Genomic DNA, 53,890 nt, shown 5'->3' with positions numbered 1-53,890 from the left:
CGTTCGCCACCAAAACGATCACCGCCCCGATCTGAGCCGTTGGGCGGCCCCCCGGGGGGGGGGGGGGGTGGGGGGGGGCCCCCCCCCCCGCCCCGACGGTGAGCAGGCGCCGGACGACGGCGCGCTGCCGGCCTCCGCCCTCGACGGTCTCGGCAGCCGACCCTTCGGCCTCTACGTGCACGTGCCGTTCTGCACGGTGCGCTGCGGCTACTGCGACTTCAACACCTACACCTCCGCCGAGCTGGGCGTCGGCCCCGACGGCCGCGGCACCCCCGGTGCCTCCCGCGACACCTACGCCCAGGCCGCGGTGGCCGAGGTGCGCCGGGCGCGGCAGGTGCTCGGCGACGTCGACCTCCCCGTCGACACGATCTTCTTCGGCGGCGGCACGCCCACGCTGCTCAGCCCCGACGACCTCGGCTCGGTCATCGACGCGGCCCGCCAGGAGTTCGGGCTCGCGCCCGACGTGGAGGTCACCACCGAGTCCAACCCCGACTCCGTCGACGCGGCCGCGCTGGCCCGCCTGGCCGAGGTCGGGGTGAACCGGGTCAGCTTCGGCATGCAGAGCCAGGTCTCCCACGTCCTGACGGTGCTCGACCGCACCCACGACCCCCGCCGCGTCCCCGACGTCGTCCGCTGGGCCCGGGAGGGTGGCATCGAGCAGGTCAGCCTCGACCTCATCTACGGCACTCCCGGTGAGTCGCTGGCCGACTGGGAGACCTCGGTGGAGGCCGCCCTGGCGTGCGAGCCCGACCACGTCTCGGCCTACTCGCTCATCGTCGAGGACGGCACCGCTCTGGCCCGCCGCGTCCGTCGTGGCGAGCTGCCCATGCCCGACGAGGACGACCTGGCCGACAAGTACGCCGCCGCCGACTCCCGCCTCGTCGAGGCGGGGCTCTCCTGGTACGAGGTCAGCAACTGGTCCACCTCGGAGGAGACACGCTGCCGCCACAACGTCCTGTACTGGACGGGCGCCGACTGGTGGGGCGTCGGCCCCGGCGCGCACAGCCACGTGGGCGGCACCCGCTGGTGGAACGTCAAGCACCCCGTCGCCTACGCGCAGCGGCTGGGCTCGGGTCTCAGCCCGGCGCTGGCCCGGGAGGTGCTCTCGGCGGAGGACCGTCGCGTCGAGCGGGTGCTGCTGGAGCTGCGGCTGCGCGAGGGGATGCCGCTGTCGGTCCTGGACGACGGCGGGCGAGCCGCCGTGCCCGGCCTGGTGGCCCGCGGCCTGCTCGAGGTCGCCCCCGGCGCCGACCGCGTCCGGATCACCGACGGCGCCCGCCTGGTGGCGGACGCCGTCGTGCGGGACCTGCTGCCCTGATCGAACCGGACCTCCGGGTCCGGGCACCGGCCGGGGACTGTCGGGTCAGCTGACCATGCGGATGGTCAGCGGGTAGCGGTAGTACTCGCCGTTCGCGGACTTCACGGTGCCGATGATGGTGAGCACGAGCCAGGCGATGCCGACGATCGGCAGCAGCACGATCCCGACCAGCACGAAGACCAGCACGAACGAGATGACCGCGTAGATCAGGATCGAGAGCTGGAAGTTGAGCGACTCCACGGCGTGGGCGCGGACCCGCGGCGAGGCGTTGCCCTTGATCAGCATGACCAGCAGCGGGCCGAGGAAGGCCAGCCCGCCGATGACCGAGCCGAGCAGCGCCGTCCAGTGCGCGGCGCACGACCAGGTGTTCTCCTCGGTCGGCGACATCGGCACCGGGCCACCGGGCGCGCCGTAGCCGTACGGCGGCTGCCCACCCGGGGGCGGGGGCGGCGGGGCCTGGTGCTGCTCGGCCGGGTCCTGGCCCTGGTAGGGCTGCTCCGGGTACGGGTCCTGCGTCATGGTCGTTCCTCCAGGTGCGTGGTCCGGTCGCCCGGGTGATGGCGACGACACTAGTGGCCCCGGGTGCCCCACGGCCTCGGGGAAGGCCCTGATCCGGGGAGGACTTCCGGCCGCGTCCCCGGGGTGCGGCCCAGGGTCTCGTCCGGGGTCTCGCCGGAGGTCTCGCCAGGGGGTCTTCTCAGGGGGCCGTGACGAAGTCGATGAGCTCCTCGACGCGGCCGAGCAGGGCGGGGTCGAGGTCGCGGTAGTCGCGGACGCCGCCCAGAATGTGCTTCCACGCCCGGGCGATGTCGGCCTGGTCGCGGTGCGGCCAGCCGAGGCGCTGGCAGGTGCCCTTCTTCCAGTCCTCGCGGCGCGGGACGTCGGGCCACGAGCCGATGCCGAGCCGGGCGGGCTTCACCGCCTGCCAGATGTCGATGAAGGGGTGGCCGACCACGAGCACGTGCGGACCCATGGGGGAACGGGCGACGGCGTCGGCGATCTTGGCCTCCTTGGAGCCGCGGACCAGGTGGTCCACGAGGACGCCGACCTTCTTCTGCGGCCCGGGTCGCACGTCGCGCAGGTGCTCCACGAGGTCGTCCACGCCGCCGAGGTACTCCACGACGACACCCTCGATGCGCAGGTCGTCGCCCCAGACCTTCTCCACCAGCTCGGCGTCGTGACGTCCCTCGACGAGGATGCGGCTGGCGCGGGCGACGCGGGCCTTGGCGTCGTGCACGGCCACGGAGCCGGACGCGGTGCGGGTCTTCTTCTCCGGGCCCGGGCGGGTCACCGGCGGGGTCAGGACGACCGGCTTGCCGTCGAGCAGGAAGCCGGCGCCGAGGGGGAAGGTGCGGCGCGTGCCGCGACGGTCCTCCAGCGTGAGCACGTGCAGGTCGCGGTCGACCTGGACGATCTCGCCGCAGAAGTCCGTGGTCACCTCCTCGACCACCTCACCGAGGTTCGCCGGCGCCTCGGTGGCGCGGCCGCGCTTCGGGACGTTCCAGTCGCCCGCGAGGACGTCGGTGCCGTATCGATCAGCCACCCGGACACGCTAGGCGCCCGGCTCCGGGCGGTGTCGGCGGCACGCCGGGTCCAGCACGTCGGGACCACCGGCGACGAGGGCTCAGAGGAGGGGGAGACGCTTCTGGCTGCGGGGCAGGTGCTCGTAGACGCGGCGGACCGCGTCCGCGAGGTCGGCCGGCTCCCAGGGCAGGGTGAGCCCGGCGTCCGTGCTGGTCCAGCCCTCGTGGGCCACGGCGTCCTCCACGCTCACCCCGCGTGAGGCGAGGTCGCGCACGGTCTCGGCGAGCACGCCCAGGGCACCGCGCTGGGTCTCGACGAAGTCGCGGTCGACCGGGGCGCCGTGCCCGGGGACCACCACGGTCGAGGGGCGCAGGAGGGGCAGGACGACGTCGAGGGTGAGCGGCCACTCCAGGGGGAAGCTGTCGGGGCCCAGGGCGGGCGGGCCGGCGGACTCCACGAGGTCGCCCGCGACGACCACGTCGGCGTCGGGCACGACCGCGACGAGGTCGCCGCTGGTGTGGCCGCGCCCGGGGTGCAGCAGCTCGACGAGCCGGTCGCCGAGGTCGACGAACCCGGCGGAGGAGAAGACGTGGTCGGGCAGCACGAGCGCGTCGACGTCGTCCTGCGTCGTCCGCCACCCCTCGGCGGAGGTGTTCTCGGGCGCGGGTCCGGGGTCCGCGGACCAGGCGGTGAGCTCGGCGAGGCAGCCCTCGTGCGCGTGCACCGGCAGGTCGTCACCCCAGGTGGCGCGCAGCGCGGGGGTGCCGAGGACGTGGTCGTGGTGCGCGTGGGTCAGCACCGTCGCCACCACGGCGGTGCCGGGCGCCAGGGACGAGGCGAGCGACACGACGTCGTCGCGCAGCGCCGCTCCGGCGGCCAGGCACGCGTGCGTGTCGACCACCACCAGGCCGCGCTCACCGGCGACGACGGTGACGTTGACGTCGTACCAGGGGCGGGCCGAGACCCAGACGCGGTCGGCGATCTCCGTGAACGTGCTCACACCACCACCCTAGGGGCGCGATGCTCGGGCCAACCGGACAGCCCCGGGGCGCGGAGGTCAGTGCAGGGCGAGGCCGAGCGCGTCGCGCAGCAGCGGGCCGAGGTCCTCGGGGCCCTCCGCGGGCAGCACGAACGGCACCCGGCGCTCGTGGGCGCCCTCGTGGTCGATCCAGGCCACGACCGCGCCGTCGGCGTCCATCGAGGTCAGGGACGCGGCGATCATCCGCGCCTCCGGACGGCCGACGAGCCGCCCCACGGCCTCGCGCAGCAGGTCGCCGTGGCTGGCGTTGGCGTGCGCGCAGCAGCGGGCCAGGTGGCCGGCGTTGAGCGCCAGGTCGGGGGCGGAGAACGTCGACACGTCCACCGGCACCGACCCTGCGGAGCGGTGCAGCACGACCGTGGCGACCTCGAGCCGCAGCGTCACCTGGTCGCCGTGGGCCTCGACGTCCGCCAGGGCCAGCGTGCCGTGCAGGTCGAGGCGCGCGGCCTCGACGCCGCCGGGGAGCAGCTCGCCGGAAGCCGCCTCGGCCAGCCACAGGCGCACGCCCAGGCCCTCCCGGGCCGCGGCCACCAGCACGTGGTCGGTGGGCACCAGGAGGTGCGGCCGGCCGCCGTCGTCCACGAGCGAGACGCCCGCCAGCGAGAGCGGCGCGGTGGCCGGCTCCTGCGCCTGCGCAGGCGTGGCCAGGTGCAACGACGCCCGTGCCGGTGCCGCGAGCACGGAGCGGGCGGCGCGGGCCGCCTCGACGTCGGTGCTGGGCGCGCGGTGCAGGGTCATGCGGATGGCCTCCGGTGCTCGGTGCTCGGTGCTCGGTGCGAGGGTGGTCGGTGCGCCGGACGACCGCCGGCAGCCTCGAGTGTGGCATGGAGAGGCTTGCCTAACCAAGGGTTGCCTCACTTGGTGGGACGACGGTTCCTGCGAGGACCTCGGGGCAGGGCGCCGCGGCTCGCCCGACGTGCGTCACGCGGCGTGGCGAGTAGGCTTGGCACTCACGACGCGCGAGTGCCAGTGGTGGCCCTTGGTCCGGCACGGCTCACGCGCGCCGGCCCGGCCCAGCCCGGCCGAGCAGTCCAGATCAATCCAGCCCCGTTCAGTCCAGCCCAGTCCAGCCCCGTCGACGCCAGGAGGTGCCGTGATCCAGGAGGAGCGACGACTCGCCGTCCTGCGCGCCATCGTGGAGGACTACGTGGCCACCGAGGAGCCCGTCGGCTCCAAGGCGCTCGTCGAGCGGCACGGCCTCGGCGTCTCGCCGGCCACCGTGCGCAACGACATGGCCGCGCTGGAGGACGAGGGTTACATCGCCCAGCCGCACACCAGCGCGGGCCGCATCCCCACCGACAAGGGCTACCGGCTCTTCGTCGACCGGCTGACCACCGTCAAGCCGCTCTCGGGGGCCGAGCGCCGGGCGATCTCGACCTTCCTCGAGGGCGCCGTGGACATCGACGACGTCGTCCAGCGCTCGGTGCGGCTGCTCTCGCAGCTGACCCGCCAGGTCGCCGTCGTCCAGTACCCGACGCTCTCGGGCTCGACGGTGCGGCACGTCGAGCTCGTCGTGCTCACGCCAGAGCGGGTCCTCGTCGTGCTCATCCTCTCCTCCGGGCGGGTGGAGCAACGCGTCGTCGAGCTGCCCGCCGCGCTGGACGAGGAGGCGCTGGCCACCCTGCGCAGCCGCGTGCTGCACGCGGCGACCGGCCAGCGGATCGCCGAGGCCATGGAGGCGCTCGCCACCCTGGCGCCGGACCCCGAGGAGCTGCCGCACGGCGCGCCCTCGCCGGTGCCCGGTGCCGACCCGCGCAGCGTCGCCGCCGTGGTCGACGTGCTGCTGGAGGCGATGAGCGACGAGCGCTCCGACCAGCGCGTGGCCGTCGGTGGTGCCGCGAACCTGGCGCGCTTCGGGGACAGCTTCGACACCGCCGTCCGCCCGCTCCTGGAGGCGCTCGAGGAGCACGTCGTGCTGCTCAAGCTCATCGGCGAGGCGGGCTCCGGCGGGCTGGTGACGGTGCGGATCGGCGCCGAGGGCCCGATCGAGCAGCTGTCCTCGACCAGCGTCGTCTCCACCGGCTACGGCCCGGGCAGCCAGTCCCTGGCCTCGCTCGGCATCGTCGGGCCGACCCGCATGGACTACCCGAGCACCATGGCCGCCGTGCGCGCCGTGGCCGGTTACGTCTCCCGCATCCTCGACGAGGGCTGACGCCGCCCTCTGCCGCACCTCCCGCACGACCCCCCCTGACACACCACCTGACACACCCCTGACACACCGCCTGACACACCCAGCGAAGGAACACGAAGGAACACCGTGGCCCAGGACCTGTACGAGACCCTCGGGGTCTCCCGCGACGCCGACGCCGACGCGATCAAGAAGGCGTACCGCCGGATGGCGCGCAAGTACCACCCGGACGTGAACCCCGACCCGGAGGCCCAGGAGAAGTTCGGCGAGGTCAGCCGCGCCTACGAGGTGCTCTCCGACCCGGACAAGAAGGCCCACTACGACCGCGGCGGCGACCCGTTCGGCTCCGCCGGCGGCGGCTTCGGCGGTGGTGGGGCCCAGGGCTTCTCGTTCACCGACATCATGGACGCCTTCTTCGGCGGCGCCGGCCAGGCCCAGGGTCGTGGCCCGCGCCCGCGGATGCGCCGCGGCCAGGACGCGCTCATCCAGCTCGAGGTGAGCCTGGCCGAGGCGGCGTTCGGCACCACCCGCGAGATCACCGTCGACACCGCGGTCACCTGCGGCACCTGCGGCGGCGACGGCGCGGCGCCCGGCTCCTCGCCGGTGCCCTGCGAGACCTGCCACGGCCAGGGCGAGGTCGCCCACGTGCAGCGCTCGTTCCTCGGCGAGGTCCGCACGCTGCGTCCCTGCGCCGCCTGCCGCGGCTTCGGCACGGTCATCCCCGACCCCTGCCGCGAGTGCGCCGGCGACGGCCGCGTCCGCTCCCGCCGCACCCTCACCGTCAAGATCCCCGGCGGCGTCGACACCGGCACCCGCGTCCAGCTCTCCGAGCAGGGCGAGGTCGGCCCCGGCGGTGGCCCCGCCGGCGACCTCTACGTCGAGGTGCACGTCGGTCGCCACGACACCTTCACCCGTGAGGGCACCGACCTGCACTGCACGGTCAGCCTGCCGATGACGGCCGCCGCGCTCGGCACCACCCTGACCCTGCCGACCCTGGAGGCCGACGTGGTGCCCGAGGGCAGCGAGCCCTCGACCGACCTGGAGACGAGCTTCGAGATCGACGTGAAGCCCGGCACCCAGTCCGGCACGCAGCAGGTGCTGCGCGGCCGCGGCGTGCCCGGCCTGCGCGGCGGGCGTGGCGACCTGGTCGTCACCATCGCCGTCGACACGCCCACCAAGCTCGACGCCCGCCAGGAGGAGCTGCTCCGCGAGCTCGCCGCCGTGCGCGGCGAGGAGGCCCCGTCGGGCACCGTGAAGCCGGGCACGAAGTCGGTCTTCGGCCGGCTGCGCGACGCGTTCAACCACTGAGCGGGTCGCACGCATGAGCCTCCCGGTGCACCTCGCGCCCTCGCTCGCCGACGCCCACGTCGGTGGCGAGGTGCGGATCGAGGGCGACGAGGCCCACCACGCCGTCGCCGTCCGCCGGCTCGCGGTGGGGGAGCGCGTCGTCCTCACCGACGGGCACGGCAGGACGGCGACGGGCCCGGTGTCCGCCACCGGCAAGAAGGTCTTCTCCGTGACCGTCGAGAAGGTCGTCGACCATCCCGAGCCCGCACCGGCCCTGACCGTGGTGCAGGCGCTGCCGAAGGGCGATCGCGGCGAGCTCGCCGTCGAGGTGCTCACCGAGGTCGGTGTCGCCCGGGTCGTGCCCTGGGCGGCCGCTCGCTCGGTGGCCGTCTGGAAGGGCGAGCGCGCCGCCAGGTCGCACGCCAAGTGGGCCGCCACGGCCCGCGAGGCCGCCAAGCAGGCACGCCGCCCGTGGCACCCGGTCGTGGACCCGCTCGCCACCACCGGGCAGGTGGCCGACCTGCTGCGCGAGCACGACCTCGTCGTCGTCCTGCACGAGGAGGCGACCTCGTCCCTGGCGACCGTCCCGGTGCCTGCGTCCGGTCGCGTCGCCGTCGTCGTCGGCCCCGAGGGCGGTCTGACCCCCGAGGAGCTCGCCGCCTTCGAGGACGCCGGGGCGCGCACCGTCCTGCTGGGCACCGAGGTGCTCCGCACCTCGACCGCCGGCCTGGCCGCCTGTGCGGCGCTGCTCTCGCGCACCGCGCGCTGGGGCGGTGCCTGAGCCGCTGCCCGATCCCGTCGGACGGCCTCCGGGGCACCGCCGCCGCGGCGTCAGCCGATCGTGAAGGTCCGCGTGTCCGTCATGGGTGCGGCCACGCCCTCGCCGCCACTGCTGGCCACGAGCACGGTGTACGTGCCGGCCTTCAGGTCGGAGACGTCGACGTCCGTGCTGAACGGGTAGAGCTTGTCCATCCAGCCCTCGGCGGTGGCGTAGCCCTCGAGCACCTGCTTGCCCTCGGAGTCGGTGATCGTCCACGGCACGGTGGCCTCGAACGAGCTGGCCACGCCGTCCAGCGTGAGCGTGCCGCCGGTGACGGTCGCGCCCTCCTCGGGCGTGGTGAGGTTGACCAGCGACTGCACGGTCGTCTGGTCGCGGTTGCTCACGCCGCCGCCGGTCTCGACCCCGAGCAGGCTGGTGCCGCCCGAGGGGTCGGTGACGACCACCGGGAGCCGCTCCTGCAGAGCGCCCTGGACGGTGTAGACGACGGCCTGCACCGCGAGCTCGGCGTCGGCCTTGCTCGTGCCGTCCGGCCGCGCGGCGAGGGCGTCGTCGCTCAGGGTGACGGTGATGGTGCCGCCGTCGTCGGTCACGCTCGCCACGCCGGAGCCGGCGGTGAAGGGGGAGCGGTAGTCGGGGTCGAGGGGCTCGCCGGTGAGCAGCGCCTGGACGGCGCCGGCGGCCGCGTCGCCGGTGACCTGCTCGAACTCGCGGTAGAGGCGATCGCCCAGGGGAGTGGTGCCGACCCAGTAGACGGGCACGGTGCTGGTGGTCGCCTCGGCCTGCGAGGAGGTCTCGGTGGGGCTGGGGCTGGACTCCACCGGCGCCTCGGAGGTGGCCGCGTCGCTCGGGGCCGCCGCGCTGGTGCTGCCGGCCGGCGTGGTGGTGTCGGTGGCGGCGGTGTCGTCGTCCGAGCCGCAGGCGGTGAGCGCCGTGGCGCCCGCGCCGAGCAGGGCCAGGGCTGCCAGCCCACGTCGCAGCCCGCCTCGGTGCGGGGCGGTGCGGGGGGTGGTGCGCGTGCTGGTCATGGTGGTGCTCCCGTCTGTGCTCACCGGGCAAGCCTCCCCGTTCGGGGCCTCCGTGGCGGCCCCGACACACCGGGCGGGTGCCCGGGGCCGGTTCGGTCGTGCGTGTCGTGTGGTGCTGGTGTGACGCCTCGCGGCACGAAAAGGTTCCCGCCGGGCCGGGTGCGACCGGGAGGGCGCGGCGGGAGTGCCGCGGGGGATGCCAGGATGACGGCGTGGACGACTGCCTCTTCTGCAAGATCGTGGCCGGCGAGATCCCCGCGACCACGCTGCACGTCACCGAGCGCACGGTGGCGTTCGCCGACATCGAGCCGCAGGCGCCCCTGCACGCGCTCGTCGTGCCGCGCACGCACGTGCCGAACGCCGCCGCGCTGGCCGCCGCCGAGCCGGACACGATGGCCGAGCTCGTCGCGACCGCCGCCGCCGTGGCCACGGCCGCCGGCCACCCCGACGACTACCGGCTCACCTTCAACACCGGTGCGGGCGCCGGCCAGACCGTGTTCCACGCGCACCTGCACGTGCTCGCCGGGCGCGACTTCACCTGGCCGCCGGGCTGAGCCGTGCGGCGGTCAGTGCGGGCCGAGGTAGACCAGGACCCGCAGCACCGCCATCACGACCGGGAAGCAGAACACCGCGATCATCACCCAGGCGACGGCCCGGTGGAACGGCTTGGAGGAGTCCAGCCGCCCGGCGAAGTCGAGCAGCGCCCCCTCCTGCGTGTGGTGGGTCAGCCCCAGCCGGCGGGCCTCGTCCGGCAGCCCGTGGCCGGGGAACCAGACGGGCTCGGTGTCGTCGTCGTCCGGGTCCTCCTCCAGCCACTCGCGCACGTCCGCTCCGCCTGACATGGCCCCCACGGTAGGGCAGGGACGTCGCGGTGGGGCTGCACCTGCGTCACGGCCCGGTGAACGGCCCGGTTGGACAGGCTCGGTGGACAGGCCCGGTGGACAGGGCCGGTCCACCCGAGCCCAAACCGACGCGCGCCCCGCGGGGGCTGCGCCGTAGCATGGAAGCCTCAGCCGCTCCCGTGCGTTGCACCGGGTGCACGCACGCAGACGCAACCTGAAAGGCGCCCCGCCGCGGGGCATCCATGACTCCTCCTGACAGCACCCCCGACAGCAGCGCCGACGAGCGGTCCGCCGCCTCGACCCGGCACACCGTGACGGTGCCCAACAGCATCGACATGGTGAGCCTGCTCGGCCCCGGTGACGAGCACCTCGGCGTGCTCGAGAAGTCCTTCGACCTCGACCTGCACGTGCGCGGCAACCGGATCACGCTCGAGGGCGAGCCCGGTGAGGTCGCGCTGGCGGAGCGGCTCCTGGACGAGCTGGTGCGGATCATCCGCACCGGTCAGGGCGTGACTGCGGAGACCGTCGAGCGGGCGGTCTCGATGCTGCGCGCCGAGACGACGGAGCGCCCGGCCGACGTCCTGAGCCTCAACATCCTGTCCAACCGCGGCCGCTCGATCCGGCCGAAGACGCTGAACCAGAAGAAGTACGTCGACTCGATCGACACCCACACCATCACGTTCGGCATCGGCCCCGCGGGCACCGGCAAGACCTACCTGGCCATGGCCAAGGCCGTGCAGGCGCTGCACGCCAAGGAGGTCAACCGGATCATCCTGACCCGCCCGGCCGTCGAGGCCGGCGAGAAGCTCGGCTTCCTGCCCGGCACGCTGTCGGAGAAGATCGACCCCTACCTGCGGCCGCTCTACGACGCGCTGCACGACATGGTCGACCCGGAGTCGATCCCGAAGCTCCTGGCCGCCGGCACCATCGAGGTGGCGCCACTGGCCTACATGCGCGGCCGCACGCTCAACGACTCCTTCATCATCCTGGACGAGGCGCAGAACACCACGCCCGAGCAGATGAAGATGTTCCTGACCCGCCTGGGCTTCGGCTCGAAGATGGTGGTCACCGGTGACGTCACCCAGACCGACCTGCCGGGCAGCGCGAAGTCGGGCCTGCGGGTCGTGGAGGACATCCTCGACGGCGTGGACGACATCGGCTTCCACCGGCTGACCAGCCAGGACGTCGTCCGCCACCGCCTGGTCGGCAAGATCGTCGCCGCCTACGACGCGTTCGACGCCGTCGCGGAGCGCCGCCGCGCTCAGCGCGAGGAAGAGGCCCGGGCGAGCGCCCGCGGCACCCACGAGTCCCGGGCCGAGGGCCCGCGCGCAGGAGGAGCACGGTGAGCATCGAGGTCCTGGACGAGTCCGGTCAGGGGCTGGACGTCCACCACCTGGCCCGGCTGAGCCGCTTCGTGATGGACGCGATGCGCGTCCACCCCGAGGCCGAGCTCTGCATCCGCGCGGTGGACGAGCCGACCATCGCCGAGCTCAACGAGCAGTGGATGGAGAAGGAGGGGCCGACCGACGTCCTGGCCTTCCCCATGGACGAGCTGCGCCCCGGCCTGGTCGACGAGGAGCCCGAGGAGGGCGTCCTCGGCGACCTCGTGCTGTGCCCCGTGGTCGCCGAGCGGCAGGGCGAGACGGCCGGCCACGGCACCCTGGCCGAGATCGAGCTGCTCACCACCCACGGCATCCTGCACCTGCTCGGCTACGACCACGCCGAGCCCGAGGAGCACAAGGTGATGTTCGGGCTCCAGGACGAGCTGCTCGCGCGCTGGCGCGGCCAGGACGGCTGATCCCGACATGAACCACGTCTGGCTGCTGGTGACGGCGGCCGTCCTGGTCGTGCTGGCCGGGGCGTTCTCGGCCGCCGACGCGGCGCTCTCCGGCTTCAGCCGCGCCCGCGCGGAGGAGCTGGCCGACGAGGACCGGGCCGGCGCCAAGCGGCTCGTCGCCGTGCTCGACGACGCCTCCCGCTACCTCAACACCGCGCTGCTGCTGCGGCTGGTCTTCGAGGTCTCGGCGATCGTGCTGGTCGCGCTCCAGGTGGACGCGCTCTACGACGGCGCCTGGTGGGCCAGCGTGCTCACCTCGATCGCGATCATGGTGGTCGTCTCGTTCGTCGTGATGGGCGTGGCCCCCCGCACGGTGGGCCGCCAGCACTCCGAGACGGTGGCGCTGCTCTCGGCCGGGCCGGTCTCGTTCCTCACCAAGGTGCTGGGCCCGCTGCCCGTGCTCCTCATCGCGCTCGGCAACGCGATCACCCCCGGCCGCGGCTTCCGCCAGGGTCCGTTCTCGACCGAGACCGAGCTGCGCGAGCTGGTCGACCTGGCCGAGGCGTCCTCGGTGATCGAGTCCGAGGAACGACGGATGATCCACTCCGTCTTCGAGCTGGGCGACACGATGGTGCGCGAGGTGATGGTGCCCCGCAACGACGTGGTCTACGTCGAGCGCTACAAGAACCTGCGCCAGACGCTCTCGCTGTGCCTGCGCAGCGGCTTCTCGCGGCTGCCGGTCATCGACGACAACCTCGACCACGTGGTCGGCGTCGCCTACCTCAAGGACCTCGTGCGCCGCGACTTCGACGACCCCGAGGCCGAGCTGACGGTGCGGGTCGACGAGATCATGCGGACGCCGGCCTTCGTGCCGGACTCCAAGCCGGTCGACGACCTGCTCAAGGAGATGCAGGCCCGCCGCCAGCACGTGGCCGTCGTGGTCGACGAGTACGGCGGCACCGCCGGCCTGGTCACCATCGAGGACGTCCTGGAGGAGATCGTCGGCGAGATCACCGACGAGTACGACGCCGAGGAGGTGCCCGTGCAGACGGTCGCCGAGGGCGTCGTCCGGGTCTCCAGCCGCTTCCCGGTCGACGACCTGGAGGAGCTGATCGGCGTGGAGGTCGAGGAGGAGGACGTCGACTCCGTCGGCGGCCTCATGGCCAAGCACCTGGGCCTCGTGCCCATCCCCGGCTCCCACGTGGAGGCCCACGGCCTCCGGTTCGTGGCCGAGGGGACAGCAGGACGACGCAACAAGCTCGGCACGGTGCTGATCGCCGTCGTCGAGCCCGAGGAGGAGGACGACGAGGATGAGTGACGCACGGACCCGCACGGAGCCCCCGGCCACGCTCGAGGCCGAGGACAAGAAGCTCGTGACCCTGGCCCGCGCCACCCGGGCCCGCACCCAGGCCGCACAGGGCGCCGCCGTCCGCGACTCCGACGGACGCACCTACGCCGCCGCGACCGTCGCGCTGCCCTCGCTCGCCGTCTCGGCGATCGGCGTCTGCATCGCCATGGCCGTGGCCTCCGGCTCCGGCGGCCTCGAGGCCGTCGTGGTCCTCGGTGAGGACGACGTCGCCGAGACCGACCTCGCCGCCGTCGCCGAGTTCGCCGGCCCCGGCGTCCCCGTGCACCACGGCGACGCCCGCGGCACGCTGGACGCCACCGTCCTGAGCTGAGCCCGTCGCGGCCTGCTCGCCGCTGGTACGACCCACCACATTCGTGGTCTCGACTCTCTGGCACCACGCATGTGGTGGGGCGTACCTGTCTGCCCCGTGTCGGAGCAGGCGAGTCCGGGGCAGACCCTTGGTCGTGACGAGGTGAGCGGTACCACCTGACGGGTGAGGTGACAGGCCGGTTGTCAGGGTCAACCATGTCTGCATGGCTCTCGACACCCAGCACCGCCCCGCACCCGCGCCGGGCGGCGGTGAGGCAGGCCTGAAGCGACACGTCGGTGTCGTCGGTCTCCTCTTCGCCAGCGTCGGCTCCATCATCGGCTCCGGCTGGCTCTTCGGAGCGCTGAACGCCGCCCAGACCGCCGGCCCCGCGGCGGTCCTGTCCTGGGTGCTGGGAGGCGCCCTCATCCTGCTGCTCGCGCTCGTCTACGCCGAGCTCGGCACGATGTACCCGCTCTCCGGCGGCGTCGTGCGCTACCCGCACATGAGCTTCGGCAACCTCGCCAGCTTCGCCTCGGGCTGGATCACCTGGGTCGCGGTCGCGACCACCGCCCCGATCGAGGTGGCGGCCGCGCTCCAGTACGGGACGAGGTACGCGCCGTTCACGGCCGAGAACACCGTCGGCGGCGACACCGTCTACACGCTGACCGCCCTCGGCTACGCGGCCGCGGTCGTGCTGATGGCGCTCTTCGTGGTCGTCAACGCGATCGGCGTGCGCTGGTTCGCGCGCATCAACAACGTCCTGGTCGGCTGGAAGCTCGTCATCATCGTGCTGGTCATCGCCGCGTTCCTGGTGGCGGCCTTCCACGGGGAGAACTTCTCCTCGGCCGGCTTCGCCCCGTCCGGGTACCACGGCGTGTTCACCGCGGTGGCCACCAGCGGCATCGTCTTCTCCTACCTCGGCTTCCGCCAGGGCATCGAGCTGGCGGGGGAGACCGACAACCCGCGCCGCAACGTGCCGCTCGCCGTCATCGGCTCGGTGCTGCTCACCGTGGTCCTCTACGTCGCCCTCCAGGTGGCCTTCATCGGCGCGCTCGACCCCTCGACGCTGGCCGACTCCGGCTCCTGGGCCGACCTCTCCTTCGCGAACGACTTCGGCCCGCTGGCCGCGGTCGCCACCGCCCTCGGCCTGGCCTGGCTGGCCTTCCTCCTCTACGCCGACGCGATCATCTCTCCCGGCGACACCGGGCTCATCTACACCACGGTCACCGCCCGGATCACCTACGCGATGGCCCGCAACGGCAACGCCCCGCGGACCCTCGCGCGCACCACCGAGCGCGGCGTCCCGATGGTCGGCCTGGTCATCGCCTTCGTCGTCGGCCTGATCGCGCTGCTGCCCTTCCCCTCGTGGCAGCAGCTGGTCGGGTTCATCACCTCGGCCACCGTGCTCTCCTTCGCCTCCGGTCCGCTGGTGCACGCCGCCCTGCGCAAGCAGCTGCCCGACGCCGTCCGCCCGTTCCGCCTGCCCGGCGGCCACACCATCCCGTTCCTGGCCTTCTGGGGCTCCAACCTGATCGTGTACTGGAGCGGCTGGACGACGGTGTGGAAGCTCATGGTCGCCGTGCTGATCGGCTTCGTGCTGCTCGGCGTCTTCGCCGCCACCGGCGGGCTCAAGGGCCGCGACCTGGACGCGCGCAGCGGCCTGTGGGTGCTGCCCTGGCTTGGCGGCCTCACGCTGGTCTCGTTCCTCGGCTCCTACCCGGAGCCCGCCGCCGGCAACACCATGACCCTCGGCTTCGTCACCTCCTTCCTCCTGCTCGGCGCGCTGTCGGCCGTCGTCTACGTCATGGCGTTCGCCTGGCGCCTGCCCGACGACAAGGCGCGGGCCTACGTCGAGGAGACGCTCGCCGAGGCCGCCGCGGAGGAGGACGAGGTGGGCAGTGCCCACTGACGGGCCCACTGACGGGCCACCGACGGGCCCGGACCTCGCCTCCGCTGTGATCCAGCAGACGCCGCCGTCCGGGTCCGTCACAGCCCGTGGCAGCAGGCCCTCCGGCGGGCGTACGTTGGGGAGGGTGAACGCTGCGAAGGGCTGGACGTCCCACGAGGAGGCCGTGGCCCGGCTGCGCGCCTCCTACGCCGCGCTGCCGTCCGGCGCGCCCGTCCGGCTGGCCAAGCGCACGTCGAACCTCTTCCGGCCACGCGCCGCGGCGACCGTCGGCCTCGACGTCTCCGGGCTCGACGGCGTGATCGAGGTGGACGCGGCGGGGCGCACCGCCGAGGTGCAGGGCATGTGCACCTACGAGGACCTCGTGGACGCCACCCTGCCGCACGGCCTGATCCCGACCGTCGTGCCGCAGCTGCGCACCATCACCCTCGGCGGTGCCGTCACGGGCCTGGGCATCGAGTCGACCAGCTTCCGCTCGGGCCTCCCGCACGAGGCGGTGCTGGAGATGGACGTCATCACCGGCTCGGGCACGGTCGTCACCTGCAAGCCCGGCGACGACCTGTTCGACGCCTTCCCCAACTCCTACGGCTCCCTCGGGTACGCGGTGCGGCTGCGGATCGAGCTCGAGCAGGTCCCCGGCTACGTCACCCTGCGCCACGTCCGGTTCCACGACACCGACACGCTCCAGACGGCGATCCAGGAGGTCGTGACCACCGGGGAGCACGACGGCGTGCGCGTCGACGGCATGGACGGGGTGGCGTTCGCGCCGGGGGAGTACTACCTCAGCCTCGCCACCTGGGCCCGGCACCCCGAGGCCACGCCCAGCGACTACACCGGGCAGCAGGTCTTCTACCGCTCCCTGCAGCAGCGCTCCACCGACGTCCTGACGATGCACGACTACCTGTGGCGCTGGGACACCGACTGGTTCTGGTGCTCGGGCGCCTTCGGCGTCCAGAACCCCACCGTGCGCCGGCTGTGGCCGCGCCGCTGGCGCCGCTCCGACGTCTACCACCGCCTCGTCGGCCTGGACGAGAGGTACCGGCTCGTGGAGCGCCTCGACGCCCGCGCCGGCCGGCCCCTGCGCGAGAAGGTGGTGCAGGACGTCGAGGTGCCCCTCGCCCGGCTGGGCGACTTCCTGGCCTGGTTCGACGAGGCCGTCGGCATGCGCCCGGTCTGGCTGTGCCCGCTCGTCGCGCGCGGCACCGCCAGCGGCGGCCGGTGGCCGACCTACCCGCTGGAGCCGGGCGAGACCTACGTGAACATCGGCTTCTGGGGCACCGTGCCGGTCGGCCCCGACGCCCCCGAGGGCCCCACGAACCGCGCCATCGAGGCGCGGGTCCACGAGCTGGGCGGCCACAAGTCGCTCTACTCGCAGGCCTTCTACGACCGCGAGACGTTCGACGCGCTCTACGACGGCCCCGGCCTCGCGCGCGTCAAGGCCGTCCACGACCCCGACGACCGGCTGACCTCCCTCTACGACAAGGTGGTGCGCGCGCAGTGAGCAGCGCTTCGAGCAACAGTGGATTCCAGCTGGCCCCGGCCCTCGCGGCCCTGATGCGCGACGGCATGCCGCTGCGGCTGGTGGCCTTCGACGGCTCCTGCGCCGGCCCGGAGGACGCGGCGGTGACCCTCGAGCTCACCAGCGAGCGCGGCCTGGCCTACCTGCTGGGCGCCCCGGGCGACCTCGGCCTCGCCCGGGCCTACGTGACGGGCGAGCTGGTCGTGCACGGCGTGCACCCCGGAGACCCCTACGAGGCGCTCTCGCTGCTGATGAACCACACGAAGTTCCGCGCGCCGACGCCCTCGGAGGTCGTCGGGCTGCTCCAGGGCATCCGGTCCACCATCGGCCTGAAGTCGCTCGCGCCGCCGCCCGTGCCGCCGCAGGAGCACCTGCCCCGCTGGCGTCGCGTGGTCGAGGGCGTCCGGCACTCGCTCATCCGCGACGCCGAGGCCATCCACCACCACTACGACGTCTCCAACACCTTCTACGAGCACGTCCTCGGGCCCTCCATGGCCTACACCTGCGCGGTCTACCCCGAGCTCGACAGCACGCTCGAGGCCGCGCAGGAGGAGAAGTTCGACCTCGTGTGCCGCAAGCTGGGCCTGCAGCCCGGGCAGCGGCTCCTCGACATCGGCTGCGGCTGGGGCGGCATGGTCCGCCACGCCGCCAAGCACTACGGCGTCACCGCGCTCGGCGTCACGCTGAGCCGCGAGCAGGCGTCCTGGGCCAAGGCCGCGATCGACGCCGACGGCCTCGGCGACGTCGCCGAGGTGCGGCACAGCGACTACCGCGACGTGCTGGAGTCCGACTTCGACGCGATCAGCTCCATCGGTCTGCTCGAGCACATCGGCGTCAAGCAGTACCCGGAGTACTTCGGCTTCGTCACCGACCACCTGCGCCCCGGCGGCAAGCTGCTCAACCACCAGATCACCCGGCCGCACAACAAGCCGACCAGCACGGGCGCCTTCATCGACCGCTACGTCTTCCCCGACGGCGAGCTCACCGGCTCGGGCACGATCATCGCCGCCGCGCAGGACGCCGGCCTCGAGGTCGTCCACGAGGAGAACTTCCGCAAGCACTACGCGATGACGCTGCGCGACTGGAACCGCAACCTGCGCGACTCGTGGGAGGAGTGCGTGGCGGAGGTCGGTGAGGGCACCGCCCGCGTGTGGGGCCTCTACATGGCCGGCTCGCGTCTCGCGTTCGAGCGCAACGAGATCCAGCTGCACCAGGTGCTGGCCTCCAAGCCCACGGCCGAGGGGGACGACGGATTCGGGCTGCGCCTGCAGTGGTGAGTAGCCTCGAGCGGTGAGCACGAGGGCCCAGCAGCACGTCGGTACCGTCCTGCGCCGTGAGCGCCTGACGCCGCACCTGCTGCGCCTGGTGATCGGCGGCGAGGGCCTCGCAGGCCTGGTCTCCACCGGTCTGCCCGACGAGTGGCTCGGGCTGGTCGTCCCCGGCCAGTTCCAGAGCCGCTACTACACGGTGCGCTCGTGGGACGGGGCCGAGCTCGTCCTCGACGTCGTCGTGCACGAGGTCGGCCTCGTCACCGAGTGGGCCCAGCGCCCCGACGGCGTGATCGGCGAGCAGGTCACGGTCACCGACCCCAAGGGCTCCGTGAGCATCCCGGACGACGCCGGGTGGGTCGTCCTCGTGGGCGACCTCACCGCGATGCCCGCGATGGCCCGCACCGCCGAGCACGCCCTGGCCGCCGGCCTGCCCGTGAGCATCCACGCCGAGGTGCCGGAGAAGGTGCCCGGCTACCTGCCCGACGGCGCCGACGTCACGTGGCTGCCGCAGCCGGCCGACCACGGCTCCGCCCTGGCCGACGTCGTCGCCGGCCTCGCGTGGCCCGAGGGCCCCGGCTACTTCTGGATGGCGGGGGAGTCCGCCCAGATGCGCGCCATCCGCAAGCACCTCATGCGCGAGGTCGCCATGGCCTCCGACCACTACGACGTGATGGGCTACTGGCGCGGCGGGCAGCAGCGCCAGCCCCGCGCCGTCGACCCCGGCCCCATCTGGCGCGCCGGCAAGGCCGCCGGCAAGAGCGACGACGAGATCTGGGCGGACTACGACGCCGCCCGCGACGCACAGGAGACCGACCGATGAGCCTTCCGCCGCCCGCACCGCCGGTGTTCTCGTCGGGCTCGCCCGTGCCCGAGGGCCACCGCAGCGGCTTCGCCTCCTTCGTGGGCCGACCCAACGCCGGCAAGTCGACGCTCACCAACGCGATCGTCGGCACCAAGGTCGCCATCACCAGCGACAAGCCGCAGACCACCCGCTCGGTCGTGCGCGGCATCGTGCACCGCCCCGACGCCCAGCTCGTGCTCGTCGACACCCCCGGCGTGCACCGCCCGCGCACCCTGCTGGGCGAGCGGCTCAACGACCTCGTCCTGACCACCTGGAACGAGGTGGACGTCGTCGCCGTCTGCTTCCCCGCGAACGAGAAGATCGGCCCCGGCGACCGGTTCATCGTCAACGAGCTGACCAAGGTCAAGCGGACGCCGAAGATCGCGGTGGCGACCAAGACCGACCTTGCCACGCCCGAGCGGATCGCCGAGCACCTGCTCGACATCTCCGCGCTGGGTCACGACACCGGCACCGACTGGATGGAGATCGTCCCGGTCTCCGCGCAGGACGGCGACCAGGTCGACCTGCTCGCCGACCTGCTGGTCAAGCGCCTGCCCGAGGGCCCGCCGCTCTACCCCGAGGGCGAGCTGACCGACTCGCCGGAGGAGACGCTGGTCGCCGAGCTCGTCCGCGAGGCCGCCCTGGACGGCGTCCGCGACGAGCTGCCCCACTCCATCGCCGTCGTGGTCGAGGAGATGGGCCTGCGCGAGGACCGCCCGGAGGACAAGCCGCTCCTCGACGTGCACGCCACGCTCTACGTCGAGCGTGACTCCCAGAAGGGCATCGTGATCGGCAGGAAGGGCGCCCGGCTCAAGACTGTCGGCGCCGCCGCGCGCCGTCAGATCGAGGCCATGCTCGGCACACCGGTCTACCTCGACCTCCGCGTCAAGATCGCCAAGGACTGGCAGCGGGACCCGCGCCAGCTGCGCAAGCTCGGCTTCTGAGCCGAGCCGGACGACAGGGAGGCCCCGGAGCCTGGCTCCGGGGCCTCTTGCTCACTCCTTGACACATCGTTTTTCGATGGTATCGAATAACGATGGTATCGATCATCGACATGGAGGACCGGATGAGACCTGCCGGCACGCTGACCTGGGTCGTCCAGGGCCTCTGCCTCGCCCTGGCGGCCCTGAGCCTGGTGGGCTCCCTCGCCTGGGTGCTGGGGCCGAACGGCGCGGACGTCGTCCCGCTGTACCGCCTCGGCGAGGCCATCGGCACCAGCGAGCAGAACACCGTCGCGCACGAGGCCGTGGTCGTCTCGGGACGTGCCGGCGTGGCGACCGCCGCGGCGGCGAACGAGGCCCTCGCCCCGCAGCGGGAGGCAGACGCCACGAGCGCGAGCCCGTCGGGGTTCGTCGAGTTCTACGGCGCTCAGGCCCAGCTGTCCTTCTGGGGCCTGGGGCGGTGGGAGTCGCTCGCCTGGACCGGGACCAGGGCGCTGCCGCTCCTGGGGCTGTCGCTGATCTGGCTCCTGCTGGCCCTCACCATGCGTGACGTGCGGCGCGGGGACGTGTTCACCACCCGGGTCGCCCGGCGGGTCGCCGTCATCGGGGGCCTGGTGCTCGTGGGCGTGCCGGTGACCGCGGTCCTGCGCCAGGTGCTCGCCGTCCACCTGGTGGAGTCCTCGTGGGCCGCGGACATCGCGGACGCGGCGCCCGCCGCACTCGTCCCGTGGTGGTCCGTCGTGGTGGGGCTGGTCCTGCTGGTGCTCGCGACCGCCTGGCGCGAGGCGGCCGTCATGCGCCGCGACCTCGAGGGGCTGGTGTGAGCCCGGCTCCGGACGACGCACATCGGGTGCACTGCCGCCTCGACGAGCTGCTCGCCGACCGGGGGATGACCCTCACCGACCTCGCGGACCGCGTCGGCGTGACCGTCGTGAACCTCTCCGTGCTCAAGAACGACCGGGCACGCGCCGTGCGGTTCTCGACGCTGACCGCGATCTGCGACGTCCTGGGGTGCGACGTCGGGGACCTCTTCACCGTGCGGTGAGCGGGTCGGTCCTCCGAGCTCAGGCAGGGACTCAGGCAGGGGCTCAGGCAGGGGCCCAGCAGTAGCCCCACGTCTGGCCCGCGTCCCACTGCTCGGCGGTGGGCCACTCGTAGCCCCACTGGAAGTCCAGGGCGTCGTCCGCGGCCGAGCGGCCGGCGTCCTCGCACGTGCTCTGGCCGGCGGAACGGGCGGCCGCCCGACCGGGGTAGGCGCCGTCGTCCCCGCTGACGTCGACGGTGCTGATCGCCCGCCAGGAGTGGTTCTCGCGGCAGGGCACCCGGGAGAAGCTGGACGTGCCGGGCTCCGCGGTGCCGCACATGCCGTAGGTGTCGCGGCCGTCCTGGGTGGAGAGGACGCCCTCGAGGTCGGTGCCCAGGCGGCCCAGGCTGCTGCCCGAGCGGAGCACGACGTCGCAGCGCAGCCAGGAGGCGCCGGCCGCCGCCTCGTCGAGGCTGGGGGTGAACCAGACGCTGCGCAGCATCGAGAGCCGCCACTGCTCCTCGCCGCCGCCGAGGTAGCGCACGAGCCGGGCCGGGCAGACGTCCTGGCCCTGGCTGGTCACCAGGTCGGCGTCGACGGCGAGCAGGTGGCCGTCGACGACCGTGTCCAGCGTGGTCACGGCGAAGGTCTGGGCGGTGTGCCGCGTCCGGCAGGCGACGCTGCGCGCGCCGTTGGTGGGGGAGACGACCGCGTCGTAGCCGAGCCGGTAGCAGGCGCCGTCGCGGGGGCGGTCGGCCGCGGGCGTGGCCGTGCGCGACGCGGAGGCCGAGCCGCTGGCCGCCGACGACGCCGTCGACGGGGAGGAGTCGGCCGCGGAGGACGACGCGGACGGCGAGGGCGAGGCCTCGGTGGAGGACGTGCCGTCCGCGGCCGAGGGCGTGGCCTCGGACGCGGCGGTGCCCGCGCCGCCGGACGAGGCGGTCGGCGTGTCGTCGCCGGTGACCCAGCGGACGCCGACGACGGCGAGACCCACCACCACGGCCAGGGCCACGAGCGCGCCGAGCACCCGCACCAGCACCGCGCGGGCGGAGGGCCGTGCGCGTCGACGCCCGCTCATGCCTGGGTCCTCGCCCAGCACACGGAGCGGCGGTTGCCCTGCTGCCAGGCGTCCTGCCCGAACCAGGTGTAGGCGAAGTCGAACTCGGCGGGGTAGCCCAGCCAGGCGTCGACGGAGTCCTCGCAGTAGTCCTGCGTGGTGGCCTCGACCTCCTCGTCGCCGGGGTACTCGGCGTCGGGGTAGGGCACGACCTTGATGGTGGTCACGGCCCGCCAGCGGTGGTCCTCGGTGCAGTCGACGAGCCCGCCGCTCTCCAGCGTCTCCCCGTCGGAGCAGAGCATCCACGCGTCCGACGGCTCCCGCAGGAGGCCCACCGTGGACTCGGGCAGGGAGCGGTAGCCGTCGAGGCCGGGCCCGCCGCCCACGAGGTCGCAGCGGAACCAGCGGGCACCGGCCTCCCAGGCCGCGTCGGTCGGCTGGAACCAGACCCAGGACAGCAGCGTGCGCATGGCCGTGGACTCGTCGGCGCGCAGGTGCTTCTCGAAACGCGTCGTGCACTTCTCGTGGACCCAGGCGGCCAGCGCGTCGGCGTCCCGGTCCGCGTCCGCGAAGCGCTCCGGCAGGTCGCCCACGGCGATGGTCTCGGCCGTGTGGCGCGCTGCGCACTCGACGGTGCCGGAGGCGTTCGTGTCGCGGGCGACGTCGTCGGGGGAGAGGTCGTAGCAGGCGCCGGTGGCCGGCGCGGTCAGCTGGTCGTCGCCGGCCTCGCCGCCGTCGGCGCCGGCGTCCGTCGTGCACCCGACCAGGGCGGTGGCCAGGCCCGCGCACAGGGCCACGCCGAGGGTGGCGACGGTGACACGCAGGGGGCGGCGGGGCACGGCTTCCTCTCGCGGGGCGGACGGGGTGCGCGGGTGCGCGGCGACGACGTGCTCGGGGTGCACGGGCAGCCGGCGTCGGATGCTACCCGCCGGACCCGTGCGGAGCGCCTTCCGGCGGCACGTCGCCGTGGCCCTAGGGTCGACCCGTGCCCGACCTGCACGAGCCCTCCGACCTCCCCGACCTCGCCTCCCTGCGGCTGCTGGCCGAGGTGGAGCGGCTCGGTGGCATCGCGGCGGCCGGCCGCGCGCTGGGGCTGACCCAGCAGAGCGCGTCCGAGCGGCTGCGGGCGCTGGAGACCCGGACCCGACTCACGCTGGTGGAGCGCCGGGCCCGCGGCTCGGCGCTGACCCCGGCCGGGCGGCTGCTGGTGGAGTGGAGCCACGACCTGCTCGTGCGCGCCGAGGAGGTGGCCGCCGCCGTCCGCACGCTGGCGGACGGGCGCTCGCGCGAGCTGCGCGTGCACGCCTCCATGACGACGGCCGAGCACCTGCTGCCGCGCTGGCTGGTGCGCCTGCGCAGCCAGCGCGAGGTCGCCGCCAGCCTGCGGGCGGTGAACTCCGAGCAGGTGGTGGCCGCCGTGCGGGCCGGCGAGTGCGACCTCGGCTTCGTCGAGGGACCGGTCGACCTGGCGGGACTCGCCTCGGCGACCGTCGGCCACGACCGGCTCGTCCTCGTGGCGGCGCCCGACGACCGCTGGGCCCGTCGTCGCGCGCCGATCACCCCCGCCGAGGTCGCCGAGCGGCCGCTCACGCTGCGCGAGCCCGGCTCGGGGACGCGGGCGGTGCTGGAGGGCACCGTCGCGGCGGCCACGGGACGACGGCTGCGCAGCGAGTCCGAGCTGACCTCGACCGCCGCCGTGCTGGCCTCGGTGCGGGCCGGCGGCGCGCCCGCGTTCGTGTCGGGCTGGGCGGCGGAGCCGGCGGTGCGGTCGGGTGCCGTCGTCCTCGTGCCCACCGAGGGTCTCGACCTCGCCCGGCCCCTGCGGGCCGTGTGGGCGGGGGCGTCGCGCCCGCCGGCCGGGCCGGTGCGCGACCTGCTCGCGATCGCCACCCGGGAGGCGGAGAGCCCGGACCCCTCGGTCGGCTGAGGGCCGCCCCTCCGACAACGGAGGCGCGAGGCTCAGTGCGACCAGCCGTGCCGGTGCGCCCAGGCCACCGCCTGGGTGCGGCGCGAGGTGCCGGTGCGGCTGTAGATCTCGCGGATGTAGGTCTTCACCGAGTTCACCGACACCCGCAGGGTGGCGGCGATCTCGTCGTTCGACAGCCCCTGGCCGATGAGGACGAGCACCTCGGACTGCCGGTCCGAGAGCCCGGGGAACATCGGCTCGGTGGGCGGCACGACGCTGCCGCCGCCCGCGACGGTGCGCATGGCACGGAGCAGCTCGGTGGCCGGCGCGGTCTTCGCGACGATCCCGTGCGCGCCGGCGGCCAGCGTCCCGCGGACCACGGCCGGGTGCAGGCGCCAGGTCCAGGCGAGGACGCGCGCGGGTGCGACGCCGGCGATCCAGGCGGTGCGCGACGCCGGGCCGCGGCCGTCCGGCGGCTGCGGGTCGAGGAGGACGACGTCGACCTCGTGCTGCGCGGTGGCCGCGGGCACGACCCGCAGGTCGACGGCCCCCTCGTCGGCGGTGGCGAGGAGCGGGCCGAGGCCGCGGACGACCAGCTCGGGCTCGCCGAGGAGGCCGATCCTCAGGGGAGGGGACGACATGCCAGGGAAACTAGTGCGAGAGTGGCCTGACCTGCACTCTTAGAGCCTCACCCGTAGTGGTGAAACTTTCCGGAGGGGGGTGGCGTGCGTCGCGCCGGGTCCGTGGACGTGGCCGCCTTCCGGCCACGGGTACGCACCAGGGACGCACCGGGTACGCACCGGGCCCGGCCTGCGCTACCCTGGACGCACCATGACGCGCCGCCTCCTCCTTGGTCGCCGCAGCGGGGTCTGAGCCAGCCGGACCTCCTCGCTGCGGGTGACTCGCGCGCGCCGGCCCCTCTCAGCGCCGGACCCTCTGTGCCAGGCGCACACACCCTCGAGGAAGCACTCTCATGAGCACGTCCCGGATCCACCTGAGCAACACCGCCAACACCCAGGCCCCCAGCGGCATGCCGGTCGAGCGGTACCGCCCCTTCGTGCCCGTCGACGTCCCCGACCGGACGTGGCCGACGAAGAAGATCGAGAAGGCGCCGCGGTGGCTGTCCACCGACCTGCGCGACGGCAACCAGGCACTGATCGACCCGATGAGCCCGGCCCGCAAGATGAAGATGTTCGAGCTGCTGGTGGCCATGGGCTACAAGGAGATCGAGGTCGGGTTCCCGAGCGCCAGCCAGACCGACTTCGACTTCGTGCGCCAGCTCGTCGAGGGCGACAAGATCCCCGACGACGTCCGCATCTCCGTGCTGACCCAGGCCCGTGAGGACCTGATCGAGCGCACCGTGCAGTCGATCGCGGGTGCGGCGAACGCCAGCGTCCACCTCTACAACGCCACCGCCCCGCTGTTCCAGCGCGTCGTGTTCAAGGTGACGCCCGAGGAGTGCGTCGGCATCGCGGTGCGCGGCACCGAGCTGGTGATGAAGTACGCCGAGCAGACCCTGGGCTCCGACCTGGCCGGCTTCGGCTACCAGTACAGCCCCGAGATCTTCACCCAGTCCGACACCGACTTCGCCCTGCACGTGTGCGAGGCCGTCTCGGACGTCTGGCAGCCGGAGGCCGGTCGCGAGATCATCCTCAACCTGCCGGCCACCGTCGAGATGTCGACGCCCAACACCTACGCCGACCAGATCGAGTACTTCGGGCGTGGGCTGACCCGGCGCGAGCACTCCGCGATCTCCCTGCACCCGCACAACGACCGCGGCACCGCCGTGGCCGCCACCGAGCTGGGCCTGATGGCCGGCGCCGACCGCGTCGAGGGCTGCCTGTTCGGCCACGGCGAGCGCACCGGCAACGTCGACCTGGTGACCCTCGGCATGAACCTGTTCAGCCAGGGCATCGACCCGCGGATCGACTTCTCCGACATCGACGAGGTCCGTCGCACGGTCGAGTACTGCACCCAGCTGCCGGTGCACCCCCGGCACCCCTACGCCGGCGACCTCGTCTACACCGCCTTCTCCGGCTCCCACCAGGACGCCATCAAGAAGGGCCTGGAGGACCTGCAGCGGCAGGCCGACGAGCAGGGCGTGGACGTCGACACCCTGCCGTGGGAGGCCCCCTACCTGCCCATCGACCCCAAGGACGTCGGCCGCTCCTACGAGGCCGTCATCCGGGTCAACAGCCAGTCCGGCAAGGGCGGCGTCGCCTACGTCCTCAAGGCCGAGCACAAGCTGGACCTGCCGCGCCGCGCGCAGATCGAGTTCTCCCGCGTGATCCAGCAGCGCACCGACGCCGAGGGTGGCGAGATCACCCCGGAGCAGATCTGGGACGTCTTCCGCACCGAGTACCTGGAGAAGGACGCCCCGCTCAAGGTGAACTCCGTGTCCCGCTCCACCACCGAGGGGGACAAGGACCACATCGAGGCCGACGTCTACGTCAAGGGCGACAAGCGGCACCTCACCGGTGACGGCAACGGCCCGCTCTCCGCGTTCGTCGCGGCGATCAACGGCCTGGAGGAGGACTTCGACGTCCGCGTCCTCGACTACACCGAGCACGCCCTCTCCGCCGGCGGCGACGCCCTGGCCGCCGCCTACGTCGAGTGCGGCGTGGGCGACCAGATCCTGTGGGGCGTGGGCATCGACGCCAACATCGTGAGGGCCTCGATGAAGGCCGTGGTCAGCGCGGTCAACCGCTCCGCCTGAGCCCAGCACCACCCCGGCGGCACGCCGGTGGCAGCAACCCGACGCCGAGTCGGCCCGCACCGGGCCGGCTCGGCGTCGGTGCTCCGGAGCGGTTCAGTCGTGCGGGACGACGGCGGCGTGCCGCCCGGCCGGTCGCTGCTCGTCCGCGGCCTGGGGGAGCGCGACGCTGAACGTGGCGCCCTCGAGGTGGGCCGAGCGCACCGAGACGCGGCCGGCGTGGGCGGCCACCACGGCCGCGACGATCGAGAGCCCGAGACCCGGGCCCTGCACCGCGCGCTGGACGGCGGTGGAGGAGCGGTAGAAGCGCTGGAACAGGCCGTCCTGCTCGTCCACGGGGATGCCCATGCCGGTGTCCTCGACGACGAGGCTGACCTCGTCCCCGACGCTGCCCACGGTGACGGTGACGCTGCCTCCGGCGTCGGTGAACTTCAGCGCGTTGCCGATGAGGTTGTCGAGCATCCGGGTCAGCTGGGCCGCGTCGCCCTGCACCCGGGCGCCGGGCTCGGCGTCGATCCGCAGCGCGAGGCCGCGCTCGCGCGCCTCGTCCTCGCGGGTGCAGCCCAGGGCCGTGGCGAGCTCGCCGAGGTCCACCGCGGTGCTCTGGCTGCTGTCCACCACGCCGGCGTCGAGGCGGGCGAGGAAGAGCAGGTCCTCGTTCATCGCGGCGAGGCGGCGGGCGTTGCGGAGCACGGCCTGCACCATCTGCAGCTGCTCGGGCTCCAGAGGCTCCTCGGCGAGGAACTGCGAGTAGCCGAGGATGGAGGTGGTGGGCGTGCGCAGCTCGTGCGAGACCGTCATGACGAAGTCGGTCTTGGCGCTGTCGAGCGCCCGCAGCTGCTGCACCAGGCGCCGCTCCTCGGTGACGTCGCGGGCCACCACGAGGAACCGGGAGCGGGACGCGGGCTCGTCCACGCGGGTGACGGTCACCGACAGGGTCAGCAGGTCGCCGGACGCCCCCACGACCACCCAGTCGGTGGCCCCGGCCGGGTCCTGGTCGCGTCGGTCGGCGGAGGCGAGCGCAGCCCGGAACCCGTCGCCGGCGCCCTCCTGGCCGAAACGCTCCACCAGGTAGGCCGGGTCGACCAGGTCGATGGCGGGCGTGCCGAGCAGGTCGGCCGGCGCCCGGCCCAGCACCAGCTCCGCGCCGGTGTTGGCCACCTGGATGGTGCCCTGCTCGTCCAGCCCCAGCAGCACGGTCCCGACGGGCGCGCGCAGCAGGTGCTCCACGAGGGCGGACGAGGCGCGCTCCTCGGTCACGTCGATGCCGGTGAGCACCAGCATCCGGGCCTGGCCGGTCGCGTCCCGCACCGCGTTGTCGCTCCACCGCACGCGCAGGGTGGCGCCGGTCGAGGTGGCGAGGCTGCGCTCGCGCACCACCGGCGCCCCGGAGCGGTTGGGCCAGGTCGCGAGGGCCTCCAGGTCGGCCTGGGCGCCGGGCAGCAGCCCGGTCTCCCACACGTGCCGGCCGGCCAGGTCGGCGGTCGTCCAGCCGGTCACCCGGGTGGCCGCGTCGTTGACCAGCCGCACCCGTCCCTCGGGGTCGGTCACCACGATCATCGCGGCCGTGGTGGCGAGCGTGGAGTCGGTGAGCCGCTCGGCGTCCTCGGCCCGGCGGCGGGCGGCCTCCTCCTCGGTCACGTCGAGCAGCTGGGCGGACCAGGTCGCGGGGCGCTCGTCGGGCCCGCTGACCCGGGTCACGCCGAGCTCGACCTCGGCCCCGGGCCGGCCGGGCACACGGGCGCGGCCACGCCAGGGCTCGCCGATCTGCATCGCGAAGGTCAGCCGCGCCACCACGTCCACCTCGACGAGGGCCTCGAGGGGCAGGGCCAGGACGCTGGAGCGGGAGCGGCCGAGGGCGGCCAGGGCCGCGTCGTTGACCCGGGTGACGCGGGCGGTGCCCTGCGCGTCCTCCTCGAGGAGGAGGTTGCCGAAGGCGGAGTCGGTGAAGTGGCGGCCGAAGAGGTGCTGCTCGCGCTCCAGGGCGACAGCCAGGATGCGGCGCTGGTGCAGCAGGAGCGCCGGGGGCAGGGAGAGCAGCAGGGAGCACACGAGGTAGCCCTGCACGACGCTGGGCAGGAGCGCGGCGTCCACCGCCGCGGTGCCTGCCTCGGTCTCGCCGAAGGGGCCCCAGCCGGCGTCGGTGGTGATGGTGACGTAGGCGGCGGCGATGAGCAGCTCGATCGCGGTCGCCCGCGAGCCCAGCCGCAGCGCGGCCCACGCCAGCAGCGGCAGCGGCACGGCGGTCAGCGCGAGGGACTGGGCGGGGGAGAAGACCACCAGGAAGGCCAGCGAGACCAGCACCACCTGCGCCAGGCCCTCGCCCGCGCGAGGGCCCGCGCCGGGGACCGGCGGCGGTGCGCCCAGGGCGCTGAGCACGAGGGCCGACCAGGCGCCCCAGGTGAGGAACGCGGCCGAGGCGTGGCGGGCGACGACGAGCGAGTCGGCGCCGGCCGAGTCGAAGAGGAGGGCGGTGATCGCGAACGCGCCGCCGAAGACGAGCCCACCCACGCCCGAGGCGACCAGCAGCCGCCCGAGGGACGGGACGCCCTCGAGGCCGGTCCACACGGTGTGCGGGCTGCCGCGCAGGACGAGGGCGGCCAGCACGCAGGCCAGGGAGTCCATGGCGCCGAGCAGCAGGCCCTCGACGAGGCCCCCACCGACCGCCACGCCGTGCGCCACCCCGAGGGCGGGCACGAGCACCAGGGCCACCACGACCAGCCGGCCGAGGGTCCCCGCCCGGGCCAGCAGCCACACCGCGAGGCCCGAGAGGGCGGCCACCACGGTCGGCATGACGCGGACGCTGGCGCTGTCGGTGCCCAGCCTGCCCCCGCTGCCGACGACGACCACCACCACGAGCACGGCCACGACCAGGGCGACGACCAGGCCCTGCCCCGACGGGTCGGACGCCCCGCGGCCTGCACCGGCACGGCCGGCGCCGGTGCCCGTGGGGGCGCCCCCGGGGGCGCTCGCGGGCGCGGCGGGGGACCCGGCCCGGGTGGGGGAACCCATGGTCATGTACCCATTCTGGCGTACGCGGACCTGTCGCGGGGCCAGCGCGGCGACACTGCCGCTGTCGGTCCGGCGCGGCACAATGCTCAGGTGCCCCTCTATCGCGACGAGGCGGTCGTGCTGCGGACCCACAAGCTGGGCGAGGCCGACCGCATCATCACCCTGCTGACGCGTCAGCACGGGCTGGTGCGCGCCGTCGCCCGTGGGGTCCGTCGGACGTCCTCGCGCTGGGGTGCTCGGCTCGAGCCGTTCACCCACGTCGACCTCCAGCTGGCCGAGGGGCGAAGCCTCGACACCATCACCCAGGCCGAGACGGTCACCCCGTTCGCCCAGAAGGTGGGGGAGGACTACGACCGCTACACCGCGGGCACCGTGATGCTCGAGACGGCCGAGCGGCTCGTCGCCGAGGAGAAGGAGCCCGCGGTGCAGCAGTTCCTGCTGCTCGCGGGCGCGCTGCGGGCGCTGGTCGCCGGCCGCGAGGGCAGCGACCCCGCGCAGGTGCTCGACTCCTACTTGCTGCGCGCGCTCTCGGTCGCCGGCTACGCCCCCTGCTTCGACGGGTGCGCGCGGTGCGGCCTCGAGGGGCCGCACCGCTGGTTCAACCCCGGCATGGGCGGGGTGCTCTGTGCCACCTGCCGGGTGCCGGGCTCCTCCAGCCCCGCGGCGGAGACCGTCACGCTGCTCTCCGCGCTGCTCACCGGCGACTGGGCCACCGTGGCGGCCTCCGAGCCCCGCGCCCGTCGCGAGGCCAGCGGCGTCGTCGGCGCCTACCTGGCCTGGCACCTCGAGCGCGGGCTGCGCTCGATGGCCTACGTCGAGCGCTGATCGCGCCCGCGGGCGTCCCGGCCCGCGCGGGAGCCGGCACGGGGTCGTAGGCTCACCGGTCGTGAAGCGTGCCGTCCGTCGCCCGACCCCGCACCCCTCCGGCGCCACCCCGCCGCCGATCCCGGCCGACCTGGTGCCCCGGCACGTCGCGGTGATCATGGACGGCAACGGACGCTGGGCCAAGGAGCGCGGGCTGCCCCGCACGAAGGGCCACGAGGCGGGCGAGGCCGCGCTCTTCGAGGTGGTCGAGGGCGCGATCGAGCTGGGCGTGAAGGCCGTCTCGGCCTACGCGTTCTCCACCGAGAACTGGTCCCGCAGTCCCGACGAGGTGCGCTTCCTCATGGGCTTCAACCGGGACGTCATCCGCCGCCGGCGCGACGAGATGCACGAGCTCGGGGTGCGCGTGCGCTGGGCCGGACGTGCGCCGCGGCTGTGGAAGTCGGTGATCAAGGAGCTCCAGGTCGCCGAGGAGCTGACCAAGGACAACGACGTCTGCACGCTCACCATGTGCGTGAACTACGGCGGGCGCGCCGAGATCGCCGACGCGACCCGGGCCATCGCCCGCGACGTCGCCGCCGGGCGGCTCAAGCCCGACAAGATCGACGAGAAGGTCTTCGCCCGCTACCTCTACGTCCCGGAGCACTCCGAGGCCGACCTGGTGTGGCGCACCTCCGGCGAGCAGCGGCTCTCCAACTTCATGACCTGGCAGGCCGCCTACGCCGAGATGGTCTTCACCGACGTGCTGTGGCCCGACGTGGACCGTCGTGCCCTCTGGCGGGCCTGCGAGACCTACGCCTCGCGGGACCGGCGCTACGGCGGCGCCCTGCCGAACGAGGTCGTGCCGCCGCAGGCCTGAGCCTCAGCGCTCCAGCCGTCGGCGCACGGCGCCCTCCGCCTCGTCCTGCACGACCTCCGGCGCGGCGGTGACGTCCACGACGGCGCCGTCCTCGTCGCCCTCGAGCGTCTCCAGGGTGTCGACCTGCGAGCGCAGGAGGGAGGACGGCATGAAGTGGTCGGCACGCCCGGCGACCCGCGGCTCGAGCACGTCGAACGGGGCGTCGAGCAGCAGGAAGAAGACGCCGGGCAGGTCCTGGCGGAGCCGGTCCCGGTAGGCGCGGCGCAGCGCCGAGCAGGTCACCACGGTGTGCTCGCCCGCCCCGGAGCGCTCCACCATCGCCGCGCGCACCCGGTCCAGCCAGGGCCAGCGGTCCTCGTCGGTCAGTGGCGTGCCGTGGGCCATCTTGGTGACGTTGGACGCCGGGTGCAGGTCGTCGCCCTCGACGAAGCCCCAGCCTAGCCGGTCGCGCAGCGCGGCGGCCACGGTCGACTTGCCGGTGCCGGAGACGCCCATGACGACGACCTGGAGGGGCGCCTGGCCCGTGCTGGTGCTCACCGGCCCGACGCTACCCAGGCGCCCCGGGCACGCCCCATCCGGGCGGGCTAGCGTGAGCGCGTGCTCGTGATCACCCGCTTCCGTGTCCCCGCCGCCGAGGCGGAGGGGTTCCGCGCCGACGTCCTGCTCGCCCTGGAGCTGCTGGGGCAGCGGCCCGGCTTCGAGGACGGCCACGTGGGCCGCAACGTCGACGACCCGGACCTGTGGGTCCTCCAGACGCGCTGGGAGAGCGTGGGCACCTACCGCCGTGCGCTGTCGTCCACGGAGATCAAGATGCGGGTGCACCCGCTGCTCTACCGGGCCCTCGACGAGCCGAGCGCCTACGAGGTGCTCGAGCCCGGTACCGACCTGAACGTGGCCGAACCCCGGTCGTTACGCTGAGGTCGCTCATCCGCCGCCGGCAGCCAGCCGGCGGTCTTTTCACCTGAAGGGAACTCCTGTGGCCAAGCCGCCGCCGTCCGTCGTCGACACCGTCGTCTCGCTCGCCAAGCGTCGAGGTTTCGTGTACCCGTGCGGTGAGATCTACGGCGGTACGCGCTCCGCCTGGGACTACGGCCCGCTCGGTGTGGAGCTGAAGGAGAACATCAAGCGTCAGTGGTGGCGCTCGATGGTGCAGTCGCGCGGCGACGTCGTCGGCCTCGACTCCTCCGTCATCCTCCCGCGCAAGACCTGGGAGGCCTCCGGCCACGTCGCGACCTTCACGGACCCGCTGACCGAGTGCCAGTCCTGCCACAAGCGCTTCCGCGCCGACCACCTGCAGGAGGCCGTCGCCGAGAAGAAGGGCATCGACGACCCGGACACCGTGCCGATGTCGGAGATCGCCTGCACCAACTGCGGCACTCGCGGCGCCTGGACCGAGCCGAAGCAGTTCTCCGGCCTGCTCAAGACCTACCTCGGTGTCGTCGAGGACGAGTCCGGCCTGCACTACCTGCGCCCCGAGACCGCCCAGGGCATCTTCCTCAACTTCGCCAACGTGGTGACCAGTCAGCGGATGAAGCCCCCGTTCGGCATCGCGCAGATCGGCAAGTCGTTCCGCAACGAGATCACGCCGGGCAACTTCATCTTCCGCACCCGCGAGTTCGAGCAGATGGAGATGGAGTTCTTCGTCAAGCCGGGTGAGGACGAGGAGTGGCACCAGTACTGGCTGGACACCCGGACGGCCTGGTACACCGACCTCGGCATCAACCCCGACAACCTGCGGCACTACGAGCACGCCCAGGAGAAGCTCTCCCACTACTCCAAGCGGACCGTCGACATCGAGTACCGCTTCGGGTTCCCGGGCTCGGAGTGGGGCGAGCTCGAGGGCGTCGCCAACCGCACGGACTTCGACCTGTCCACGCACGCCGAGCACTCGGGCAAGGACCTGTCGTACTTCGACCAGGCGGCCGGCGAGCGCTACACGCCCTACGTCATCGAGCCGGCAGCCGGTCTGTCCCGCTCGCTGATGACCTTCCTGGTCGACGCCTACCACGAGGACGAGGCGCCGAACACGAAGGGCGGCGTCGACAAGCGCGTCGTGCTGCGCCTCGACCCGCGCCTGGCGCCGGTCAAGGTCGCGGTGCTGCCGCTCTCGCGCAACGCCGACCTCTCGCCCAAGGCCAAGGACCTCGCCGCCGAGCTGCGCAAGCACTGGAACGTCGACTTCGACGACGCCGGCGCCATCGGCAAGCGCTACCGCCGCCAGGACGAGATCGGCACGCCGTTCTGCGTCACGGTCGACTTCGACACCCTCGAGGACGACGCGGTCACCATCCGCGAGCGGGACACCATGAACCAGCAGCGCGTCTCGCTGGACCAGGTCGTCTCCTTCATGGCGGGTCGCCTGATCGGCTCCTGATCCGTGTGGACAATGGCGGGATGAGCATCACCCTCCGCCGCACACGCTCGCGCAGCACCCGGGGCACGGCCCCGGCCGCAGCCTCCGCGCTGCTGGCCGGGGTCGTGCTGCTGTCCGGAGCCCTCGCGGCGTGCTCGGGAGACGACGAGCCCGCCGACGGTGCCACGAGCGCCGGCACCGCCGCGTCCGAGCCGACCGCCACGTCCACGCTGCCGGTGCCGGACGGCGTCACCCTGACCCCCGAGGGCACCTCGCTGAAGGTGGGGGAGCCCGCGACCGTGGCGTACCGGGTGAGCCAGAAGAAGGTCGGGGTGCTGCGGATCAAGGTGACCAGGCTCCAGCGGACGACGTTCGCCCGCTCGTTCTCCGGGTGGCGGCTGCCGGCCTCGGTGAAGTCGTCGCGGCCCTACTTCGTGACCGCCACCTTCACCAACCTCGGCCGCACCAACCTGGCCGGTCAGCGCCCCCCGCTGTACCTCAGCGACGGTGACGGCGTGCTCGTGGAGTCCTCCCAGTTCGCCAGCCGCTTCGACGCGTGCCCGTCGGACTCCTTCCCGCGCGGGTTCGCCCGGGGCAGCAAGGTCACCACCTGCCTGGTCTACCTCGTGCCCGACGACGGCTCGCTGGAGTCGATCGCCTTCCGGCCGACGCAGGACGTCGCGGCCATCACCTGGAAGGGCAAGGTCGTGGCGGTGGGTGCGAAGAAGAAGCTCACGAAGAAGTCGGGCAAGCGCTGAGGCTGAGCCGGGACCGACCGCTCACGGCCGGTGCGCGACCAGCAGCCGACCTGTCCAGGTGCCGGGGGAGTAGGCCCGCCCGGTGGGCGAGCCCACGCGTCCGCCCGCCTCGGTGAGCAGCAGCGACCCGGGGGCGTGGTCCCACGGCTTGGTCTTGGGGAAGATCCCGACGCGCGCCTCGCCGGTGGCCAGCCGCGGGTAGTCGATGCCGCAGGCGGTGGCCGTGACCGGGCGCGTGGCCCCGGTGGACGACGGCCGCAGCCGCTCCCCGTCGGCGAACGCGCCCGCGCCCCGCTCGGCCACGAAGGCCCGGCGGTGCTGCGGCTGCCAGATCCAGGAGCGCACCACCTCGCCGGCGCGGAGCTCCGCCAGCATCACGGCGTGGTCGGGGGACCCGGCCACGAAGTGCCGCGTCCCGTCGACGGGGTCGACCGTGAACGCGCGCGGCGCGCTGATCCCGGCCAGCACGCCGGGGTCGGCCGCCACTGCCTCCTCGCCGACCACGACGGCGTCCGGGAAGGCGCCGCGCAGGCGCGCGGTGATCACCTGCTCGGCCTCGCGGTCGGCGACCGTGACCAGGTCGAAGCGGTGCGCCTTGCTGGCGACGTCCGCGGCCTCGAGGTGGCCGAAGCGGGGCGTGATCACCTCCGCGGCGACATCCTGGAGCATCCGGAGCACGGCGTCGCTGTCCACGCGCCTCACTCTAGGGACGCCGCCGTCCCGGATCGTCAGAGGGCGATTCGCGCGGCGCCCGCCGCGGGCGGATCATGGAGGCCATGTCCGCCGCCACCACCGCGCCCCACCCCGGCCTGAGCCTGGGGAACCTGCACGTCGACGCACCCGTGGTGCTGGCGCCGATGGCCGGCATCACCAACGCGGCCTACCGCCGCCTGTGCGCGGAGCAGGGCGCGGGCCTGTACGTCTGCGAGATGATCACCAGCCGCGGGCTGGTCGAGGGCGACCAGCACACGCAGGACATGCTCGTCTTCGACGAGCTGGAGACGACCCGCTCGGTGCAGCTGTACGGCACCGACCCGTACTACGTGGGTCGCGCGGTGCAGATCCTGTGCGAGGAGCACGGCGTCGCCCACGTCGACCTCAACTTCGGGTGCCCCGTGCCCAAGGTGACGCGCAAGGGCGGCGGTGGCGCGCTGCCGTGGAAGCGCGGGCTGCTGCGCGAGATCCTCGAGCAGGCCGTGAAGGCGGCCGAGCCGTTCGGCGTGCCGGTCACGATGAAGACCCGCAAGGGCCTGGACGACGACCACCTGACGTTCCTGGACGCCGGCCGGATCGCTGCGGAGACCGGCGCCGCGGCCATCGCGCTGCACGGCCGCACGGTGGCCCAGGCGTACTCCGGCCAGGCGGACTGGGAGTCCATCGCCGCGCTCGTCGACGCCGTCGACATCCCTGTGCTGGGCAACGGCGACATCTGGGAGGCCGCCGACGCGCTGCGGATGGTCGAGCAGACCGGCGTGGCCGGTGTCGTCGTCGGCCGCGGCTGCCTGGGGCGTCCCTGGCTGTTCCGCGACCTGGCCGCCGCGTTCGCCGGCGAGGAGGTCGCCACCCTGCCCACGCTCGGTGAGGTCGCGGGCATGATGCGTCGGCACGCCGAGCTGCTGTGCCAGCACATGGGGGAGGAGCGCGGCTGCAAGGAGTTCCGCAAGCACGTCTCCTGGTACCTCAAGGGCTTCGCCGCCGGTGGTGAGCTCCGCAAGGCGCTGGCGCTGGTCGTCACGCTCGAGGACGTCGACCGCCTGCTCGCCGAGCTCGACCCGACCGAGCCGTTCCCCGTCTCCGAGCTGGGCACCCCGCGCGGGCGCCAGGGCTCGCCCCGCTCGAAGGTGGTGCTGCCCGAGGGGTGGCTCGACGACACCGACGGTGCCGGGTGCGCGATCACCGAGGACGCGGGCGCGCCCACCGGCGGTTGAGTCGCTGCTGGCGTCCCGCCCGCCGCGGTCGGCGGTTCTGCCGCACGTTCATCAGGAATGGGCAGATGATGGGCCCGATTGCCGATTCAAGTACCAGATGTGCTTGGCTACCGGACCCAGAGCCACCAGTCCTGCTGGTGCTGCACGACCACGAGCCCCGATCACGAAGGCCCTGAACCCCACGTGAACCGAGACGCAGCGACCCGAGACGCGGTCACCCGAGACAAGGGAGGCCACGCGGCGCGCCCCGCGCGACGCCCCCGGCCCTCCTTCGCGACCCTCGTCGCGGCCCCCGTCGCCCTCCTGGCGACCAGCGGTGCCGTGGCCGTGGGTGTCGCCGCGGGCAGCGGTCAGGTCGACGAGGCCACCGTGACGGCGACGTCCGTCTCCTACACCCTGGACGACGGGCTGTCCCTGCCCGGCGAGGCAGCGGTCGACACCGCGCCCCCGGCCGTCACCACCTCGCGCGACGTGCTCAGCCGCAGCCTGGACCGCACCGCTCCCCGCACCACGCCGGCCGAGCAGCGGGCCGCCCGCGCGGCGGCCCGGCGCGCCGCCCTGACGCCCGCCGAGCGCACGCTGCAGCGGGTGCTCTCCGACCGGGCCGTCCGTCGGGCCGTGGCCGCGGCGGACACCCGGCTGTGGGCCACCGCGCCGCTCAACCTCTGGCGCACCCCGGCCGCCGACAGCAAGCAGGCCGGCCTGCTCGACGAGGGCCAGAAGGTCCTCGTGACCGGGCGGTCCCTGCGTGGCCGCGAGGAGGTCGTCGTCGGCGGCACCGCTCGCTGGGTGACGGCCGGCTACCTCTCGGACGAGGACCCGACCGAGGTCGAGGAGACCGAGGACGCCACGGCGGGCTCCGGCACCACCGCCGCCCGCGGCACCGGCGGCACCTGCACCAACGGCTCTTCGGTGCCCTCCGGCGTGAGCGCGGGCGTCGTCGCCACGCACGAGGCCGTGTGCGCGCGCTGGCCCGAGATCACCTCCTACGGCACGTTCCGCAGCGACGGCGAGCACAGCCAGGGCCTCGCGATCGACGTCATGGTCTCCGGCGACCTGGGCTGGGACGTGGCGGACTACCTGCGCGCCAACTACTCCGCGCTCGACATCGAGTACCTGATCTACGCCCAGCACATCTGGTCGGTGGAGCGGGCGAGCGAGGGCTGGCGGCCGATGGAGGACCGCGGCTCCGCCACCGCGAACCACTACGACCACGTGCACGTCACCACGTACTGAGCGCGCCGGGTCGGCAGGTCCCGCGAGCGCCGTGCTCGGCACCGCCGCGCGACCGGTCGGTGCCGGGCCCTAGAGTGCCCGCGATGGACGCCGACGACCTCTACGACGCCGCCGCGGCGGAACGTCTCGTGCCCGAGCCGCCCAAGCGGGTGGACGCCCCCGAGCGGACCCCGTTCGAGCGCGACCGCGCGCGCGTCGTGCACGCCGCGTCCTCGCGCCGCCTGGCGGCCAAGACGCAGGTGGTGGGCCCCAGCAGCGACGACTTCGTCCGCAACCGGCTCACGCACTCCCTCGAGGTCGCCCAGGTCGCACGGGACCTCTCCCGGGCGCTGGGCTCGCAGCCCGACATCGCCGAGACGGCCGCGCTGGCCCACGACCTCGGCCACCCGCCCTTCGGGCACAACGGCGAGCGGCTGCTCGCCACCGTCAGCGAGTCCTGCGGCGGGTTCGAGGGCAATGCCCAGACCCTGCGGCTGCTGACGCGGCTGGAGGCCAAGTCGGTCGACGCCGACGGCCGCTCGGTGGGGCTGAACCTCACTCGCGCCACCCTCGACGCCTGCACCAAGTACCCGTGGACGCGGGGCGAGGCCGAGCCGGCCGGTGGGGTGCACACCGACGGGACCCCTCGGGGCGTGGTGAAGTTCGGCGTCTACGACGACGACCTCCCCGTCTTCACCTGGTTGCGCCGCGGTGCGCCCACCGGGGAGGGGGCTCGCCGACGCTGCCTGGAGGCCCAGGTGATGGACCTCGCCGACGACGTCGCCTACTCCGTGCACGACGTGGAGGACGGGGTGGTGGCCGGCAAGATCGACCTCACCCGGCTCGACGTGGCCGCGCTGGGCGAGACGGTGCGCACCTGGTACGTGCCCGACGCCGACGCCGACGACGCGACGCTGGCCGACGTGCTCGCCGACCTGCGGGCGGTCGGGTCCTGGCCGGGCCGCGCGCACGACGGCAGCCGGGCCGCCCTCGCGGCGCTGAAGAACCTCACCAGCGACCTCATCGGTCGGTTCTGCGGGGACGTGCAGACCGCCACGTCCGCCGCTGCTGACGGCCCGTTCGTCCGCTACGCCACCGACCTCGTCGTGCCTCGCCGCACGCTGCTCGAGATCAGCCTGCTCAAGGGCGTGGCCGCCCACTACGTCATGCAGACCGACGAGCGCCTGGCCCTGCTGGAGCGCCAGCGCGAGCTGCTCGCCGAGCTGGTGACCGTGCTGTGCGAGCGGGGCCCGGAGGCGCTCGACCGCCCGTTCGCCGACGACTGGCGCGACGCGGCGGACGACGCCGGGCGGCTGCGCGTGGTGGTCGACCAGGTCGCCAGCCTCACCGACGCCTCCGCCGTCGCCTGGCACCAGCGCCTCTGCTGACACCTGCCCGCGCCGGTGGTCGAGGAAGGCCGAGGCCTGACCTCCGATGGTCGAGGAAGGACGAAGTCCTGTCGCGAGACCGGAGGGACCCACGTCCGCCCACCGTCCGGGCGGGTGATCGCCTCGACAGCCGTCGGACTAGGTTCGAGCCATGAGCGATCCCCTCGTCTGGCTGCCGTTCGACCCCGCCGACCTCGGTGAGGGCCTGCCCACGAACCTGCGCTACGAGCACGTGGACCCGCGCGAGCAGGTGCCGGCCTCGGTCTCGGAGGTCGCCTACTTCGTCGCGCCCTACGGGATGAGCCCCGAGGTGGCCGAGGCGGTCCCGCAGATGAGCAGCCTCCAGGTGCTCCAGGTGCTCTCCGCCGGCGTCGACAACGTGCGCGGCGTGGTGCCCGACGGCGTGACCCTGTGCAACGGCCGCGGCATCCACGACACCTCGACCGCCGAGCTGACCCTCACCCTGACCCTGGCGGCGATGAACGGCGTGCCCGCGATGGTGCGCGACCAGCAGGCGTCCCGCTGGACGACGCCCTGGCGCACCGCCCTGGCCGACCGGAAGGTCGTGCTGGTGGGCTACGGGTCCATCGGCTCGGCCATCGAGGCCAGGTTCGCCCCGTTCGAGGTCGAGGTCGTGCGGGTGGCGCGCACCGCCCGCGACACGGACGCCGGCCACGTCCACGCCTTCACCGAGCTGGGCGACCTGGTCGCCGACGCCGACGTCGTCGTCCTCATCTGCCCGCTCACCGACGAGACGCGCGGGCTGGTCGACGCCGACCTGCTCGCCCGGATGCCCGACGGCGCGCTCCTGGTCAACATGGCCCGCGGCCCGGTGGTGGACACCTCGGCCCTCGTCGCCGAGCTCCGCTCCGGCCGCCTGCGTGCCGCCGTCGACGTGCTCCCCGAGGAGCCGCTGCCCGCCGACAGCGAGCTGTGGGCGCTGGAGAACCTGCTCATCTCCCCGCACGTGGGTGGCGCGAGCACGGCGATGTGGCCCCGGGCCCACCGGCTCGTGCGCTCGCAGCTGGAGAAGTTCGCCGCCGGGCAGCCGCTGGACAACGTCATGGACGGTGCCTACTGAGCCCCCGGACGAGCGGGTCTCCACAGGGGTCCCGGGCGGGCTGCACGCGGCGCCCGGGGCGCCCGTAGGATCGCGTCGTGGCCGGCCGGATTCGCGAGACGAGCATCGCCGCGGTGCGCGACAAGGTCCGCATCGACGACGTCGTCAGCCAGTACGTCACGCTCAAGCGCGCCGGCGGTGGCTCTCTCAAGGGGCTGTGCCCGTTCCACGACGAGAAGTCGCCGTCGTTCAACGTCAACCCCGGCCGTGGGTTCTTCCACTGCTTCGGGTGCGGCGAGGGCGGGGACGCCATCTCGTTCCTGATGAAGATCGACGCCCTCTCCTTCGCGGAGGCCGTCGAGCGGCTCGCCGAGAAGGTGAGCATCCCGCTGGAGCGGGAGGACGGCGACGGCGCCCCGGAGCGCCCCAAGGGCCCGCAGCGCAGTCGGCTGCTCGAGGCCCACCGCGTCGCGCAGGAGTGGTACGCCGACCAGCTGATGGCCCCCGGCTCGGACGCGGTGGTCGCCCGTCGGTTCCTCGCCGAGCGCGGCTTCGACCAGGCGTCCGCGGAGCACTTCGGCCTCGGCTACGCCCCGCGCGGGGGCGAGGACCTCTACCGGCACCTGCGCCAGAAGGGCTTCTCCATCGAGGAGATGACGGTCGGGGGCCTGGTGGCCGTCGGTCGCTCGCCCTACGACAAGTTCCGGGGCCGCCTGCTGTGGCCGATCCGCGAGCCCGGGGGCGACACCATCGGCTTCGGCGCCCGACGTCTGCACGACGACGACCGGATCGAGGCCAAGTACCTCAACACCGCCGAGACACCGATCTACAAGAAGTCCCAGGTGCTCTACGGGATCGACCTGGCCCGCCGCGACATCGGCAGGTCCAGCCAGGCGGTCATCGTCGAGGGCTACACCGACGTGATGGCCTGCCACCTCGCCGGCATCACCACCGCCGTGGCCACCTGCGGCACCGCGTTCGGTGACGACCACGCCCGCGTCCTGCGGCGCTTCCTGGCCGACCACGAGGAGTTCCGCGGCGAGGTCATCTTCACCTTCGACGGCGACGCCGCCGGCCAGAAGGCCGCCCTGCGGGCCTTCGAGGGAGACCAGAACTTCGTCTCCCAGACCTACGTCGCGGTCGAGCCCACCGGCAAGGACCCCTGCGACCTCCGGATGGCGGAGGGCGACGGCGCGGTCCGCGAGCTGGTCGCCAAGCGCATCCCGCTGTACCGGTTCGTGCTCACCAACATCCTCGAGCAGTACGACCTCGACCGGGCCGACGGCCGGGTCGACGCGCTGCGCGAGGCCGCGCGGCTGGTCTCCAGCGTCCGGGACAAGGCCAAGGTGGACGCCTTCGCCCGCGAGCTCGCGCAGATGATCGGCATCGACCCGGACGAGGCGCGCGCCGAGGTCCGTCGGGCCGCCGCCCGTGGGCCCCAGCCCTCGCGGGACGCCCGCCGCCGCAACCCGCGCGAGGAGGCCCCGGAGCCGCCGCGACGCCCGACCGGCCCGGACCCGCGCGACCCGCGGTTCTCCCTCGAGCGGGAGACCCTCAAGATCCTGCTGCAGCACCCCATGGTCGTCGGTCGCACGACCGGCGAGCTGGGCCCCGAGGACTTCACCCACCCGCTGTACCGCGGGCTGTGGGAGGTCATGGCCGGCCTGGGCGGCCCGCTGGCCGGCTCGACCGACGAGCACTGGGCCTCCCACGTCGGGCAGGCGGCGGGCAGCCCCGAGGCCGTGGCCCTGGTGGCCGCGCTCTCCGTGGAGCCGCTGCCCATCGCCCGCGAGCCCGACGGGCCCTACCTCGCCCAGCACGCCCTGCGCCTGCTCGAGCTCACCGCGGCCCGCCGCATCGCCGACGTGAAGTCGAAGCTGCAGCGCACCAACCCGGTGGAGAACGTCGAGGAGTACAACCGGATGTTCGGCGAGCTCGCCGCCCTGGAGCAGCACCGACGCAGCCTGCGCGACCGGCTCGCCGCCGCGCTCTGAGCCGCACCGCCGCGACGGCGGCGCCCACCCGACGCCTGTGAGAGGAGACCAGCGATGTTCGGCAGCAGGAGGATCGTCGGCCCGCGGGTGCGCGGCGAGCAGCCGCTGGTGTCGGCGACGACGCAGGAGGGCGACGTGCTCGTCGGCACCCGCGCCGCGCTGCACGCCGGCCGGCCCGGAGGCACGCCGACGGTGACGGTCGGCTGGGAGCGGGTGCAGGCGGCCGAGTGGGACGCCGAGTCCGGCCTGCTCACGGTCTCCGAGGTGGGGGAGTGGGGCGCGGACCGTCCGGTGCACCGCTGGCACCCGGAGGACCCCGACACGTTCCTGCGCCTCGTCCGCGAGCGCGTCACCGCCACCGTCGTCGTGCAGCGGCACCGGGCCGTGCTCGGCGAGGCCGGCGTCCGCGTGGTCGTCCGACGCGCCCCGACCGGTGATCGCGCGCTCTCCTGGTTCTACGAGTTCGACGAAGGGGTCGACCCCACCGATCCCCGGGTCGCCGAGGTGGCGCGAGGCCTCCTGGCCGAGGCCAAGGGGCTCGTCGGGGCCTGATCGCCAGGGCCGCCGAGGGCCGCCGGACCCGCGATTTCATCCGCGCGCAGCGGCGTTGTTACAGTGTGCGGGCGCCGCAAGGAGCGATCCCCTGTAGCTCAATTGGCAGAGCATTCGGCTGTTAACCGGAGGGTTGCTGGTTCGAGTCCAGCCGGGGGAGCCACCTCAGAGCCGCCGACCACCAGGTCGGCGGCTCTGGTGCTTTTCCGCCCTCCCCGCGACCCGGCACCATGTCCCCCGTGTCCTCCCCGCAGCGCGTCGTCGCCGTGCTCGCGCACCCGGACGACGAGGCCCTGGCGGTGGGCGGGATGCTGGCCCGGCACGCCGCCGCGGGGGACGACGTCACGGTCGTGACCGCGACGTGGGCGCCGGGCACGGTGCGTGCCCGCGAGCTGGCGTGCGCCGTGGCCGCGCTGGGCGTGCGACGCCCGCCGGTGCTGCTCGGGTGGGCCGACGCCCGGGTGCCGGAGTCGGCGCCGGCCGCACCCCGGCTCCTCGACGTGGGCCTCCACCAGGCGGGGGAGACCCTTGCGCCCCTGCTGCGCGCGACGGCCCCGACCCGGGTGCTCACCCATGACGCGCTGGGCAACGTCACCGGGCACCCCGACCACGTGCGCACCCACGAGGTGACGCTGGCCGCGGTGGTGGCCGCGGGCCTCACCTCCACCGAGGTCCTGCTCGCCACGCACCCGCACGGTGCCGCCGCGTCGTTGCGGACCCTGCTGGGGGAGCGACGGAGCCGGCACACCGTGCCGGACGCCGACGTCGCGCTCGCCCTGGACGTCCGACCGTGGCTGTCGGCGAAGGTGGCCGCCGTCCTCGCGCACCGCAGCGAGGTCGAGCGGGGCGGGGCCCCCGGCGTCGTGGCCGCCCTCGACCCCGAGCAGCGATCAGCGGCCCTCGGCACCGAGTGGTACTCCCGCGCCCGTCCCGGACGCTGAGAACCTCGCCCTCCCCGGTTTGCGGGACGTCGACGCGGGGCAGGCAGGGGCACCACGGCCACCCGTCCGGGTGGCCGTCCACCTCAGCACCCCCACGACGGAGGACGCATGATCTCGGCATGCCCCACGCCCACCAGCCCCACATCCACCAGCCCCGCATCCACCAGCCCCACACCCACGCGCGGCTCCACCCGCTCGGCCGTCGGCGCGCCCCGGCGGCGTCTCGGCCTGCTGGCCGCGGCGGCCGTGCTCGCGGCGCCCCTGACCGCCTCGGTGGCACCCGCGGCGGCCGACCCCGTCCCCGGCGGGCCCTGGAACTGCGGTGAGGCCGTCCCGCTGTCCGGCCTGCTCTCCAACGAGGAGCTCCAGCAGCGGCTGACCTCCCTGGCCGAGCGCCGGGACGCCCTCGACCTCGACGTCGTGGGGGAGTCCCTCGACGGGCGGCCGCTCTACTCGGCCGTCGTCGGCGACGGCCCGCGCACCCTGGCGATCCTGACCCAGCAGCACGGCGACGAGCCCATGGGCACGGAGGCGGTCGTCGCCTTCCTCCGCGAGATCAGTGCCGACACCCCGCAGGCCGCCGCCCTGCGCGAGGCCGTCACCGTCGTCGTGGTGCCGCGCATCAACCCCGACGGCTTCGAGCGCTACACGGACGAGGACTTCCGCGACGGCATCGACCCCCGGCGCAACTCCGCCGACCTCGACCTGAACCGGCTCTGGGGCCCGGACGCCGACCCCGACCCGGCCACCGCACCCGAGGTCGCGGCGGTCGAGGCCGTGCTGGCCGAGCACCAGCCCGACCTGGTGGTCGACTACCACCACCAGGTGACGTACCGGACCGACGAGGGGGACATGGCCACCATGTCGGTGCTGTGGTCGACGCACCCCGACGTGGACCCGGCCGTGGCCGCGGACGGACGTCGCGCCGCGGCCGTGGTGGGCGCGGCCCTGGAGCGCGACGGCCACGCCACCGTGACCCGCTACCCGGAGTCGGACACGTCCACCACGGCCCGCAACGGTCTCGGCCTGGACGGCTACCCGGCGCTCCTCATCGAGCAGCGGGGCCAGCAGGAGGCGGGACAGAAGAGCCAGGGTGCGCTGGTGCGCGAGGCACTGACGAGCATGCAGGGCCTCACCGAGGCGCTGGCCGACGGCTCCTTCGACGCCACCGACCCGGCTGCCGCAGACGCCCTGCCCGCCCGCGGTGAGCGGGTCGACAGCTGCGAGTGACCCCACCTCGCGCAGCGGTCCGTGCGCGCTCGCCCCGGTGGGCGCGCACGGGCCGAGCCCGGGTACGCTCCCGGCGCACCCGGGGCGCTGCGCCCCCGGTGCTCGGGGCGTTAGCTCAGTCGGTCAGAGCAGAGGACTCATAATCCTTGGGTCGTGGGTTCGAGCCCCACACGCCCTACAGGGCCCGCCGGATCACGGCGGGCCCTGAGTCATGTCGGGGCCACTTCGGGGTCTTTTCCGGGCCTCGCGCGCACGTGGGCGAGACCACGTTCTCCGACATGTGTTGATGTCAAGATATCGGGCATGATTCTCGACGGGTGTCGAGAAGTCCCGGTCTACCCCGACTCGCCGATCCCGGCACCCGCTCACGTCACGGCCGCCCGTGCGGCCGTGCCCGATCACCCTGGAAGGGGTACGCATGACCACCGCCAAGGCCGCCGTCCTGTCCGGCACCGACGCCGCGTTCGAGTTCGCCGACATCGAGGTCCGCGACATCCGGGCCGACGAGATCCTCGTGAAGATCACGGCCACCGGCCTCTGCCACACCGACCTGTCGGTCCAGCACGGTCACATCCCGTCCCCGTTCCCGATCGTGCTGGGGCACGAGGGCGCCGGCACCGTCGAGCAGGTCGGTTCCGCCGTCACCGAGTTCGCCGTGGGCGACAAGGTCGCGGCGTCGTTCGACTCCTGCGGCCACTGCGCCAACTGCGACGAGGGCAAGAACGCCTACTGCCTGAACTTCTGGCCCTACAACTTCGGTGGTGCCCGCCCCGACGGCTCCACCGCCTTGGCGGACGCCGAGGGCAACGACCTGCACAGCAACTTCTTCGGCCAGTCCTCCTTCGCCACGTACGCGGTGATCTCCCCGCGCAACGCCGTGAAGGTGCCCGACGACGTGCCGCTGGAGCTCACCGGCCCGCTCGGCTGCGGCATCCAGACCGGTGCCGGCACCGTGCTCAACAGCCTCGGTGTGCGAGCCGGCGAGTCGATCGTCGTCGCGGGCACCGGCGCCGTCGGTCTCTCCGCAATCATGGCCGCCAAGGCCGCCGGCGCCACGACCATCGTCGCCGTCGACGTGCTCGACGAGCGGCTGCAGTTCGCCGCCAAGCTCGGCGCCACGCACACGGTCAACGGCAAGGCCGACGACGTCGCCGACCAGATCAAGGCCGCCACCGGTGGCCTCGGCGCCAAGTACGCGGTCGACACCACCGCCGTCCCGGCCGTCATCGAGAACCTCGTCGCCGGCACCCAGTTCGGCGCCACCATCGCCGCCATCGGCGTGACGAAGCCGGGCGCGACCATCCCGCTGGGCCTCTTCTCCGGCGCGGGCAAGTCCCTCGTGGGCGCCATCGAGGGCGACGCGGTGCCGCAGACCTTCATCCCCCGGCTGCTCGACCTCTACCGGGCCGGCCAGTTCCCGTTCGACCAGCTCATCACGACCTACCCCTTCACCGAGATGGACACGGCGATCAAGGCCACCCAGACCGGCGAGGCCGTGAAGGCCGTCCTGGTCTGGTGAACGCCTCGTCGCTCCCCGCACGGGGCGCGCTCCCGGCCGGCCTGGCCAGGTGAGCGACCCGCGCGAGAGGATGTCGCCCGTGACGTACCGCGCCACGGGCGACCCGCGCAGCGCCCGCACCGTCGCCGCCCTGCGGCGGGGGTTGCGGGCGCTGCTCGCGGAGCGCCCCCTCGACGACATCACGGTCTCGGACCTGTGCCGGGCCGCCGACGTCCGCCGCACGACCTTCTACACCCACGTCGCCAGCCCCGCGGCGCTGCTCACCGACATGCTGGTGGGCGGCGTCGACGCCACCCTCGGCGTGGACGACGGCGAGCAGCTCGACCTCGAGGCCCTGAGCCGGCGCCTGCGCGACAACCTGGTCGACACCTTCGAGCTGGTCGCGCGAGAGCGGACGCTCTTCCGCGCGGGGCTCGACTCCGACGCGTCCGCACCGCTGAGGCGTGCGCTGCTGGCCATGTGGACGCTGAGGATGCAGTACGCCATGGACCTCATGTCCCGGGCCGGGCTCGCCGTGGACGACCAGGCCTGGGCCGCCGTCCCGTTCGGGGCCGGCGGGCTGTCCACCGCCCTCGAGGCGTGGGCGCACTCCGACGACGAGGACTCCGTGGCCTGGGCCGCGGCGGTCTACGCGCAGATGCCGCCCTGGTGGCCCCGGCCGGCGGACTGACCCACGCGGCGGGGCGCGCTCAGCGGCAGCGCGCGACGGTGACGGCCTGCGCGAAGACCTCGACGCTGCCCGCGGCACCGGGCGCGGTCTCCTCGCCGCTGGAGTCCAGCTGCAGCGTGGCGCCCCCGGCCAGGTGGATCGTCCACGTGCCGCGCATCGGGGCGGTCCCGTCGTGGGCCTCGTCGAGCTCGGGCACGGAGAAGTGCACGGCGCGCACCGTGTCGAGCGGGTTCCACGTCGCCCGCACCCGGGCACCGAACGGCACCTGCTCGTCCTCGAACGACCACGGCTCGCGGGCCTCCGCGTGCACCTCGACCAGGCCGCCGGCCACCAGTGCCGCCAGCAGCCACTCGGTGCCCTCCTGGTCGCGCACGGCCACGCACTGCTGCGGGCGGTGCCCGAACGCCAGCAGCGCCTGGATGGCCTGCCGCGGCGCCGTCGTCCCGCGGTCCACGAGCAGCCGCGGCAGGTCGCCGAAGTGGCCGGCCTCCTCGCGGGGGCTGCTGCCGAGGCGGGGCATGCGTTCGAGGCGGGGGCTCATGGCCGCTCCTGGTGGCTTCGACCCGGGGTGGGTGAGGGCAGGACGTCGGACGCCACCGCAGCGGGCGGCGTCACTGCGTCCATCGGCAGGAGACCGGCCGGTCTGAGGCCCGGGCTGGTCCAGGCCCGGGCTGCTCCGTGCTCAGCCTCCGGTGCTGAAGGTGGCCGCGTAGGCGTCGAGCGCGGCCCGGGCCTGCACGAGGGCCTGCTCGGCGGTGTCGATGAGCGGCGCGGCCCCGTGGGTCGTCCCGGTGTCGGCGAGCAGCTCGATCGTCTGGAGCGCCACGCCCGCCTCGCGGGCGCCCAGGTTGAGCGCGCCGCCCGCGAGCTTGTGCGCGTGCTGGCGCAGCCCCACGACGTCACCCTCCGCGGTGGCGGCCCGCAGCAGGTCCACGACCTCGAGGCTGTTGCGCGTGAAGTTGCCGATCGCGCGCTCGAGGTACGCCGTGGAGCCGGGGTCCAGGTCGCGCAGCGTCTCGAGCCGCGGGAGGTCGAGGCCGGCCAGCTCGGGCCGGGTCGCCAGCTCGGCGACGGTCGGGCCGTTCATCTCCTCCAGCGCGGTCTGGGGGGTGGACGTGTCCATCAGGGTGCCTCCGTGGGGGGTCGGGGACTCGGGGGAGCTCAGGGGGCCGGGAGCGGACGAGGAGCCCGCCGGTGTGCCGGACGGCGCCAGGCCTGCGCGGCCGGAGGCCAGGTCGGCCCGCGCCTGCTGGGCCGCGGGGCCGAGCCAGGTCTCGAGGGCCGCCGACAGCGAGGCGGGGTCGACCGGCTTGGTCAGGTAGTCGTCCATGCCCGCCTCGGCGCAGCGCTCGCGCTCGCCCTCGACGGCGGCGGCCGTCATCGCGATGATCGGGCAGCGGGGTCGTCCGCCCATCTCCTCGGCGTCGCGGATGCGGCGGGTTGCGCCGTAGCCGTCGAGCACCGGCATCTGCACGTCCATCAGGATCGCGTCCCAGCGCTCGGTCTCGGCGGCCAGGACGGCGGCCTGGCCGTCGTCCACGGTGCGGTGGCCGTAGCCGAGGTGCTCCAGCAGGCCCGCGGCGACCATCTGGTTCACCGGGTTGTCCTCCACGACGAGCACCCGGCGTCCGGCGCCCGGCCGGTCCGCGCGCGTCGCGCTGCTGCGGGTGGCGGTGCCCTCGGCACCGAGCTGGCTGGTGAGCGCGGAGCGCAGGACGTCGCTGAGCACCGGCTTGACGAGCAGGTCGTCCACGCCGGCGGCCTGGACCTCGGTGGTGGTCAGGTGCGTCACCGAGGTGAGCATCAGCAGGCGCACGTCCGCGTTCGCGGGGTCGTCGCGCAGCGACCGGGCCAGGGCGAGCCCGTCGCGACCAGGCATGGCCATGTCGAGCAGGACGGCGGCGTACGGCCGCCCCTCCTCGCGAGCCCGGTGCACGGCCTCCTCGGCACCGTCCGCGTCGACCGCGCCGTCCGGCTCGACGTCCCACCAGCGCAGCTGCTCGCCGACGATGAGCCGGTTGTGGTCGTGGTCGTCGACGACCAGCATCCGCAGGCCGCCCAGCAGGTCCCGCGCGGCGTCGTCGGCGCCGGCGGGCAGCGTCGTGCGGGCCTCACCGAGCAGCACGTTGAAGAAGAACTCCGAGCCGCCGGTCTCACGGGCGCGGAAGCCGATGGCGCCACCGTGGGCGGTGACGATCTCGCGGGAGATGGCCAGGCCCAGGCCGGTGCCGCCGAAGGTGCGGGTCGTCGAGGCGTCCGCCTGGGTGAAGGGGTCGAAGAGGCCCGTGGCGCGCTCGGGGTCCACCCCGATGCCGGTGTCGGTCACGCTGACGTGCAGCCGGTGGACGGCCGCGCCGTCGGGCGTGCGCCCCGGCACGGACGTGGCGCGCACGACGACCTCGCCCTCGGCCGTGAACTTCACGGCGTTGGAGACCAGGTTCGTCAGCACCTGCGCGAGCCGCGTGGGGTCGCCCGCGAGCACGCGCGGCACGTCGGGGGCGCACGAGAGGACCAGCTCGACCCCCTTGCCGCGGGCGGCCTCCCCGAGCACGCCGGCGACCTGGTCGAACACCGGCCGGACCTCGAAGTCGATGACCTCCAGCTCCAGGCGCCCCGCCTCGATCTTGGAGAAGTCCAGGATGTCGTTGATGACCCCGAGCAGCGCCCGGGAGGCGACCTGGACGCCGGTGGCCAGGCGCTGCTGGTCGGAGTCGAGGCGGGTGCGCAGGAGCAGGTCGTTGAGGCCGATGACGCCGTTGAGCGGCGTGCGGATCTCATGGCTCATGGTGGCCAGGAAGTCCGACTTCATGCGGGACGCCTCCATGGCGGCGTCGCGCGCCTCGGCCAGGTCGGCGACGACCTGCTCGCGCCAGGCCACGCGGGACATCTGCTCCGCGACGTGGTCCACGAGGCCCTCGACGAGGGTGGTGTCGACGACGGGTGCCGAGGCCTCGAGCACGACCACGGCGAGCACGTCGCCCCCGAGGGTGAGCGGGAAGCCGATGAGCGCGCCGGTCTCGTCCCAGCAGCGCTGCCCGCAGGCCGCGACCTGCCGGGCGAGGGGCGCGGTGAGCACGACGCGGGGGCCCGTGCTGTCGGCGGGCCAGGGGGAGACGCCGTCGTCGGTGACGACGAAGGCCTGCGCGCCCTCCCAGTCGGGCGGCATCTGGGTGACCGGCACGAGGTCGAGGAGGTCCTGCAGGGTCTCCGCCTGGTTGGCGGCGCTGGAGACGATGTACATGACGTCGTTCGTGGCGACCTGGGCACGCAGCGCCCCTTGAGCACGGATGGCCTCGGTGACGTCCTGCAGGGTGCCCCGCAGGGCGGTGATGGTGCCGTGCTCGTCGCGCACCGCCACGCCGCGGCCGCGGGTCCACTGGTACTCGCCGTCGACCTCGACGCGGGCGGTCTGGTCGAGGGGGGTGCCGTGCTCGACGAGGGCGGCCAGGCCGGCGGCCAGCTCCCCGCGGTCCGCCGGGTGGACGAGGGTGAGGAACCGCCCCGGCGTCCACGGGCCGTCGGAGCCGTCGAGGCCGTACATCTCGTCGAGCTGGTCGGAGCCGAGCATGTGGCCCGTCGCCACGTCCATCTCCCACGAGCCGACCCGGGCGATGCTCTGCGCCTCGGCCATCAGCCGCTGCGAGGCCGCCAGCTCGGCACCGACCGCGCGCCGGTCGGTGATGTCGGTGTAGGTGATGACCCAACCGCTGGGCGTGCCGTCCTCGTCGTGGGCCGCGCGCTCGCGGACCAGGCACCACAGCACGGTGCCGTCGGGGCGCTGGAGACGCACCTCCACGGCGTCCGCCTCGGCGCCGTCGGCCTTGCGCCGGAGCAGGTGCTCGGCGTACTGCGTTCGGCCGGCGGCGTCGAGCAGGTCCGTGACCGTACGCTCCGCGAGCCCGCCCGGGCCGACGCCCGCGAGCTGCTCCATGGCCGGGTTCGCGTAGACCGTGCGGTCCTCCAGGTCCACGACCCAGATGCCGTTGGGCGAGCGCTCGACCACGTCGCGGTACAGCCCCGCCAGCTCCATCCACGACCTCCCAGTCCCGTCACGACGCGCCACACCGCGCTCGACCCCGCTCGTCCCAGCGTGGTCGTCGTGCTCGCGAAGAATACGGCCGCGGGCGGGTGGGCGGAAAGGAAAACGCACAGGCCGGACGGGGTGAGGCCGGTCTGCGGCGCGCAGCAGGACCGGTCGGGGCGGCAACTGGCTTGCGGGTCGACACCGGGCATGAGGCAGGCTTGGGCCCGGCGTCGAGGACCGGCGCCGCGCCCGGTCGTGCGGCCGGGCGGCACCAGCACGGCCCGGCGGACGCCGGGCCCGGACGACGGAAGGGGCCGACGTGCCCATCGACCAGACCCTCCTCGACGACCTCGAGTGGCGCGGCCTCATCGCCCACTCGACGGACATCGACGCGCTGCGCGAGGCGCTGGCGTCGGGGAGCGTCCGGTACTACGTCGGCTTCGACCCCACCGCGCCCAGCCTGCACATGGGCAACCTGCTCCAGATCGTCACCGCCATGCGCCTCCAGCGGGCCGGTCACACGCCCTTCGTCCTCGTCGGCGGCGCCACCGGCATGATCGGCGACCCTCGCGACTCCGGCGAGCGCACCCTGAACTCGCACGACACCGTGCGCGAGTGGGAGGCGAAGGTCCGGGCCCAGATCGAGCCGTTCCTCGCCTTCGAGGGCGAGAACGCCGCCACGATGGTGAACAACCTCGACTGGACCCAGAACCTCTCGACCATCGACTTCCTGCGCGACATCGGCAAGCACTTCCCGGTCAACCGGATGCTGGCCCGCGAGACGGTCAAGCGTCGGCTCGAGGCCGGCGGCATCAGCTACACGGAGTTCTCCTACGTCCTGCTGCAGTCCATGGACTTCCTGAACCTGTTCCGCACGCACGGGGTCTCGCTGCAGTTCGGTGGGTCCGACCAGTGGGGCAACATCACCGGTGGTGCCGAGCTCATCCGCCGCGCCGAGTCCGGCACGGCCCACGCGTTCGCCACCCCGCTGATCACGAAGGCGGACGGCACCAAGTACGGCAAGACCGAGGGCGGTGCCCTCTGGCTCGACCCGACGATGCTCTCGCCCTACGCCTTCTTCCAGTTCTGGCTCAACGCCGAGGACGAGAAGGTCGGCGAGCTGCTGCGGGTCTTCACGTTCCTGGAGCACGCCGAGATCGAGGAGGTCGAGGCGCTCACGGCCGAGAAGCCGTTCCTGCGCACCGGCCAGAAGCGGCTCGCCGAGGAGATGACGACGCTGGTCCACGGTGCCGAGGAGACCGCCCGCATCCAGGCGGCGTCCGCGGCCCTCTTCGGCGGCGGTGACATGAGCGGGCTCTCGGGGGAGACCCTGGGGGCCGCGCTGCGCGAGGCCGGGTCGGTCCAGGTCGCTCGCGACGAGCTCACCAGCCTCGTCGACCTGTTCGTCACCGCCGGTCTGGTCGCGGGGCGCAACGAGGCCCGACGCGCGATCAAGGAGGGCGGCGCCTACCTGAACAACGTCCGCGTGAGCGACGGCGACGTCGTGCCGGGCGCCGAGGACCTGGTGGGCGGCTCCTGGTTGGTGCTGCGCAAGGGCAAGAAGAACTTCAAGGGCGTGGAGGTCGTCTGAGGTGACGTCCTGGCAGGAGCGGCTGCGGGCACGGGCGGGGGAGCGCACCCCGGCCGCGGTGTGGGACTACGTCGAGCACGGCTCGGGGCAGTCCCTCACCCGGGACGAGGCGGCCCCGGCGTGGTCGTCGCTGCGGCTGTGGCCGCGGGTCCTGCGCGACGTCACGGACGTCGACCTCACCGTCGACATGCTCGGCACCCCCGCCCTGCCGTGGGGCGTCGCCCCGACCTCGCTCCAGGTCGCCCTCCACCCCGAGGGCGACGTCGCGATGGCCCGCGCCACCGCCGGGGCCGGCGGGGTCATGGTCGTCAGCAGCAACACCGGCACGCCGTTCGAGGACATCGCGGCCACCGGGGTCACCTGGTGGCTCCAGGTGTACCTGCCGGCAGACCGCACCCTCGCGCTCCCCATGCTGCAGCGCGCCGTCGCGGCCGGGGCCTCGGCCGTCGTCCTCACCGTCGACACCCCCGTCGTCGCCTCGTGGGACGTGGCGGGGGACCTCGTCTGGGACGTCGTGCCCCCCGGCTCGGCGCGGGCCAACTTCCCCGCCGACCACGACTCCCAGCCCGGCTCGGAGAAGGCCACCGACCTCGGCCCGCAGGACGTGGACTGGCTCCTGCGCCGCACCGGCCTCCCCGTGGTCGCCAAGGGTGTCCTCCGACCGGACGACGCATTGCGCTGCCTCCAGGCGGGTGCCGCCGCGGTGTGGGTCTCCACCCACGGGGGACGTCAGCTGGACCGGGCGGTCGACACGGCCACCGCGGTACGCGCGGTGCGCGCCGCGGTGGGGGAGAGCGGCACGGTCTACGTGGACGGCGGCATCCGCTCGGGAACGGACGTCGTCACAGCGTTCGCGGCCGGCGCGGACGCCGTCTTCCTCGGCCGGCTGCCGCTGTACGGCCTGGTCGACGGCGCCGACGGCGTCGCGCAGATGCACCGGCGGCTCCGCGAGGAGACGACCGAGGTGCTCCGGCTCACAGGGAGCAGGACGCCCCCGGACGCTCGAGGACTGCTCGATCCGGGCCTCTGAGCGGCGGCCCGTACCGCGCTGACCTGCGACGACGGTGCGGACCCAGTGGGGGAGCGCATCCGATTTGGCATCGCACCGCCTGGCGTCTAGTGTTTCATCTGTCGCCAGGGAGCGGCGGGGAGCAAGGCCGGTCTGGTCGGGCTTCCGGCCCCGGGTTGATGGTGTTGGCGAAGACGTCGCCGGGCTCGGTTTGGGTCTGTGAGAACGCGTCGCTAGCGTGTTGGAAGTCCTTTCGGGCTCGTCGGGAGATGGGTCTGGTTGGTGCGTGTGATTCTTGAGAACTCAACAGTGTGTCATTGATAGTCGACGAATTAGTTTGTTTATGCCCCTCTCGTCGGCATGGCTGGGTTTTGGTCTGGTTGTGTTGGTGGGTGGGTTTCTTTGACG

Annotated in this window: 49 protein-coding genes and 2 tRNA genes; 37 read left to right on the top strand and 14 right to left on the bottom strand. The window is 73.7% G+C overall.

The annotated features are described in order from the left end of the window. Positions 1-67 precede the first annotated feature (67 nt). Positions 68-1,318: a radical SAM family heme chaperone HemW gene (gene hemW, locus M8316_RS04665; RefSeq protein ID WP_250052449.1), complete on the top strand. Its 1,251-nt coding sequence runs from the start codon at positions 68-70 to the stop codon at positions 1,316-1,318. Between the two features lie 45 nt (positions 1,319-1,363). Here hemW and M8316_RS04660 read toward each other — a convergent pair whose 3' ends face one another. The 4 genes from M8316_RS04660 to M8316_RS04645 all read right to left on the bottom strand — a co-directional run bounded on the left by M8316_RS04660 (position 1,364) and on the right by M8316_RS04645 (position 4,619). After that, positions 1,364-1,837 carry a DUF4870 domain-containing protein gene (locus M8316_RS04660; protein ID WP_250052447.1) on the bottom strand — a complete coding sequence of 158 codons (474 nt, stop codon included), beginning with the start codon at positions 1,835-1,837 and terminating at the stop codon, positions 1,364-1,366. Between the two features lie 178 nt (positions 1,838-2,015). Next, positions 2,016-2,861 carry a DUF3097 domain-containing protein gene (locus M8316_RS04655; protein WP_250052445.1) on the bottom strand — a complete coding sequence of 282 codons (846 nt, stop codon included), beginning with the start codon at positions 2,859-2,861 and terminating at the stop codon, positions 2,016-2,018. Between the two features lie 81 nt (positions 2,862-2,942). Beyond that, positions 2,943-3,842 carry an MBL fold metallo-hydrolase gene (locus M8316_RS04650; RefSeq protein WP_250052443.1) on the bottom strand — a complete coding sequence of 300 codons (900 nt, stop codon included), beginning with the start codon at positions 3,840-3,842 and terminating at the stop codon, positions 2,943-2,945. A gap of 57 nt (positions 3,843-3,899) precedes the next feature. Beyond that, positions 3,900-4,619 carry a DUF2470 domain-containing protein gene (locus tag M8316_RS04645; RefSeq protein WP_250052442.1) on the bottom strand — a complete coding sequence of 240 codons (720 nt, stop codon included), beginning with the start codon at positions 4,617-4,619 and terminating at the stop codon, positions 3,900-3,902. 358 nt (positions 4,620-4,977) lie between these two features. Between M8316_RS04645 and hrcA the strand changes: the two genes are divergently transcribed. The 3 genes from hrcA (at position 4,978) to M8316_RS04630 (ending at position 8,077) form a co-directional block, all read left to right on the top strand. Further along, positions 4,978-6,033 carry a heat-inducible transcriptional repressor HrcA gene (gene hrcA / locus M8316_RS04640; protein WP_250052457.1) on the top strand — a complete coding sequence of 352 codons (1,056 nt, stop codon included), beginning with the start codon at positions 4,978-4,980 and terminating at the stop codon, positions 6,031-6,033. Between the two features lie 105 nt (positions 6,034-6,138). Next, positions 6,139-7,317: a molecular chaperone DnaJ gene (gene dnaJ, locus M8316_RS04635; RefSeq protein ID WP_250052440.1), complete on the top strand. Its 1,179-nt coding sequence runs from the start codon at positions 6,139-6,141 to the stop codon at positions 7,315-7,317. A 13-nt stretch (positions 7,318-7,330) separates the two neighbouring features. Continuing rightward, on the top strand, positions 7,331-8,077 hold the full coding sequence (locus M8316_RS04630) for a 16S rRNA (uracil(1498)-N(3))-methyltransferase (RefSeq protein ID WP_250052438.1): 747 nt from the start codon (positions 7,331-7,333) through the stop codon (positions 8,075-8,077). 50 nt (positions 8,078-8,127) lie between these two features. On the opposite strand, the gene M8316_RS04625 is transcribed toward M8316_RS04630, so the two are convergent. Beyond that, the gene (locus M8316_RS04625) at positions 8,128-9,102 is read right to left on the bottom strand and encodes a Gmad2 immunoglobulin-like domain-containing protein (protein ID WP_250052436.1); all 975 of its coding nucleotides are present in this window, start codon (positions 9,100-9,102) and stop codon (positions 8,128-8,130) included. A 212-nt stretch (positions 9,103-9,314) separates the two neighbouring features. On the opposite strand from M8316_RS04625, the gene M8316_RS20985 reads away from it, so the two are divergent. Next, positions 9,315-9,656: an HIT domain-containing protein gene (locus M8316_RS20985; protein ID WP_250052434.1), complete on the top strand. Its 342-nt coding sequence runs from the start codon at positions 9,315-9,317 to the stop codon at positions 9,654-9,656. A 12-nt stretch (positions 9,657-9,668) separates the two neighbouring features. On the opposite strand, the gene M8316_RS04615 is transcribed toward M8316_RS20985, so the two are convergent. Then, positions 9,669-9,944 carry a hypothetical protein gene (locus M8316_RS04615; RefSeq protein ID WP_250052431.1) on the bottom strand — a complete coding sequence of 92 codons (276 nt, stop codon included), beginning with the start codon at positions 9,942-9,944 and terminating at the stop codon, positions 9,669-9,671. Positions 9,945-10,186: 242 nt separating this feature from the next. On the opposite strand from M8316_RS04615, the gene M8316_RS04610 reads away from it, so the two are divergent. The 11 genes from M8316_RS04610 to M8316_RS04560 all read left to right on the top strand — a co-directional run bounded on the left by M8316_RS04610 (position 10,187) and on the right by M8316_RS04560 (position 20,902). Next, complete coding sequence (locus tag M8316_RS04610) at positions 10,187-11,290, top strand: PhoH family protein (RefSeq protein ID WP_250052429.1); 1,104 nt, start codon at positions 10,187-10,189, stop codon at positions 11,288-11,290. After that, positions 11,287-11,742 carry an rRNA maturation RNase YbeY gene (ybeY, locus tag M8316_RS04605; RefSeq protein ID WP_250052426.1) on the top strand — a complete coding sequence of 152 codons (456 nt, stop codon included), beginning with the start codon at positions 11,287-11,289 and terminating at the stop codon, positions 11,740-11,742. Before M8316_RS04610 ends, ybeY begins: the two co-directional genes overlap by 4 nt. Positions 11,743-11,749: 7 nt before the next feature. Beyond that, positions 11,750-13,039: a hemolysin family protein gene (locus tag M8316_RS04600; protein ID WP_250052424.1), complete on the top strand. Its 1,290-nt coding sequence runs from the start codon at positions 11,750-11,752 to the stop codon at positions 13,037-13,039. Then, positions 13,032-13,400: a cytidine deaminase-like protein gene (locus M8316_RS04595; protein ID WP_250052422.1), complete on the top strand. Its 369-nt coding sequence runs from the start codon at positions 13,032-13,034 to the stop codon at positions 13,398-13,400. The genes M8316_RS04600 and M8316_RS04595 overlap by 8 nt, the downstream gene beginning before the upstream one ends. Before the next feature lie 202 nt (positions 13,401-13,602). Further along, positions 13,603-15,288, top strand: coding sequence for an APC family permease (locus M8316_RS04590; protein ID WP_250052420.1), 1,686 nt, complete (start codon positions 13,603-13,605; stop codon positions 15,286-15,288). A gap of 124 nt (positions 15,289-15,412) precedes the next feature. Then, positions 15,413-16,786, top strand: a complete 1,374-nt coding sequence (locus M8316_RS04585) for an FAD-binding oxidoreductase (protein WP_250052418.1) — start codon at positions 15,413-15,415, stop codon at positions 16,784-16,786. Then, on the top strand, positions 16,783-18,081 hold the full coding sequence (locus tag M8316_RS04580) for a class I SAM-dependent methyltransferase (protein WP_308195958.1): 1,299 nt from the start codon (positions 16,783-16,785) through the stop codon (positions 18,079-18,081). Before M8316_RS04585 ends, M8316_RS04580 begins: the two co-directional genes overlap by 4 nt. Before the next feature lie 13 nt (positions 18,082-18,094). Beyond that, the gene (locus tag M8316_RS04575) at positions 18,095-18,895 is read left to right on the top strand and encodes a siderophore-interacting protein (RefSeq protein ID WP_250052416.1); all 801 of its coding nucleotides are present in this window, start codon (positions 18,095-18,097) and stop codon (positions 18,893-18,895) included. Further along, a complete protein-coding gene (era, locus tag M8316_RS04570) occupies positions 18,892-19,860 on the top strand; it encodes a GTPase Era (protein ID WP_250052414.1) in 969 nt (322 codons plus the stop codon). Before M8316_RS04575 ends, era begins: the two co-directional genes overlap by 4 nt. A 92-nt stretch (positions 19,861-19,952) precedes the next feature. After that, positions 19,953-20,681: a DUF2975 domain-containing protein gene (locus M8316_RS04565; protein ID WP_250052412.1), complete on the top strand. Its 729-nt coding sequence runs from the start codon at positions 19,953-19,955 to the stop codon at positions 20,679-20,681. Positions 20,682-20,707: 26 nt separating this feature from the next. Next, a complete protein-coding gene (locus tag M8316_RS04560) occupies positions 20,708-20,902 on the top strand; it encodes a helix-turn-helix domain-containing protein (protein WP_308195956.1) in 195 nt (64 codons plus the stop codon). A 43-nt stretch (positions 20,903-20,945) separates the two neighbouring features. Here the strand turns inward: M8316_RS04560 and M8316_RS04555 are convergent, their stop codons facing one another. Together M8316_RS04555 and M8316_RS04550 are read right to left on the bottom strand one after the other, a co-directional pair. After that, positions 20,946-21,959, bottom strand: a complete 1,014-nt coding sequence (locus M8316_RS04555; protein WP_250052410.1) for a septum formation family protein — start codon at positions 21,957-21,959, stop codon at positions 20,946-20,948. Continuing rightward, a complete protein-coding gene (locus M8316_RS04550; RefSeq protein ID WP_250052408.1) occupies positions 21,956-22,777 on the bottom strand; it encodes a septum formation family protein in 822 nt (273 codons plus the stop codon). The genes M8316_RS04555 and M8316_RS04550 overlap by 4 nt, the downstream gene beginning before the upstream one ends. A 146-nt stretch (positions 22,778-22,923) precedes the next feature. Between M8316_RS04550 and M8316_RS04545 the strand changes: the two genes are divergently transcribed. Next, positions 22,924-23,865 (top strand): LysR family transcriptional regulator, encoded by a 942-nt coding sequence (locus M8316_RS04545; protein ID WP_250052406.1) that lies wholly within the window; start codon positions 22,924-22,926, stop codon positions 23,863-23,865. Positions 23,866-23,897: 32 nt separating this feature from the next. On the opposite strand, the gene M8316_RS04540 is transcribed toward M8316_RS04545, so the two are convergent. After that, the gene (locus M8316_RS04540; protein ID WP_250052404.1) at positions 23,898-24,485 is read right to left on the bottom strand and encodes a helix-turn-helix transcriptional regulator; all 588 of its coding nucleotides are present in this window, start codon (positions 24,483-24,485) and stop codon (positions 23,898-23,900) included. Between the two features lie 332 nt (positions 24,486-24,817). Between M8316_RS04540 and leuA the strand changes: the two genes are divergently transcribed. Continuing rightward, the gene (gene leuA, locus M8316_RS04535) at positions 24,818-26,560 is read left to right on the top strand and encodes a 2-isopropylmalate synthase (protein WP_250052402.1); all 1,743 of its coding nucleotides are present in this window, start codon (positions 24,818-24,820) and stop codon (positions 26,558-26,560) included. A 93-nt stretch (positions 26,561-26,653) separates the two neighbouring features. Here leuA and M8316_RS04530 read toward each other — a convergent pair whose 3' ends face one another. Continuing rightward, on the bottom strand, positions 26,654-29,575 hold the full coding sequence (locus tag M8316_RS04530; protein ID WP_250052401.1) for a PAS domain-containing sensor histidine kinase: 2,922 nt from the start codon (positions 29,573-29,575) through the stop codon (positions 26,654-26,656). An 84-nt stretch (positions 29,576-29,659) separates the two neighbouring features. Here M8316_RS04530 and recO point away from each other — a divergent pair, with 84 nt between their 5' ends. Both recO and M8316_RS04520 read left to right on the top strand, forming a co-directional pair. Then, the gene (recO, locus tag M8316_RS04525; RefSeq protein ID WP_250052399.1) at positions 29,660-30,394 is read left to right on the top strand and encodes a DNA repair protein RecO; all 735 of its coding nucleotides are present in this window, start codon (positions 29,660-29,662) and stop codon (positions 30,392-30,394) included. A gap of 61 nt (positions 30,395-30,455) precedes the next feature. Then, positions 30,456-31,250 (top strand): isoprenyl transferase, encoded by a 795-nt coding sequence (locus tag M8316_RS04520; protein WP_250052397.1) that lies wholly within the window; start codon positions 30,456-30,458, stop codon positions 31,248-31,250. Between the two features lie 3 nt (positions 31,251-31,253). On the opposite strand, the gene M8316_RS04515 is transcribed toward M8316_RS04520, so the two are convergent. Next, on the bottom strand, positions 31,254-31,787 hold the full coding sequence (locus tag M8316_RS04515) for a gluconokinase (RefSeq protein WP_250052396.1): 534 nt from the start codon (positions 31,785-31,787) through the stop codon (positions 31,254-31,256). A gap of 60 nt (positions 31,788-31,847) precedes the next feature. Here M8316_RS04515 and M8316_RS04510 point away from each other — a divergent pair, with 60 nt between their 5' ends. Genes M8316_RS04510 through M8316_RS04500 form a run of 3 tightly spaced genes read left to right on the top strand, consistent with a single transcriptional unit; the run spans position 31,848 to position 34,361 of the window. Then, positions 31,848-32,168, top strand: coding sequence for an antibiotic biosynthesis monooxygenase family protein (locus M8316_RS04510; protein ID WP_250052395.1), 321 nt, complete (start codon positions 31,848-31,850; stop codon positions 32,166-32,168). A gap of 58 nt (positions 32,169-32,226) precedes the next feature. Further along, positions 32,227-33,624 (top strand): glycine--tRNA ligase, encoded by a 1,398-nt coding sequence (locus M8316_RS04505; RefSeq protein WP_372490265.1) that lies wholly within the window; start codon positions 32,227-32,229, stop codon positions 33,622-33,624. 20 nt (positions 33,625-33,644) lie between these two features. Beyond that, complete coding sequence (locus M8316_RS04500) at positions 33,645-34,361, top strand: hypothetical protein (RefSeq protein WP_250052394.1); 717 nt, start codon at positions 33,645-33,647, stop codon at positions 34,359-34,361. Positions 34,362-34,382: 21 nt separating this feature from the next. On the opposite strand, the gene M8316_RS04495 is transcribed toward M8316_RS04500, so the two are convergent. Then, complete coding sequence (locus M8316_RS04495) at positions 34,383-35,054, bottom strand: inositol monophosphatase family protein (RefSeq protein ID WP_250052393.1); 672 nt, start codon at positions 35,052-35,054, stop codon at positions 34,383-34,385. 83 nt (positions 35,055-35,137) lie between these two features. On the opposite strand from M8316_RS04495, the gene dusB reads away from it, so the two are divergent. From dusB to M8316_RS04435, 12 genes are all read left to right on the top strand, one after another. Further along, on the top strand, positions 35,138-36,289 hold the full coding sequence (gene dusB / locus M8316_RS04490) for a tRNA dihydrouridine synthase DusB (RefSeq protein ID WP_250052392.1): 1,152 nt from the start codon (positions 35,138-35,140) through the stop codon (positions 36,287-36,289). Between the two features lie 369 nt (positions 36,290-36,658). Continuing rightward, positions 36,659-37,525 carry a VldE C-terminal domain-containing protein gene (locus M8316_RS04485; protein ID WP_250052391.1) on the top strand — a complete coding sequence of 289 codons (867 nt, stop codon included), beginning with the start codon at positions 36,659-36,661 and terminating at the stop codon, positions 37,523-37,525. A gap of 83 nt (positions 37,526-37,608) precedes the next feature. Beyond that, complete coding sequence (locus tag M8316_RS04480; protein WP_250052390.1) at positions 37,609-38,892, top strand: deoxyguanosinetriphosphate triphosphohydrolase; 1,284 nt, start codon at positions 37,609-37,611, stop codon at positions 38,890-38,892. Positions 38,893-39,043: 151 nt separating this feature from the next. Next, complete coding sequence (locus M8316_RS04475) at positions 39,044-39,973, top strand: 2-hydroxyacid dehydrogenase (RefSeq protein WP_250052389.1); 930 nt, start codon at positions 39,044-39,046, stop codon at positions 39,971-39,973. A 77-nt stretch (positions 39,974-40,050) separates the two neighbouring features. After that, positions 40,051-41,946 (top strand): DNA primase, encoded by a 1,896-nt coding sequence (gene dnaG, locus M8316_RS04470; protein ID WP_250052387.1) that lies wholly within the window; start codon positions 40,051-40,053, stop codon positions 41,944-41,946. 54 nt (positions 41,947-42,000) lie between these two features. Then, positions 42,001-42,498, top strand: a complete 498-nt coding sequence (locus M8316_RS04465) for a hypothetical protein (protein ID WP_250052385.1) — start codon at positions 42,001-42,003, stop codon at positions 42,496-42,498. A gap of 87 nt (positions 42,499-42,585) precedes the next feature. Continuing rightward, a tRNA-Asn gene (locus M8316_RS04460) sits at positions 42,586-42,661 on the top strand. 76 nt (positions 42,662-42,737) lie between these two features. Further along, on the top strand, positions 42,738-43,439 hold the full coding sequence (locus tag M8316_RS04455) for a PIG-L deacetylase family protein (RefSeq protein ID WP_250052383.1): 702 nt from the start codon (positions 42,738-42,740) through the stop codon (positions 43,437-43,439). A gap of 108 nt (positions 43,440-43,547) precedes the next feature. Next, entirely contained in the window at positions 43,548-44,669 is a 1,122-nt protein-coding gene (locus M8316_RS04450) for a M14 family zinc carboxypeptidase (RefSeq protein WP_250052382.1), read from the top strand. 104 nt (positions 44,670-44,773) lie between these two features. Further along, a tRNA-Ile gene (locus tag M8316_RS04445) sits at positions 44,774-44,847 on the top strand. 240 nt (positions 44,848-45,087) lie between these two features. Next, positions 45,088-46,188 (top strand): NAD(P)-dependent alcohol dehydrogenase, encoded by a 1,101-nt coding sequence (locus M8316_RS04440; protein WP_250052381.1) that lies wholly within the window; start codon positions 45,088-45,090, stop codon positions 46,186-46,188. 79 nt (positions 46,189-46,267) lie between these two features. Next, the gene (locus M8316_RS04435; RefSeq protein ID WP_250052380.1) at positions 46,268-46,858 is read left to right on the top strand and encodes a TetR/AcrR family transcriptional regulator; all 591 of its coding nucleotides are present in this window, start codon (positions 46,268-46,270) and stop codon (positions 46,856-46,858) included. A 19-nt stretch (positions 46,859-46,877) separates the two neighbouring features. Here the strand turns inward: M8316_RS04435 and M8316_RS04430 are convergent, their stop codons facing one another. Together M8316_RS04430 and M8316_RS04425 are read right to left on the bottom strand one after the other, a co-directional pair. Next, positions 46,878-47,399, bottom strand: a complete 522-nt coding sequence (locus tag M8316_RS04430) for a hypothetical protein (RefSeq protein WP_250052379.1) — start codon at positions 47,397-47,399, stop codon at positions 46,878-46,880. Between the two features lie 141 nt (positions 47,400-47,540). Continuing rightward, positions 47,541-50,888, bottom strand: coding sequence for a response regulator (locus M8316_RS04425; protein ID WP_250052378.1), 3,348 nt, complete (start codon positions 50,886-50,888; stop codon positions 47,541-47,543). A gap of 313 nt (positions 50,889-51,201) precedes the next feature. On the opposite strand from M8316_RS04425, the gene tyrS reads away from it, so the two are divergent. Then, on the top strand, positions 51,202-52,473 hold the full coding sequence (gene tyrS / locus M8316_RS04420) for a tyrosine--tRNA ligase (RefSeq protein ID WP_250052377.1): 1,272 nt from the start codon (positions 51,202-51,204) through the stop codon (positions 52,471-52,473). Between the two features lies 1 nt (position 52,474). After that, entirely contained in the window at positions 52,475-53,503 is a 1,029-nt protein-coding gene (locus M8316_RS04415; protein ID WP_250052376.1) for an alpha-hydroxy acid oxidase, read from the top strand. Positions 53,504-53,890: the final 387 nt, after the last annotated feature.

The sequence above is a fragment of the Nocardioides bruguierae genome (assembly GCF_023554635.1).
GTDB classification, from domain to species: Bacteria; Actinomycetota; Actinomycetes; order Propionibacteriales; family Nocardioidaceae; genus Nocardioides; species Nocardioides bruguierae.
This window is presented reverse-complemented; position numbering and strand designations above follow the sequence as displayed.

What these genes read in the sequence shown, in the direction of transcription:
- M8316_RS04660 (WP_250052447.1), bottom strand. Translation starts at nt 1,837, where the DNA reads ATGACGCAGGACCCGTACCCGGAGCAGCCCTACCAGGGCCAGGACCCG.
- M8316_RS04645 (WP_250052442.1), bottom strand. Translation starts at nt 4,619, where the DNA reads ATGACCCTGCACCGCGCGCCCAGCACCGACGTCGAGGCGGCCCGCGCC.
- M8316_RS04630 (WP_250052438.1), top strand. Translation starts at nt 7,331, where the DNA reads ATGAGCCTCCCGGTGCACCTCGCGCCCTCGCTCGCCGACGCCCACGTC.
- M8316_RS04625 (WP_250052436.1), bottom strand. Translation starts at nt 9,102, where the DNA reads ATGACCAGCACGCGCACCACCCCCCGCACCGCCCCGCACCGAGGCGGG.
- M8316_RS04615 (WP_250052431.1), bottom strand. Translation starts at nt 9,944, where the DNA reads ATGTCAGGCGGAGCGGACGTGCGCGAGTGGCTGGAGGAGGACCCGGAC.
- M8316_RS04610 (WP_250052429.1), top strand. Translation starts at nt 10,187, where the DNA reads ATGACTCCTCCTGACAGCACCCCCGACAGCAGCGCCGACGAGCGGTCC.
- M8316_RS04600 (WP_250052424.1), top strand. Translation starts at nt 11,750, where the DNA reads ATGAACCACGTCTGGCTGCTGGTGACGGCGGCCGTCCTGGTCGTGCTG.
- M8316_RS04595 (WP_250052422.1), top strand. Translation starts at nt 13,032, where the DNA reads ATGAGTGACGCACGGACCCGCACGGAGCCCCCGGCCACGCTCGAGGCC.
- M8316_RS04590 (WP_250052420.1), top strand. Translation starts at nt 13,603, where the DNA reads ATGGCTCTCGACACCCAGCACCGCCCCGCACCCGCGCCGGGCGGCGGT.
- era (WP_250052414.1), top strand. Translation starts at nt 18,892, where the DNA reads ATGAGCCTTCCGCCGCCCGCACCGCCGGTGTTCTCGTCGGGCTCGCCC.
- M8316_RS04565 (WP_250052412.1), top strand. Translation starts at nt 19,953, where the DNA reads ATGGTATCGATCATCGACATGGAGGACCGGATGAGACCTGCCGGCACG.
- M8316_RS04555 (WP_250052410.1), bottom strand. Translation starts at nt 21,959, where the DNA reads ATGAGCGGGCGTCGACGCGCACGGCCCTCCGCCCGCGCGGTGCTGGTG.
- M8316_RS04540 (WP_250052404.1), bottom strand. Translation starts at nt 24,485, where the DNA reads ATGTCGTCCCCTCCCCTGAGGATCGGCCTCCTCGGCGAGCCCGAGCTG.
- leuA (WP_250052402.1), top strand. Translation starts at nt 24,818, where the DNA reads ATGAGCACGTCCCGGATCCACCTGAGCAACACCGCCAACACCCAGGCC.
- M8316_RS04530 (WP_250052401.1), bottom strand. Translation starts at nt 29,575, where the DNA reads ATGACCATGGGTTCCCCCACCCGGGCCGGGTCCCCCGCCGCGCCCGCG.
- M8316_RS04500 (WP_250052394.1), top strand. Translation starts at nt 33,645, where the DNA reads ATGAGCATCACCCTCCGCCGCACACGCTCGCGCAGCACCCGGGGCACG.
- dusB (WP_250052392.1), top strand. Translation starts at nt 35,138, where the DNA reads ATGTCCGCCGCCACCACCGCGCCCCACCCCGGCCTGAGCCTGGGGAAC.
- M8316_RS04480 (WP_250052390.1), top strand. Translation starts at nt 37,609, where the DNA reads ATGGACGCCGACGACCTCTACGACGCCGCCGCGGCGGAACGTCTCGTG.
- M8316_RS04475 (WP_250052389.1), top strand. Translation starts at nt 39,044, where the DNA reads ATGAGCGATCCCCTCGTCTGGCTGCCGTTCGACCCCGCCGACCTCGGT.
- M8316_RS04465 (WP_250052385.1), top strand. Translation starts at nt 42,001, where the DNA reads ATGTTCGGCAGCAGGAGGATCGTCGGCCCGCGGGTGCGCGGCGAGCAG.
- M8316_RS04450 (WP_250052382.1), top strand. Translation starts at nt 43,548, where the DNA reads ATGATCTCGGCATGCCCCACGCCCACCAGCCCCACATCCACCAGCCCC.
- M8316_RS04440 (WP_250052381.1), top strand. Translation starts at nt 45,088, where the DNA reads ATGACCACCGCCAAGGCCGCCGTCCTGTCCGGCACCGACGCCGCGTTC.
- M8316_RS04430 (WP_250052379.1), bottom strand. Translation starts at nt 47,399, where the DNA reads ATGAGCCCCCGCCTCGAACGCATGCCCCGCCTCGGCAGCAGCCCCCGC.
- M8316_RS04425 (WP_250052378.1), bottom strand. Translation starts at nt 50,888, where the DNA reads ATGGAGCTGGCGGGGCTGTACCGCGACGTGGTCGAGCGCTCGCCCAAC.